The following is a 56,121-nucleotide window of genomic DNA, read 5'->3' as shown; positions in this document are numbered from 1 at the left end:
TTCCTCGGCGGACTTCTTCGCCGCGGCATCGGCGGCGGACGCCTGGGCGTCCGCCTGCTGCGTCAGCGAGGCGGTCTGCACCTGGGCCTGCTGGCCCGCGGGGATGTCGGCGAGCAGCGTCGTGTCGGCTGCGGTCGCCTCGAAGTTGTTGTCGTCGACAGCGGGAGTGCTGCCCGAAGCAACGCCTACGACGGCGCCGACGGTGGTGACCGCGGTGGCTGACGCCACGGCGAACCCCCGGACCGAGATCCGGCTCACACGGTGTCCTTCCAGCATCGCCCGCTTAGGTGACCTCGCGAGCGCAATCGTGCCCCTGACACTGGCCTCCCTACTGCGTGGGTCACGGGAGGCACGGGCCCGGTGGGCGACTCCCCTGGAGGAGTGCCGCGTGGTACTCGCGGGCGGCATACGGACGGCGTTTGTTGAGTTGTGTGGTGCGTGGCACCTGTGGAGGTGCGGGTGTGCCGTATGCGGGGCCTGACGGAAGCAAGACTCTGCCGGAACGGGCCGTCGTGAAGCAATTCCCGGTTACGTGTGAAAGGTCACACCCCGTTTGGTCCAGGCGTTTCACGGAAATACCGCCACAGCGTGATGCCGCCCGGCTAAGATCTTCGGCTCGCCGGACGGCATCAGTGGTCGCAACCCGTATCAGATCTGGCCTTCCTCCAGCATTTCGGTCACCAGTGCGGCGATCTGCGAACGCTCGGAACGGGTGAGCGTGACGTGGGCGAAGAGCGGATGCCCCTTCAGCTTCTCGACCACGGCGACGACACCGTCGTACCTGCCGACCCTGAGGTTGTCCCGCTGCGCCACGTCATGCGTGAGCACCACCCGGGAATTGGCCCCGATTCGGGACAACACGGTCAACAGGACGTTCCGTTCGAGCGACTGCGCCTCGTCGACGATCACGAAGGCGTCGTGGAGGGAACGACCCCGGATGTGGGTGAGCGGCAGGACCTCCAGCATGCCGCGCCCCAGGACCTCCTCGATCACCTCTCGCCCAGCGACTGCCGACAGCGTGTCGAAGACGGCCTGCGCCCAGGGGCTCATCTTCTCGGCCTCGGTGCCGGGGAGATAGCCGAGCTCCTGCCCGCCGACCGCGTACAACGGCCGGAAGACCATCACCTTCTGGTGCTGCCTGCGCTCCAGCACGGCTTCGAGACCGGCGCAGAGCGCCAGCGCCGACTTTCCGGTGCCGGCCCGGCCGCCCAGCGACACGATGCCGACCTCCTGGTCGAGCAGCAGATCGAGAGCGATGCGCTGCTCGGCGCTGCGGCCATGGATCCCGAACGCCTCCCGGTCGCCGCGGACGAGGCGGACATTGCCCTCGGCGGTGACCCGGCCGAGCGCCTTGCCGCGCTCGGACTGGAGGACCAGTCCGGTGTGCACGGGGAGTTCGGCGACCTCGGGGACGTACAGCGTCTCCTCGCCGAAGAGCAGATCCACCTGCTCCGCGGTGAGCGGGAGTTCGGCCATCCCCGTCCAGCCGGAGTCGGTGATGGCGAGCTCGGCGCGGTACTCCTCCGCGAGGAGCCCGACCGAGGATGCCTTGATGCGCAGGGGCAGGTCCTTGGAGACGACCGTGACGTCGTACCCCTCGGCCTGGAGATTGCGCGCGACCGCGAGAATCCGTGAGTCGTTGTCCCCCAACCGGTAGCCGGCGGGCAGTACACCGGGGTCGGAATGGTTGAGTTCGACGCGCAGCGTTCCGCCGAGGTCCCCGAGCGGGATCGGGGCATCCAGCCGGCCGTACCGGACCCGGAAGTCGTCCAGCAGGCGCAGGGCCTGCCGGGCGAAGTAGCCGAGCTCCGGATGGTGCCGTTTGGCCTCCAGTTCCGTGACCACGACGATCGGAAGCACGACTTCGTGCTCGTCGAACCGGGCCATGGCGTTCGGATCGGCCAGCAGGACGCTGGTGTCGAGAACATAGGTGCGCCTGTCGGGCATGCGGCGCTTTGTACTGGTCACCACGGAAGGACGTACCCCCTCGGACGAGGTTGGGGTGCGACGGCGTCGCGGAGCATCCCAAAGGGAGAGGACGGACCGGGCTGCGGCCACCTTGCGCGGGCCGAGCGCCGGCCCTCGTCGGCCGCACTGTATGTACGGTCCTTCGTGTGCAACGCGCCTCCCGGGCGAGCGGACTCGATGCCACTCACTTGGACACGACGTCCGCCTGGTTTTTGACCGGACGTCGACCTGAGAGGGGTATTCCCTCGAACACGCGAAGCCATGCAGCCTTGTGCGGGCTGAGCTGGGATTGTGCCCTCGGGTACGTGAGTCGGCGGCCCGCCTGCCGGTGCCGCCGCCGCGGGCGGAAGTGGCGCCCGGGCCGCGCGGGTACGGGCCTGCGGCCCGGGTTGCGGCGTCCCAGGGGCCGGGGCCGGGTGTGTGCGTCCGCCCCGTGAGGGAGGGGACCCGCGGCGTCAGCCGCCGAAGCGGCGGCCGCGCGCGGCGTAGTCACGCAGCGCGCGCAGGAAGTCGACCTTGCGGAAGGCCGGCCAGAAGACCTCGCAGAAGTAGTACTCGGAGTGCGCGCTCTGCCAGAGCATGAACCCGGACAGCCGCTGCTCCCCACTGGTGCGGATCACCAGGTCCGGATCGGGCTGCCCCCGCGTGTACAGGTGCTCCGAGATCAGGTCCGTGGAGACGATCTCCGCGAGGTCCTCGAACGACGTCCCCTTCGACGAGTGGTCGAGCAGCAGCGACCGCACCGCGTCCGCGATCTCCTGGCGACCGCCGTAGCCGACGGCGACATTGACCAGTATTCCGTCGACGCCGACCGTGGCCTGCTCGGCCTCCTTGAGGACGGTCTGGGTGTGCGCGGGCAGCAGGTCCAGCGTGCCGACGTGGTGGACGCGCCACCGGCCGTCCGCCGCCAGGTCGCGCACGGTGTTCTCGATGATGCCGAGGAGCGGGGTCAGCTCGGACGCGGGCCGGTCGAAGTTGTCCGTGGAGAGCAGCCAGAGGGTGACGACCTCGACGTCGGTCTCACTGCACCAGCCGAGCAGCTCCTGGATCTTGTCCGCACCTGCCTGGTGCCCCTGCGCGGTAGTGCCGCCGGACGCCTTCGCCCAGCGCCGGTTGCCGTCGAGGATGACACCGATGTGCTTGGGCACCTGGGTGTGATCGAGGCGGGCCTCCACCCGGCGCGCGTAGAGCCCGTACACCAGGTCGCGCAAGTTCACTGAGTTCACCTCTCGGTTCTGTGCGGGCCCGCCCGCCCCATTGCCCGGGGTCCGGGGTCGTCCCCCTGGGGATCACCGCACTCGTCCGCAGAGTCCATTGCTCCGCCGTGCCGTGGCAGTCCCCGACGCCGCCACATTACTGCGCGGTCGCCGCACCGGCCCAACCTGGTCTGTCACAAGTACGTGATAAGGAAGGAAACGTGACTGATTCTTCTTCCTCCTACCGGGCCGCCGGTTCGCGCTACGACTCCATGGAGTACCGCCGCACCGGCCGCAGCGGTCTCAAGCTTCCGGCCGTCTCGCTCGGCCTCTGGCACAACTTCGGTGACGACCGCACGCTGGACTCCCAGCGGGCGATTCTGCGCCGCGCCTTCGACCTGGGTGTGACCCACTTCGACCTGGCGAACAACTACGGGCCGCCGCCCGGCTCCGCAGAGCTCAACTTCGGGAAGCTCTTCCACCAGGACTTCACCCCGTACCGGGACGAACTGATCATTTCGACCAAGGCCGGTTATGAGATGCACCCCGGCCCGTACGGCGAGTGGGGTTCCCGCAAGTACCTGCTGTCGTCGCTCGACGCCTCGCTGAAGCGCATGCAGCTGGATTACGTCGACATCTTCTACTCGCACCGCTTCGACCCTGACACCCCGCTCGAGGAGACGATGGGTGCGCTGGCCTCCGCCGTGCAGCAGGGCAAGGCGCTGTACGCAGGTGTCTCCTCGTACAACGCGGAGCAGACCCGCGAGGCCGCGCGGCTGCTCAAGGACATGGGCGTGCCCGCCCTGATCCACCAGCCGTCCTACTCGATGATCAACCGCTGGACGGAGGACGACGGGCTGCTCGACACGCTGGAGACCGTCGGCATGGGCTGCATCTCCTTCGTGCCGCTCGCCCAGGGGCTGCTGACCAACAAGTACCTCAAGGGCATCCCGGAGGGTTCGCGCGCCACCCAGGGCAAGTCCCTCGACCCGGACCTGCTCTCCGACGAGGTGGTCCGCCGGCTGAACGGGCTGAACGACATCGCCCGGCAGCGCGGCCAGTCACTCGCCCAGCTGGCACTGAACTGGGTGCTTCGGGACAGCCGTATGACGTCGGCCCTGATCGGCGCGTCGAGCGTGCAGCAGCTGGAGGAGAACGTCGCGGCGCTCGCCGGACCGGCACTCACCGCGGAGGAGCTGAAGGAGATCGACACCTTCGCCGTGGACACCGCGGGCACCAATATCTGGGCCGGCCGGGGCTGATTCGTCCGGTCTTCACGGGTCCCACTCGGGGCCTGCACACCCGGCCCACAAAAAACGGGCCGGTCCGTGGGGGGGGGGATACGGACCGGCCCGAGGGGGGGTTTCCACCATAACCCTTCGTAAGTGATGCTGCGTGCCACGCCACCCCATAATTACTCTCCGGATTCACCGGACTGCGTTCCGGGCACGGATTCCGGGGGCGGGAGAGGGCACGGAGACAGCAGGGAGAAGACGGACGGCCGAGGGCGTCACCTTGACGCCGGAGCGGCCACGGGGGTCAGGTGGCCGCTTCCGCGCCGCGGTGGCCGCGGGTGAAGCGGATCGCGACCGTGTCCCCGCCGACGACCACGAACCTCCCGCCCTCGCACCGGATGACGGCCTCGTGCACCTCGCCGCGCTCGTCCCGGCGCTCCTCCGTGCGGCTGACCGTCCACCCGCCGGCGGGCGGTTCCGGCAGGTGGGGCAGGGCGGCGAACTCCCATTGACCCGCGGGTACGCACCAGTCGGGCAGGCGCGGCCAGGTGCCGGGGCCGATGTGCAGGGTCCCGTCGGAGGCGCAGGTCAAGAGCACCGACTGACCGTCGGCCAGCAGGAACTCGACGGCCTCCGGCTCCCCCATCCGCCCCTCCGGCCGGTAGAAGAGTCCGAGGACACCGACGATCCGTGCCCCTCTGAGCCATTCGGCGTTCCCCTGCCGTGCGCTGCGGAAGGCCTCTTCGCCGTCCTCCACCCTCATGGCCCACTCCCTCCCCATGCGTTCACCGCCCAGGGTCGCATCCTTTGGGCGTGCACCGGTGAAGGAGCGGGATGCCGTCGCGCACTACGGCGGCCCGGGGGCCTGAGCACGCGGGCGGTCTCCGCCCACCAGGTACCTGCCCATGATCGCAGCCGGGCGGTGTCCCTGTCCGGTCGCAGCGCTCCGCGTCTGCCGGGTACTCGGCATCGGCCCGCCGTGATCGGCACCGACGACGCCGGTGGGTGCCGGGTGTGACAGACGTCAGGCGCTGACCGCGCCGAACAGGATCCCGAGCAACGCGCCCGCGATCATGAACGGGCCGAACGGGATGCCCGTCTTGCGCCCGGCCCGCCGCAGGACCATCAGTCCGAACCCGTACACCGCACCCAGCACGAACCCCGCAAAGCCCCCCGCGAAGACCACCGCCCACCCGTACCAGCCGAGCGCCACACCCAGCGACAGGGCGAGCTTGACATCGCCGAAGCCCATCCCGTTCGGGTTGACCAGGAAGAGCAGGAAGTAGAAGCCGCCGAGGGCGAGTCCGCCGAGCAGTGCGGACGGCCATGATCCGCCGTGCTCCGGAAGCAGCGCCGCGCCACCGAGAAGCGCGGCGGCGGCGCCGGCGAGCGGCAGCGTCAGCTGGTCGGGCAGCCGGTGGACGCGACGGTCGATGGTCGCGAGGAGCACGGCCACGGGGGCGAGCAGCAGCCAGACGACGATCTCGGGGCGGAGCCCGGTGGCCGCGGCCAGGGCGGCGCAGCCGAGGGTCGTGACGACGGGGGCGAGGACGGCGGGGGCGTAACGCGCACCCGTCTCCACGGGACCGCCCGCCCCGCCGGCACTCTCGCCCCGGCCGCTCTCCCCCGGCCCGGCAGGTTCGGCAGCCGGCACCGGACCGGTCGCCGCCCTCGTCTGCGGAGCCGGACGCACCCCGGCACCCCCGGCACACGCGGCGCAACGGGTGGATCCGAGCCAGCCGCGGGCCACCCCGCTGAAGGGATGGCCCGCGGGGCAGGTGTCCCGCCATGCGTCCTCCGGCTCGACCGAGAACCGGTAGGCGGCGCGCGGGACCAGCAGTCCGGCCGCGGCGCCCCAGAGCGCGGCGATCGCTATCAGCATGGCGTACACGGAACCGACCCTAGGCGGGCGGCGCGCACGGGTCATGGGCCCGGGGACCCACTGCGTGACGTTCCGGGCCCAGAGTCCGTCACCGGCCGCTACGGTCGTGGCCATGGGTCAATGGCGCAATGGCAAGGGGACGTTGACGGTCACCGACGGAGACGGGGGGCCGGGGCTCGATGTGCCGGTGCGGATCGCCGCCTCGTACCGGGCGCGGTCCAGAGGGCTTCTCGGGCAGGACGGGGTCGACGGGGCGTTGATGATCACTCCGTGCGGGAGCGTCCACACGTTCCGGATGCGGTTCGCGATCGATGTGGCGTACCTGGACCGGAAGTTCAACGTCGTGGCCGTCCACACGATGAAGCCGGGACGGCTCGGGATGGTGCGGTTCCGGTCCCGGCACGTGATCGAGGCGGAGGCAGGGGCGATGGAGAAGTGGGGGCTGCGGCCCGGATCGCAGGTACGGGTCGTTCAGCAGGACTGAGTGCGCTCGGCCGGGGCGGTCACGGAAGTTTGGCCGTCTGGGCGATGAGCAGTTCCGGCGGGAGCTCCGGAGTCGCCTCGTCCAGGAAGTCGGCCGTGTAGAACGTGACGACCGTCGAGCCTCTCCGGACCAGCTGGAAGACGAGCGGCACCTTGTCGCCCTCGATGTTCCCCGTCACCTGGTAGGCGATGCTCTCGTCGCCCACCTTCAGCGCGTCCAGCTGCTCGACCTTGCTGTACGTGGAAGGGCCGTCGGCACTCGCCGCCCTGAAGCCGCCGGCGCACGCCTGCACCGCGTCCCGGACGTCGCGCAGCACCTGCTGGGCGGCGCCCTTCGGGTGCGAGCCGAGGATTTCGGTGACGACGGTCTGGTCGTCCCGGCCCTCTTCCGATTTGTCCATGACGGTACGGAAGACCGTCGCGGTGGCAGCCGGCTCGGGTGCGCCGTTGATCACGGCGGCCAGTGGCCGGCAGGCCAGGTCCTCGGACTTCTCGCTGTCGGTCTCCTCGGCGCCCTGCATCGGGGTGACCTCGTAGTCGCCCACCTCGCCCGTGGTCAGTGCGGCCTCGGCCAGCTCGGCCGCGGTGAGGACCCTGCCCGTACTGGCAGGCAGCGGGGAGGGGGACGGCGGCGCGGACGGGGACCCGGACGCGGACGGAGTGCCGGTGCGGGACGGGTGGGTGGCCGGGTCGCCCTTGCCCTTGCCGCCGGACGCGTCGTCGCCGGACGGGCCGCAGGCGACCGCCGCGAGGCAGAGCGCTGCCGCCGTCGCCACCATGACTGCCCTGCGCGCGTTCATCGGTACCCCGTTCCTGACCATGCCCGGCACGCTAACAACCCGGACACCGCAGGTGCGTGGGCCCGGGGACCCAACTCAGGTCTGTCCACAGCGAATTGGCCTTCCGGAACGGCTCACCGGGCATCGCATCCCGGGACCGTGCCCCGGGTCCGCCATTGGGTCCGCAGGCCCAAGACACCGGCATGCCGGGACTTTTAGTGTCGAGACCATGTCTCAGCTGGGGGAGTTGCGTCGCCGGGTCCGACGGTGGTCACGGGGTTCCGTGCCGCGTACGGATGTCCGGTTGGTGGGTCTGCGTCGCCGTCGACGTGATCGGGGGCAGGGCGCACTGGAGTACCTGGGCCTCGTTCTCGTGGTCGGGGCGATCGTCGGCGCACTCGTCGCGACCGGTATCGGTGCGGAGCTCACCGAGAAGATCGGGGTGCAGGTCTGCCGCATCGGGGGCGGCGGGAACTGCGGCGGCGACAGCAACTCAGCGGATGGACAGGGCGATTCGGGCAGGCCCGGCTCCGGAGACCCGGCCTCGGACCGCAATGACGACGGTACGCCGAAGACGCCCGAGCAGATCGATTACGACAAGGCGCTCAAGGAGCTCCAGGACGCCCAGGCGGAGGAGAAGTCCAACACCGACAAGGCGAAGGAGGCCGCGAAGGAACTCGCGAAGATCCTCGCCGACGAGCTCGGGATCACCGACGCCCTGGACTGCATCACCAAGGGCGACATGGGCGCCTGCACCGAGACCCTCATCAATGTGCTGCTGAGCCTGATCGGCGGTGCGGTGGGGAAGCTCGGGGCGAAGTACGGGGCCCCGTGGAAGTGGAAGAAGGCGTACAAGCTCATCAAGAGCTTGAAGAAGCACGGCGGCGACCTCTACGACGCGCTCAAGGGCCTCGTCAAGAACCGCAAGAAGGTCAAGGAAGCCGAGAAGAGGCTCGAGGACGCCGGAAAGAAGCTCGACGACGCGAAGAAGGACCCTCCGAAAAAGGAGGACAAGCCCGACGAGAAGAAGCCGACGACCTGCCCGGCGCTCCACAGCTTCCTCGCCGGCACGCCGGTCCTGCTCGCCGACGGCCGCCGCATCCCGATCGAGAGGGTCTCCGTCGGCGACCGGGTGATCGCCACCGACCCGGTGAGCGGCGCGACCGGTGCCCGTCGCGTGGAGCGGACCCTCATCACGTACGACGACAAGCACTTCACCCGCCTCGCGGTGACGGAGGACGGCGTACCGGCCCGGCTGACGGCGACGGACACGCACCCGTTCTGGCTGAGCGGCGACCGTCGCTGGGCGGACGCGGGTGACATCGGCCGCGGTGACGAGCTGCGCACGGAGTCCGGCGCCACGCTGACGGTCACCGGCGTCTCCCGGTACACCCGGCGGCAGACCACGTACGACCTGACGGTCGAGGGCATCCACACGTACTACGTGGGCATCGGCGCATCGAACGCGCTGGTCCACAACAACGACTGCGAGATGTCGCCCGAGGATGTCGAGGCGGCCAGGAAGCCCGGGGTGGGCGAGGGCGATCCCAAGAAGTTCAAGGACCACTTCCTGCGTCACAAGAAGCTGATCGAGGACGCGCTGGGCACCAAGTACAAGAAGCTGAAGGAGGACGGGCCGCGGTTCCGGGAGGACATCGCGAAGGCCATCAAGGACGGCACGTTCGAGCTGGTCGGCAAGGGCACGTTGAAGAAGGGTGAGCCCGAGGGGCTGATCTATCGTGGCAAGGGCGTGACGATCGTGCTGCGGGAGAACGGCGACTTCTGGACCGCGCTCAAGAGCGGTGAAGGCCTGGACACCGGCATCGAGATCACCAAGAGGGTGCCGAAGAAGAAGTAGCCGCAGAAGTCGGTGCCGGAGTCGAAGGTGAAGGGGTGGGCGGGGCATGAGCGGGTGGCGGACGGCCGAAGCGGTTCTGCGTGACCACCGCGTCCGCGATGTCCTGGTCCCGGGCTGGATCGACCGGGACGACGACCTGCCCGAGTTCCGGCCGCAACCGCTGGTCGTATGGCTGCGGCTGGACGGCGGGCAGGGGCTGCTGCGGTTCGCGTCGCAGGGCCAGTACGCGCGGCTGGGCGTCTCGCTCGTGCCGGGCGTCGACTGGGCCGATGTCGAGCTGCTGGCGGAGGCCGAGGACGAGGTGATCGTCGCCTCGTGCGGCGAACAGCTCTTCGGTGACGGCCGTGACGAACTGCGGTGCACGCGGCTGCGCGCCTACCGGACGTCCGCCGGCACCGACTGCACCTGTCTGGCCCTCGACTTCGAGGGCGGCCGTACGTTGTTCCTCGATCCGACCTGGCCGTTCGGTATCAAGGTCGGCAACGAGGCGGACGAACAGCGCTGGCTGAAGCGGTACGGGAGCGGTGGCGCGGACGGCGGTGCGACCGGCAGCGGCGTCGGCGTCGATTCGGCTGTGCTGTAGGGAAGTCGGCCCGGCGCCACCGCCCGCGCGGCGCCCCGGGCCCCCGGGCCCCCGTTCCGCCCGGAGTTGGGCCCGACTTTGGGGCCAAGGGCCCAGGTCACCCGACGCGCCCGGCCGTACGCTCACGCCACACCCCAGGGTTCATGCAGCGGGGCGCAGGCAGAGCGAGTCAGTGGCGGAGGGGAAGAACCGTGAGCAGAGGCGGCTGGGGAAGCGGAAGCGGGGGCCACATACCGCGTGGGCGCGGCGGGGGTGCGTTCTTCCCTCTGACGCGCAGTTGGGCGGTCGGCGCCCTCGTGTACATCTTCGCCGGGATCCTGGTGACCCGCGGGCTCGTCGAGACGCTCGCCACCGACGAGCGTCTCCAGGACTTCGTCTGGCGGCTGGCCCTGCTGCATGTGCCCAATGTCATCACCACGCTCCTCACGGTCCTGGCCGCCGCACGCGTCCTGCCCGACGAGCAGCGCGAGTCCCGTCTGCTGTATCTGTCCGCCGCCCTGGGCGTCCCCGTCGTCGGGCTTGCGTTCGGCCTCTTCGTCTCGCGGCATGTCGTGGGCGTCGAGGGCGTGTTGATGCCGATCGCGGTCATGGTCACCGGCTCGGCCGTCGGGCTGGCCGTCGACCGGCTGATGGAGGAGGACGAGCCGAAGTCCGCCGCGCCGAACCCGTACACCTGGCGCGACAGCGGCGCCACCGCCATGGAGTACCTGGGGGTGATCGTCGTCGTCGTCACACTGATCGGCGCGATGGCGATGGCCGGTGTCGGCGGGCAGATCGGCGACCGGATCCGGTGCGCGATCAGCTCGATGGGCGGTGGCAGTGCGGGGTGTTCGACGGGCGGCGGGGATCCGACGGCGAAGCCGAAGACCGATGCCGACTACGAGCCGAAGCTCTGCCAGATCTCCAGCGTCTCCGACACCGTCGGCGACAAGGTGAAGATCGGCTGGTTCGAGTGGGGCAACGAGTACGGCTTCCAGCAGAAGGTCAGCCAGGCCAAGACGGATGTGAACGGGGACGGCAAGGTCGACGAGAACGACAAGCTGGTCTACATGACGTTCACGGACGCGGCCTCCGTGGGCGCCACCGCCAGCACTCCCGGTGTGAAGCTCGGCAAGCTGGGCAAGGCGGATGTGGACGTCGGCGGCGGCGTCAAGATCACCAACGGTGACACCTGGGTCTTCAAGAGCGAGGAGGACGCCAAGAAGATGCGGGACGACATCGAGGAAATGAAGATGTGGGAGACCTCGACGAAGTACAGCGGCGGCTACGGCGGTGGCTGGTACTCGGGCATGAAGTGGGCCGAGAAGAAGGAGGACGTCGAGAAGAAGATCGGCGACAAGAAGATCTCCTACTCGACCATCGGTCTCAATGTGTACGCCGACGGCGGTCTCTCCATCAGCGCGGCCGACGAGGCGCAGCTCGGCGCCAAGCTGGGCGGCAAGGCCAAGTTCTCCCCCGATGTGACCATCACCAAGGACGACGTGAACGGCAACGAGTCGTACACGTACACCGCCAAGCTCGAGCTGGAGGGCAAGGTCAGCGGTACGGCGGGCCCGCTCACCGGCACGGCCGGCGCGAAGGACACCCGTACCGGGGCGATCACCGTCACCCGTGACCAGAAGACCGGCAAGATCGTCCGGATCGACATGACGAAGACGGTCGAGACGGGCTCGACCTCCGACAAGGGCGAGGCCAAGGGCGACAACGGCAAGAAGGACGGCGACAAGCGCGGCGGCAAGGGCAGCGTGACCGACTCGTCCGGGGAGACCGGTATCGAGGTCCAGACGAACTCGATCGTCTTCGGCAAGGACACCGACAAAGCCACCGAGGACAAGCGGGCCATCGCCGAGAAGTGGCTGGACGGCAGCGGCAACAACACGGCGCCGTTCGAGTACATGTTCGGCGACAAGTCGCTGCAGCAGAAGCCCGACGGCACCGACCCCTTCGACCAGATGATGTTCCAGGACGGACTGTCGAGCACCATGCAGTACCACGGCGAGTCGGACGCCCAGGAGTTCGGCTTCGAGGTCTCGCTCGGCATGAGTCTCGGGTTCTCGATCTCCGACGAGCACAAGAAGGAGACACTGACGGACGCGCAGTTCCTCGGGGCTCCACAGGGCGACAAGCGCAGCTTCCTCCCGTACAGCTACTGCGCGAACTGAGCAGCCGGTGCGGGGCGTCACGGCGCCCCGCACCGGCCGGCAGCACCCTGCGGCACCCCCGCAGTCCTCCGCGCGGCATGACGAAAGGCAATGAACCGCAGTGAACAAGCCCCGGACCAAGCCCCGTACGCTCGGCGCGGCTGTTGCCGCCGCCCTCGCTCTCACCCTGCTCACCGGCTGCGGCACCACGGACACCGGCGCCGTCCCGGACGGCTGGGGCACGCTCGACACGAAGAGCCTGTCCGTCGGCTACCCGAAGGACAAGGGATACAAGGAGCAGTCCGCGGCCGAGCGCAGCAAGAGCAACGCGGCCGTCGCGCTCAAGGTGGAGAACGGGCTGCGCACCGGCATGGTCTCGGTCCAGCTCGACTTCGCCACGGGTGTCGACGACGCGGGCGAGGCGGCCGCCGCGGCGGGCGCGGGCATCGGCCTCGGCGCAACCCGCAAGGCCACGACCGATGTGCGGCTGGCGGGCGAGGAGAGCGCCCGGGACGCCCGCCGGATCGACTACGAGTTCACCTCGTCCGGCAAGGAGCAGACCCCGGCGAGCGGCACCCGGATGACGGGGGTGGTGGTGGCGGGGGTCGACTCGAAGGACGTACCGTTCGCCATCCGGATCAATGCGGTGAAGGGCTCGCTGAGCGCGAAGGATCTCGACGCGTTCGTCGGCTCGATCACCGTGAAGTAGCGCGTGGAGGACTGGCGTTCATGAACGTTCTGCCCGGCGGCACGGCCACTTTCCTGTTGCTGTTCGGCCTGTTCCTCGGCGCCTTCGCCGTGCGTTCGGCGCTGCGGCTGAGCCGGGTGCTGCGCCTGGTCCGGCACGGGGTGCAGGTCGAGGGCCGGTGTGCGGAGCGCCGGGTCGTGGACCGGGGGGCGGACCGGGAGCGCGGCTACGCGACGGAGTACGTGTTCGCGTTCCGCACCCTCGACGGCCGCGAGGTCGAGTTCGTCGACCATGCGCCGGGCCCGTTCGGCCTCGAGGTCGGGGCGCCGGTCCGGGTCACGTACGACCCTGCGGCCCCGGACAAGCACGCCACGGTGGCCGGGCCGCGGGCCTGGGGTCCGGTGCTGATGCCCGCGGTGTTCGCTGCCGGTCTGACGGTGTTCTCGCTGGGGCTGCTGTACGGGTTCGTGGCGATGCGGGGCTGGCTCTGAGGACTGCGGTGAGGCACGTGCTCAGCGTGCGGGTCGGGAAGGAAGCACCTTCACCCCACGGCGTCGAGCCCCTTGCCGTCCGATTCCTGCAGCCATTCACGCAGTCGTTCGGCGGCGGCCCGGTCGGCAGGGAATTCGCGCGGCGCCCAGCCCCTACGGGTACGAGATGACGTCATCTTCCCGACCGTTCTTCTCCACGATGGACTGCGTGCCGACTCCGGCGGCGGGCGGTCGAGGGAGCCCGCCGCCCTCTCACGAGGCCGCGGTGCGCAGGTACGTCGGCACTGCCCACCACTGGTCCGGGCGGTCCACCACCAAAGCGCTCGGGCCGGTCTCGATGAACCGCCCGAGGCGGAGAAGGTACGCCGCGATGCCCGCCGCGCCCTGCATCCAGGCCGTACCGGGGGGCAGAAGCGGTGGATCCTGGCGGTGTTCCAGGAAGCGCCAGCGGGCGCCTGCTTCGCTTCTGATGGCCCGCTCGACCAACGCGTCGCCCATCCTGCGTGCTGCCTGCAGGAGGGTCTCGGCTCTTGCCGCCTCCTCGCAGCCCTGCGCCGCATCCAGAAGTACGTCCCCAACGCCGGCCGTTCCGCAGCAGCGGCCGTCGTTGTCCCAGAAGCCGGGGCGAAGGCGCTCCGGGACTCCCGAGGCGAGGATCGAGTTCAGGCAGCGGTGCCGTAGTTCGCCGACCTCAAGGCCCGCCACCTCGGCCACGCCTGCGTGGGACAGCGCCGCGAACAGATGCGAGGTGCCGGCAGGACCGTGGCACCACGTGTACGTCACCGGTTCGACCTCCCGCTTCGACGGCGGGATCGTATGCGGGACGATGAAGCCGTCGTCCTCCAGTGAGCCCACGGACAGTACGTGTTGGGCGCCCTCCACCGCGGCCTCGACGAAGTCCTCTCGATGCAGCGCCGCACCCGCCACTGCCAGTGCCGCAGCCACCCCGGCGGTGCCGTGCGAGTAGTTCGGCGACCTCCCCTGCGTAGCCGGACCCATCCCCCAGTCCAGGCCCGCCTCCGTACGGTCCGCCACGCGCAGCAGTGCCTCACCGCCCGTGGTCGCGATCCCTTCCGCGAACTCACCGCCCGCCCAGACCGCAGTCAGCACCACGCCGGCGGTGCCCACGATGATGTCGTTCAGGGGTGCGTCGGAACCCGGTTCGAATGCGAGCGTAGTCTTCCAGCCTTGCGGGGTCGCCAGGTCGGCCAGACGCCGCAGGGCGACCGATTCCCCGCCTGGAGCGAGCAGCTTCAGCGCCATGGCGTCGCCTGCCAAGCCGTCGTACAGCGACGGTTCCCTTCTGCCCTTCGCCTCTGCCGACAGCCTGGTCACGATCCCCGTCACCAGAATCTGCTCACGTTCGTTCAGATCCCGGTACTGCGCGATTTCCGCCAGCACCGGAGCCAGACCGGCGATCCCCGCGTACAGCGAGTCGCGGTCCTTTGCCGGTGCCATGTCCTGGTCGTGCTCCGATACCGCCTCCGGCAGCCACGGGCCTTCGTCCTCGCGCACCTGGTTCAGGACCCACGACCAGGCCGCCTCACCCAGTTCCCGATACGTATCGTCTTCCGTCACGCAGTAACGTTACAACCGCGCGCTCCCTACGCGCCTTGAACAGATCGACCCGCATCGATCGTGCTCCGGACGTCCCTGGTCACGAAAGCCCGAGGTCAGGGCTCAGGTCGGGAATTCGCCGAGCCAGCTGCGCTGCAGGAGATGCCTGGGCAGATAGGCAGACTCCACTGCCGGCGGGATCTCGCCGTCGTGGGCGAGGCAGGCCAGAGCAAGAGGTCCCAGAGCGATACGGCCATCGGGATCCTTGGCCCGGTCCTCGTCGGCGGTCCAGTACGCCTTGTGCAGTTCGAGCGCCTCCACCAGAGCCTGGCTGAAGCCCTCCTCGTCCTTCCGCACGAAGCGGTGGAACAGGTTGATCGGCGGATACAGCACCCCCTGGAGCAGATCCCGGGGAGTGGTCGAGACCGCTTCGGGATAGGACCCTTCGATCGCGGCCACCAGCTTCTCCACCAGGCCGGGCCGCTGCAGCCAGTACGTCTGCAGAGTGTCCACCCAGTGGTAGATGTACTCGTCGTACTCCCCCGCGGGCGACCGCAGCCGTTCCAGCGGAATCTGGCACAGCTGCGTCATCCGCTTCTGGTCACGGCACACGATCGCCAGCCAGAACGCCGTGAGCCAGTTCCCCGCGTCGGCGAACGAACGCGGTCCGATGGCCGGGAGAACACGCGTCTCACGATTGATGCGGCACTCGACGGTCCCTTCGGTCGCCCCGGTCACCGCGAACAGCGCCGACCCGACCTGCATGGCAGAGACCACCGCCTCCCAGGTCTCCAGCTCCGCGGCCTCCGGATCGACCGTGCAACGCGCCTCCACGTGGAGAAGTGCCGTACGGAACGTGGAGTCGATCATGGTCGGTGACGATTCGAGGCGGGCGACGGAGCCGGCCAGGCTCTCGCCGAGAGCCTCGGCCCAGCGGGCGGAGTTGGGTCCTGCCTCACCATGCCGGGGAACAACAGTCGTCATGGCGTGCTCCGTTCAGCGATATCGAACTGCCTCATCTGATCCCGCGCTGCGCGTCCCGTGCCGGACGCGCGCAGCAGAGAGATCGGTATGACGGTCAGAGCAGATCGGTCAGGTCGGGGCCACGGCCCCCAATCACATCCGGGACCTTGATTCCATATCCGTCGGCGGTGCCGAAGTAGGTGGGCTCGCCCGGTTCCGCAGTCACACCCAGCAGAGCGTCCAGAGCCTGAAGAGCGGCCGCGAGTCGTGGAGCGTTGCGCCGGTGGATCTCCGGGTGCGGGCGCCCTCTGAAGTCGAACTGGCCCCAGATGTCATGGAAGACCGACACCTCGGCCGACAGGCCGAGCGACTCGGGCGACACCGTCAATTCGACCAATCGGTGCTCGTGGCGCGGCTTGCCGTCGGCGTCGAGCCAGATGCCGGACCCCGAGACGAGAATGTCTCCAGCCTCAGCCTCGGCAAAGTCTGCGGGTCGCATGGATCGCAGACGCAGTGGCAACTCCGGGTCGTCGAGCGGGCCTTGGACCGGAATGCGGGTGATCGCGGCCATGCCGCCCAGACTGGAGATGAACCAGCCCCATTCGAGAGCACTGGCTTCGAGCAGGTCATGCTCGCGCAGGACGGCCGACATACGTGCGGCAGTCGTGAGGGCCGATTCAAGGCCAGGGGCGGCGTAGTCGTCGAGATCCCAGGCCCACGAAGCGCATTCGCGTGGGGCTCGCAAAAGGGTGGACATTCATGTTCCTTAGTAAATGGGCCCGTTGGCGGGGACGGTGATCGAGCCGTCTTCGAATCGCAGCACGAAGGTGGAATCACACGCCTTGGCGCGGCCCGCGACGCGCCCCAGGATCTTATCGGTGAGAGCGGCCTTGGTGTCGTGGATGTCCAGGATCGCCACTTTCTGACCGGCGATCGGGCCGGCCAGCTGTTTGGCGGCGATTCCTTTGGTTGCAGAATTGATGCCCGCAACGCTCTGTACGTCCTTGAGCTGGGCCGCGTACTCGATCCGGTCTCCCGACTTGATCAATACGTCCAGGTCCAGTCCGAGTTCCGGCCGCTTGTATTCGAAGGCGAGGTTCTTGGCTCCCCTGGCCTGCAGGTCCGTGGCGTGTTCCATAGCCATGTAGACCGACGGCGTCATATCACCCTGCTTGCACTGGGAGAGGAGATCGTCGTAGCCAGGCATGTCGGCCAGGTTTCCGCGGCTGATGTGTTCCGCGATCCCCGCGCCGTATTGGCTCTTGCGCAGTTGAACGAGCGCTCGCTGCACGTCCTGCGGTTGCATCTTCGCGCTGCGGAGCGCGTCGGTGACTGCGCCTTCCTGTCCGAGATCCATGCCGCCTGTCGGCGGGGACGGCGTCTCGTCTCCCTCGCTGAAGTCTGGCCTCTCCGGGCCGTCGCCGCTGCCACTGCCGGGACCGTCGTGGCCGCCACCTGAGGCCGGTCCCTCATGCCCGCCGCTGGGCCCCTCGTGCCCTTCACGGATGCTGCTGTGGTCGCCGGATCCCGGCCCGTCGTGACCACCGTTGCCCGGTCCGTCGCCGTGGCTCCCACCATGGGGCGGTTCGTGGCCGGCTGAGGGGCCGTGTCCGAGGTCGTCGGCGTGACCCCCGGGTAGGTTGTCGCCGGCGTGGCCGGTGGGCATGTGGTCGCCGACGCCGCCTCCGGGGAGGTGGTTACCCGCGTTGCCGCCGGGGAGGTTGTCGCCGATGTCGGTGCCGGGGATGTTGTCGCCGGTGCGGCCGATGTCGCCGAGGTCGTTGCCGAGGCTGTCGCCGAGGCGGATGGCGTGGTCGCCGACGTGGGCCGCGTTGTCGGCGGTGTGGGCGCCCGCGCCGACCAGCGCCGGTTGCCTGTCCGGCGAGGGGGAGCCGGTGTGCGGCGTGTCCGCTCCCGCCGCGTCCGGGTCGATGTCCGGGGAGGGTTCCGGGCGTGCGTCCTCGGCGCGCTGGACGATGTCGCCCTTCTCGTCGAGAAGGTTGCCCTCGCCGTCGAAGTACTGGGCCGGTGCGCCGGGTTCCGTGGGCAGCTTCGTGGCGCCCTCGGGCAGGACCGGGACGTCGTCAGGCAGCTTGAAGTTGCCGTCGGGGAGTTCGATCGCCCCGTCCGGGATCGCCGCTCCCTCGGGGAGATGTACGGCACCATCGGGCAGTTTGAGCGCACCCTCGGGCAGCACGATCGCATCGTCGGGCAGCGTGGGGATCTCGACGTTGCCGATGCCCTTGAGGCCCTTGGTGATGTCGCCGATCTTGGAGAGGCCGGCGCCCGCGCCCTTGGCGATGTAGGTCATCGGGTCGATGACCTTGCCGGCCTTCCCGGCCACGGACAGGACCTTCGCGACCGCTCCCGCCTTGCCCGCGCCGGAGACACCGGCACCGGCGCCGCCGGTGAAGACCGTGGTCAGCACGTTGAACGTGACCGCTCCCGCGGCCCGTCCCGGATTCTTGCCCCACTCGTCCCAGGCGACCAGCGCCTTGCCGGTCTCCTTCATCGCGGTACGCGAGTCACGCAGCCAGGACGGCAGCTTGTCGTCCGGCAGGGTCCAGAACAACGCGCCCGCACCCGGGATCGACGTGATCACCAGACCGGTCGCGAGCTGCGCGAGACCCTTCCAGGCCTGACCCATCGCGTCCCAGCCACCGAACCCGACCAGGGTGCCCAGGCCCTTGATGGTGCCCCAGATCCCGTCGACGATCAGCCCGTCCCACACGAACGACTTGACCCAGTGCCCGACTTCCCAGACATGGTGCTTCTCCTCCATGGGATCACCCCAGGGAAGCTTCGCGTTCTTGAGGTCCTCGGCGTTGAACCCGTACTGGTCCTTTCGCTCGGACCCGTCACCGGCGACCATCTGCGTCCCACCGAACAACGCGGTGATCTTGTTGTGGCAGGTGCGCTCGGCGGCCCAGAACGCGGCCACCGTCGTCGTGACGTCATCGCGGAGCTGATTGTGCTCCTCGATCTTGTCCTCGTCGTACTCCCAGTCGTCGTCGTCCTTGACGTTGTTCACGAACGTCGACGCATCCGCTTTGAGCTGTGCGAGCTTCGTGACCAGCGGACGGACCTCGGTCGCGTAGTCCGACAGGGCCGTGGAAACCTTCTCCAGGTCGTCGGCGAAACCGTCGGCCCGGTCCTGGACCGGCTTCGTCGACGCGAAAAGCCGCTCCGCCTCGGGTGCCTGGTAGTACGCGGACAACCCCTGGAACTGGGTGTGCACATCCGAGCCGGTGCTGCGCATGTGCCCGGCGTCCGTTTTCAGGCTGCCGTAGTCCTTCTCCAACTGGCCCAGATCACCGGTGAACTGCGGTATCGCTTCCGGCTTGATCACTTGGTCTGCACCCCGGGCTTCGTCAGATCGAGATCCGGGACACCCAGGGCCTTGCGCTGCGACTCGGCCGCCATCTCCAGGTCACCGTTCAGATACGCGGTCGTCGCGTCCACCGCACCCGTCAACGACTTCCCCGCCCGCGCCGCGATGAACTTCAGGTCCGACGTGGCGTGTTCGGCGTACTGCGACAGCGCCAGCGCGACGAGACCACCACCGGCCTTCTCCCCGCCCTCACCACCGCCCTCCGCAGTGATCGTGCCCGCACTCGTCGCCGCCGACGTCAGATGCTCCCCGTACGCCTTCGCATACGTCTCGATCTTCCCCGCCGTCTCACCCGTCGTCTTCAGCACACCCTGAATACCCTGCGGCTTCAGATCCCACCCGGTCACCAACACACCCCCGTGCCTCAACCACCCACTGCCGACACCAACGATCACCGCGCGCCTGGGCCTCGAGGACGGTCGTCCCAAGGGCCCGGCGCAACGCGCCCTCAGCCGATGTTGTCGACTGCAGCCTTCGCGCGCGTGATCGTGTGCTGCGCGGTCCCGTCGTTCTTCTCCAGCGTCGTCTTCAGCAACTGGATGATGTTCCTGACCTCCTGCGAGGCCCGGTTCCACCGCATTTCCTTGCCGTGGTACTCATCCGCGACACCGTCCGCCGTGAAGTCCGCCATCGCGGCCTTCACCTGCGCGTCACGCGCCGCGATCACCTCCTCCAGACGCCCGATCACGACCTGGATATTGCCCTGCACATCCGCCGACGCACCCGTGTCGTACGCACGACGATCACTGCCACCAGCCATCAACAAACACTCCCCGTGAAATCCGTGACATCCATGGAACTCATGAAACCGAGAGACGGTCAGCGTCCGCCGAAACGGGCCGCGTCGAAGTTGGCGGCGCCCATCTGCTGCCGCGCGTTGTCGCCCTGCTCCTGGTCGCCGGAACCGAACGCCGAGTCCATGCCCGACTGACCGCCCAGCAGCGACGCCAGCGAACCGTTCAACGCCGCCGTGATCTCGTCCGACCGGTTCTTGAACGAATCGAACGCGACCCGCCCCGCACCGTGGAACTTCCCCTCCAACGGCGCCGCCGCCTGAACCAGCTGACGGATCAACGTGCCCAAGTCATCACTCGAACCACGCGACTTCGACGTCAGATTCGACAGAACCTGCGCCCCCATGTCGAACTTCATGTGCATCCCCCTGCCAGATCAAGTGATCCCATCTGATCCAGATCTATCAACATCGGGTCGCCGATAGCAACGTGAGAAGTCTCGCTGTGACAGACGTGTGACGGCTGATGCATGGATTGAGAACCACCGCATCCGGACACCGGCGTGCATCGAGCAGGCCGCACCCCACGTTTCCGCCGTCGCGCTCTGCCTGAGCGAGCCACGGGTGCAAAATCATTCGACAACACAGATGCCTGCGAGGAGCGTTGGCGGCATGCAACAGGAGGAGCTCTGGGACGGCGATGCCGCCCGACGCTATGACACGCCCGGCACGGGCATGTTCGCGCCCGAGGTCCTGGGGCCGACCGTGGACCGCCTCGCTGCGCTCGCAGGTGACGGAGCGGCGCTCGAGTTCGCCGTCGGGACCGGCCGGGTGGCCGTCCCGCTCGCCGAGCGAGGAGTCCCTGTCACGGGCGTCGAGTTGTCGCTACCGATGATCGGTCGACTGCGAACCAAGGTGGACGAAGCGACGATCCCCGTGGTCGTCGGCGACATGGCGACCTCCGTGGTGCCTGGGGAGTTCACGCTCGTCTACCTCGTCTACAACACCATCTCCAATCTGCTCACCCAGGCCGAGCAGGTCGAGTGCTTCCGTAATGCTGCCCGCCACCTCACGCCCGGCGGCCGGTTCGTGATCGAGCTCTGGGTGCCCGAGCTGCGACAGCTCCCACCGGGCCGGACGGCCACCGTCTGGCAGTCCGAGCCCGGCTACATCGGTCTGGACACCTACGACGTGCTGCGCCAGCACGTCGTGTCGCACCATTTCTCGTTCGACGAGACCCATCAGGCCCAGCTGTTCCGCAGCCCGCACCGCTACATCTGGCCGGCCGAACTCGACCTGATGGCACAGCTGGCCGGATTCGAGCTGGAGACCAGGCACGCGGACTGGGCCGGTACCGAATTCACCGCCGAGTCGCGTTCCCACGTCTCCGTCTACCGAATCCCGCCGAACCGGTAGCTTCGCGGTCCGGCAGGGCGGCGCGCCGGGTATCGGGCACAGTCCCGGACGTGACCGGACGGCCCTGCACCGGCGTCGCCCCTGGCCGACGCCGGTGCAAGCCCGGACGGCTCAGGCCACCGGCACCGCGGGCGTGGTGAAGAGCGAGGCGTCCCCGCCCTGGACGACGTTCCGGACGCCTGCGCTCGCCTCGTGCGGTACGCCCGGCGAGACGGCGCTCACCTCGGAGAGGCGGGTGTACTGCTCGGGCGTGAGCACGACGTCGAGGGCGCCCAGATAGTCGTCGAGCTGGCTCAGCTTGCGCGGACCGATGATCGGGACGTACGGGGTCGCCGCGCGTGCGGCCCGCTCGTTGATCCAGGCGACCGAGACCTGGGCCGGGGTCGCACCGGTCTCCTCGGCGACGGCGAGGACGGTGTCCACGACCGCGGTCTTCTGTTCGCTGCTCTCGGTGTGCACCAGGGTCTTCAGGTCGCTGAGCCGGCCCTCCGCGCTGCCTCGGTACTTGCCGGTCAGCAGTCCTCCTCCGAGCGGGGACCACAGGGCGGCGCCGAGCCCGAGGCTCTCGGCCATCGGCAGCAGCTCACGGTCGGCGGTCCGCTCGACCAGGCTGTACTCGACCTGGATTCCGGCGACGGGCGCCCAGTTCTTCAGGTCCGCCAGCGTGGCGGCACGGGAGACGCGCCAGGCGGGGAAGTTGGACAGTGCCGCGTGCAGGATCTTGCCCTGGCTGACGAGGTCGTCCAGGCCGCGCAGGATCTCGTCGATCGGCGTCAGGTCATCGGGGAAGTGCACCCAGAGCAGGTCGATGTAGTCGGTGCCGAGACGCTGCAGGCTCGCCTCCACCGAGTGGCGCATGTTCTTCCGGCTGTTGCCGGACCATGACACACCCGGCTGCGGGAACGCGCCGTTGGTGAACTTCGTGGCCACGACGAAGTCCTCCCGGTCTGCGCCGAGGAACTGCCCCAGCAGCTTCTCCGACTCGCCGAACTGGTAGTTGTCCGCCGTATCGAGGAAGTTGCCGCCGGCCTCGGCGAAGCGGTCGAACATGCGGCGCGCGTCGTCGGGCTCGGCCCCGGCGCCCCAGCCGGTACCGAAATTGCCGGTGCCGAGCGCGTACTGGGAGACGCGCAGTCCGGTGCGGCGGCCGAAAGTCGTGTAACGCATGAAGTTCTCCTTGGAAATCGAGTGCTTCCGCAGGTCTGTTCCTGCGCTCCGAAGCGGGATCGGCGGTCGGTGAGCGCCCAGAGGGGCGGATCCATGGCCGGACCGTTGCCGGCGCGCCGTCGGCGCCGGGCCGGTCGAAGGTGTTCCGCGGCGGGAGGGCCGTCGGGGACGGTGTCACTCCACCTGAAGGAAACCGATCGGTTTACTTATACCGGCAACGTTAGACCAGTCCGAGCGCAAAGTAAAACGATCGGTATCCTTGAGGCATGACCGAATCCACTTCCACCGGCCGACGGCGCGGCCGGGGCGCCCGCGAACGGATCCTGGCCGCGGCAACCGAGCTGTTCACGGCCCAGGGCATCAACGCGACCGGAATGGAGCAGCTGACGTCGGTCGCCGGTGTGTCCAAGCGCACGCTGTACACACATTTCGAGAGCAAGGACGTACTCGTCCACGCCTATCTGCAGCAGCTCGAGGACGGTCTGCTGCCGGCGATCGAGGAGGGCCCCGACCCGCGGGGGCAGCTGATGGCCGTTTTCGATGCCGGTCCGCAGGACCTCGCCGGTCCGATCCGGGGCTGCCCGTTCCTCAACGCCGCCGTCGAGGTGCCCGATCCGGCGCACCCCGTCCACCGGCTCGCGGCCGCCTACAAGACGGAATTCTCGCGCCGTCTCGCGACCCTCGCACGCCGGGCCGGGGCGCGGGACCCGGAGGCCCTCGGGGAGCAGTTGGCCCTGCTCTTCGACGGTGCTGTCGCCCGTGGAACCGCGCTCAACAGCGACCGTCCCGGGGAATCGGCCCGCTCCGTCGCCACGCTGCTGATCGACACCGCCGTCGGCGCCACGGGGCAGGAGCGGACTCCCGGTTCGGACGAACCGGCAACCGGCCGATGACGGCCCGGGCCCTCTAACCGATCATGTCGAGCCGGGGCACGATGCGCGCGACGAGCTGTTCGGTGAAGCTGACCGGGTGCCGGTCCGGCAGCACCTGGACCGCGGTGATGCCGAGCTCGGCGTACGCCTCGACATCGGCGAGGAAGGCGTCGGTCTCGTCCAGGACCGGCCTGCTGAACATCAGGGTCTTCTCGATGGTGTCGTAGTCACGCCCGGCATCCGCGCAGTGCGCGCGCAGCACGTCGAGCTTGTGGGCCACCTCGTCCACATCGGTGGCGAAGAGGTTGCACGCGTCCGCATACTTGGCGACCAGCCGCAGCGTCTTCTTCTCGCCCCCGCCGCCGATCATGATCGGCGGCCGTTCCCCGATCGGCTCCGGCACGCACAGCGTCTCGGCCAGGCGGTAGTGCCGCCCCTCGTACGGGCCGTTCTCCTCGCTCCACATCTGCCGGCAGATCTGCAGCGTCTCCTCCAGCCTCTCGAACCGCTCCGCGACCGGGACGACGGGCACTCCGAGCCCATGCTGCTCCCGCTCGTACCAGGAGGCACCGATACCGAGGACGGCCCGGCCGCCGGAGAGCACGTCGAGGGTGGTGACGATCTTCACCAGCAGGCCCGGATGGCGGTACATCACGCCCGTGACCATGAGGCCGAGCGTCATCCGCTGGGTCAGCGCCGCCACGTATCCGAGGGTCGTGTACCCCTCCAGCATCGGCTCGTCGGCCGCGCTCTGGGGGGTCTCCATCTGGAAGTAGTGGTCCATCACCGTGAACGACGCGACCCCGCCCTGGTCGGCGATGCGCACCGATTCGGCGAGTGTGGGCGCGATCAGCGCGGGGTCGGCGGGTTGCGCGTAGTTCCAGTAGTGCAGGCCGAGCTTCACGTCCACTCCTCCGTGCCGGAACCTCTTCGGCGACCCTGTGCAGTCACTCGTCCACGTTACGTGCGGACGGGCGCCCGGGCGCGGGCCGTACGCCCGGCCGGGTGCCAGGGCCTCGGTCCGGGTCCGCCGCAGGGTCTGCAGACCGTCCCCCGTGCGGACCCGGCGGAAGTGGCAGAACCGTCGGCGGCTCGCCTGCATGCGGTAACCCGGCGCGCGCGACGGACGTCCTCCCGCAAAGCTGTTGGACGTACGCACTCCCGCCGTCCCCGCGGCGAACGACGAAGAAGGTCTCCCTGTGCGTTTGTACCGAATGGCGCTGTGGGTCACGGTCCCCCTGGCCGCGGCCCTCCTGGCGGCACCTGCCGGGGCGACGAGGGCCGGAACCATCGGTGGGACGACGCAGAAGCCTGCCTCGGTGCGGCAAGCCGAAACGGTGGCGGCCCCGGCCGCCGATTCCACGTGGCTGCTCCCCGTCCTCGGGGCGGCGCCGGTGACATTCCTCCATGCAGCGCATCGGCCCGTCATCGTGTCGCGCGCGCAGTGGCAGGCCGACGAGACCAAGCGTGACCCGCGCGCCCACTACGCGGGCGGGGTGACCGCGATCTTCATCCACCACACCGACACCCCCAACGGCTACGAGTGCGCCGACGTCCCCCGCACCCTGCGCAATCTCTATACGGGCCAGACCCGTGACCGGGATTGGGGAGACATCGGCTACAACTTCCTCGTCGACAAGTGCGGCACCATCTACGAGGGCCGCGCCGGTGGTGTCGACCGCCCCGTCGTCGGCGCCCACACCGTCGGGTTCAACCGCGGCACGGCAGGGATCGCGGCAATCGGCACCTTCGGACGAGGGGCGCCCGTACCGGCCGCCATGGAACACGCGATCGCGGCCCTCGCCGCCTGGAAACTCGGCCTGCGCGGTGTCGACCCCCGCGGCAGGGTGCGGCTCACGTCCACCAACGACAAGAGCCGTTACCCCAAGGGAACTTCGGCCGACTTCTTCGCCATCTCGGGCCATCGCGACGCCTACACCACCGACTGCCCCGGGGAGGCGCTGTCCGCCGCGCTCCCCGCGATCCGCGACCTCGCCGCCGATCTCCAGGGCCGGTCGGCGGGAGCGCCTCCCGACGTCGGCGCCCCCCTGACCTGGGAGAGCCTTCACCGCCACGGCAACGCCACGGGTTAGCCCACCCGGAGCCGGCGGACTCCACGGCGGTACGAACGACTCCGGCGGCGCATGGGCCCCGGCGCCGCGCCCCTCACCCGTTCGGGACGCCCGGCGGTGCGAACGGGTCCCTCCGTGTGCGTGGACTTCGCAGTGTGCGCAGGCTGAAAGGTGCTGCAGCCGGTGATCCACGATGAGGGACGATGATCGTATCGGTGGTGTCGATGCCGGAGGGGACCGTCGCCCGCACGCACGTGTCGGAGGCACGTGAGCGCCTCGCGACGTCCCGTTTCCTGCTCGTGGACATCGAGCTGCCCGAGGAGGCATCGCCCGACGAACAGCCGGTCGCCCATCAGCTCGGCCTGGAGGCCGAGGACTTGACGTGGCTCGGCAGGGAGGGCGAATCCGTGCGAGCCGAGTTCCTCGGGGACAGCGCCGGGTTCGTCGTACCCGTCGTCGAAGCCGGCCGGATCACGCATGTCCACGCCTTCGTGACCGAGCGGTACCTGGTCGCAGCTCACCGCGGGCCGATCGGACCGATCGGGAGCCTCGTCGCCCGGCTGCCGCACGAAAGGCCCTCCGACACCGTGGCCACGCTGTTCCTGCTGCTGGAAGAGGCGCTGGGGACCTTTCGCCGCTCCGCCGTGCAGGCGCTGCTGGAGGTGGAGGACCTCGAGGACGAGATGTTCCAGCAACGGCACCCCCAGCAGGTCCTCCGCCTGACACGTCTGCGACGGCGCGCCGCCCTCCTGCACCACTCGCTCCTGCCCTATCTGGAGGCGACGGACGAAACCATCACGCGGAGGATGATGAGCGGCACTTTTCCGGAGGAGCGCCAGAGGCTCGCCCGCTCGTACCAACGCGCCGCGAGGTCGGTGCTCGCGGACATCGCGTCCCTCCAGGACGCCTCCCGGCGAGCCTTCGGCAGCTACTCATCCCTCGTGGCCGGCGAACAGAACGGCGTGATCAACCGGCTGGCCATCGTGTCGACGATCTTCCTGCCGCTGTCGTTCCTGACCGGATTCTTCGGCATGAACTTCACTTACATGACCGACGAGTTGGAAAGCAGGGTCGTGTTCTGGCTGCTCGCCGTGGGGTTGCAGGCGATCGTGCTGTTCATCGCCCTCTACGTGCTGCACCGCACGCGCCTGTGGCGGAAGTTGCGCGACGAGGGTCCCGATGAACAGTGAACGGGCCTGCCTCACCGGCGCCCGGTGCGACGACCGGGACATCTCGCTGCCGGCCCCCGGAAATTCCACCGACACACCACAAAGGGTCCGGCAGCGAACTGACGGGCCCTTTGTACGAGGTTGAGGTCAGCGAGGTCCGCCACGTCCCTGGCCTTGACCCTGGCCCTGGCCCTGGCCCTGGCCTCGGCCCTGGCCTCGACCCTGACCCTGCCCTTGTCCCTGCCCCGGCTGAGTCGTGGGCTTGTTCACGCAGGAACTGAGGAGTTGCGCGTCTGCCTGGCCTGCGCGGTAACCGGCGAAATACTCTTCTGTCTTGGCGCCTTGTTGAAGCTCAAGCGCCGTGGTCACGGCACGCCCCGTCTGACATGTACTCAGAGCGTCCGCCTTACCGTCGCTGTATCCGGCTGCCCTTACAGCAGTTGCCGGGGGCTGCCCAGGAGGCGGGGTTACAGGAGGCGGGGTGCCAGGAGGCGGCGTCGTCGGCGCGGGTTGCATACCAGCGCAGCCGGCAGTCCTTCCCGAGCTCGTGCCCTGGAGAGAGAAGCTCGCAGCCGACAGATTCACGCTGCCGATCGTGGTTCTGCCTTCGGCATTGGCCGCCGCGTTGCCGATCACTCCCGTGCCCGTGGCGAATCGAACGTTTTCGTTCGGCAGGAATCCCTCGCCCACGATGGAACCAAAGGGGTTGGGTGGCTGAAACGCAACCGTCGAACAGGTTGCGCTGGGCGCGAGCGAGACCGAGGTCTCGGCGGCCTGCGCGGAACTGCTTGGGAGCAACAGACAAGAAGCACCCAGCGGTACGCCGACCAGCGCGAGAATTCGCTTCTTTCCTTGCATGGGATTCCCCTTTGTGGTGGGTCCGTGCAAGGAAAAGCGTTGCATGAGGGCTGATGAGCAACAAGAGACCACTTATCGTAGGAGTGGCAGTGTTGGGTTTCGCCCGTGCGGTTGCGAATTCGGGGACGACGCTTTTTGGCACCTGGGATGCTTTACGGCGCGGGTGAGCATTCTGTCCGTCTCATGTGCCGAGGCCGACCGGCGGGACGATAATCGCCCCCGGCCGCGCCTCCGGTCGGTTCTCGCACTGCGTTGGCTGGATGGGGTCGCAAGGCGGCGGGAGCCCCGTAGAGTCGGGGGCCATGTCTGCCGCCCTCGACCGGTCGCCGCTGTGGCGCAACCGGAAGTTCGCTCTTCTCGCCTCTGCGCGGGTCGTCTCGGTTCTGGGCAACGGGTTCGCCCGTGTGGCTCTCGCGTTCGCCGTGCTGGCTCTGCCGGGGGCCAGTCCCGGGCGGTTGTCGTTGGTCCTGGCGTGCCAGGCCGTGCCGCAGTTGGCGTTCATCCTGGTGGGCGGCGTCATCGCGGATCGGATGTCGCGTTCCCGGTTGATGACGACGGCTGATGCGATGGGCGCGGTGGCGTACGGGGGTCTGGCGGCCCTGGTGCTGGCCGGTCATGGCTCACTGCCGCTGATGTGCCTGCTGGCGGTGGCGGCGGGCTCCGCCACGGCGCTGTTCGCTCCGGCCATGGACGGCGTCGTGCCACTGGTGGTACCGGCCTGGCAGCTCCAGCAGGCCAACGGGATGCTCCGGGTGGGAACCAATGTCGCGCTTCTGCTGGGCCTCGCCCTGTCGGGAGTGACGGTGGCGTGGCTGGGTGCGGGATGGGCTCTCGGCCTGAATGCTCTTTCGTTCGTGCTCAGTGCGCTGCTGACGTCGTTGCTGGGCGTCGGTGAGCGGCCGCGGAAGAAGTCTTCCGGTTGGGCGGACCTGCGAGAGGGGTGGCGGGAGTTCTCCTCCCGGCAGTGGCTGTGGGTCGTGGTGGCCCAGTACACCGTCGTCGTCGCCGCGTTGAACGCCAACCTGGGAGTGCTGGGCCCGCTGGCCTCGGAGCACCGCCTCGGTGGTGCCCGTGCATGGTCGGTGATCGTCGCCGCGCAGGCGCTGGGCGCCGTGGCCGGCGCGGGCCTCGCAGCGAGGGTGCGGGTCGAGCGGCCGATTCTCGTGGCGGTGCTGGCCACTTTGCCGGCAGCCGTACCGATCGCGCTGCTGGGAGCGGGGGCGCCGGTATGGGCCGTTGCGACGGCCATGTTCGCCTCGGGAGTCTCCTCCGACATCTTTGCGGTGCTGTGGTCCACGACCATCCAGCGGGAGGTGCCGGAGGAAGCCCTGTCACGGGTCAGCTCCTACGACTGGTTCGGCTCGCTCGCCTTCGCCCCGTTGGGCCTGCTGGCGGCAGGACCTGCTGCTGACGCGTGGGGCATCGACCAGATGCTCTTCACCTGCGCGGCTCTGATCGTCGTGGCGACCGTGGCAGCCCTGCTGGCTCCGCAGGTACGTGCTCTGCGCACCCCCGGGCACACGGAGCGGCCCTCGGAGGGACCCTCGGTGATTCGGGGGTCTGAGGACGCGCGACCGGCGAGCGGCGAAGGGGCGGGGCAGCCCGGTCAGTAACGCAATGCCACCCTGCATCCGACCCGGCCACGAGATGACCCAGCACAATCCCGTCACGTACACCAAACTGTCCCGCGGGCCCGGATTCCTCGCGTTCCGGCTCGGCAGGATTCCCTGCGCCGACCTCTCACCACGCGCTGTCGACGAACGCATGAACAGGTGCCTCATCCATGCTGAACTGTGAGAACGTGCCATGACATCACCGACGCTGGTCGTCGTGAGCGGTGGCCCCGGGACGGGAAAGACGACCCTCGCCCACACCCTTGCTCAGGAACTCGGCTGCCCCGCGATCATCCGCGACGAGATCAAGCAGGGCCTGGTCATGTCGACCCCCGGCCACCGGAGCGGGGGCAACGATCCGCTCAACCTTCCCACGCTGGAAGCGTTCTTCGGCGTGCTCAAGGCGCTTCTCCAGGCCAGCGTGACTCTCGTGGCCGAGGCCGCCTTCCAGGACCGGGTCTGGCGGCCCCGCCTGGAACCGCTCGCCGAGCTGGCGCAGATCCGCGTCATCCGCTGCTCGACGCCCGCCGCCGTCGCCCACCATCGCATCGTCCATCGCGCCCAGCACATCGCCCACAGGGCCGCGCACGGTGATCAGGCACTCCTCGACGCGATCGCTGCGGGAGAGCATTCACTCGATTCCTTCGTACCGATCTCCCTCGACGTCCCCACACTGGTCGTCGACACCTTGGACGGCTACAGCCCCAGCCTTCCGGACATCGCCTCCTTTGTTCGCGCGCCCGCGCCCGACGGGACAACCGGCCCGGGCTGACGGGCGTCAGGAGGAGACCCACGACCGCGCACGGCATCGCCGCAGCTCAGGGGTGCGCGTAGCCCTGTATCACTCAGCTCGGCCGGGACTCCGGACCGTCGGCGGCCGCGGTGTCGACGCCGGCGGCCGCCGGACGACCCGGCGCCCGGCGAAGGCCCGCGTCACCTGGGCAGGTGAACCCAGGACTTGGTGCCCTCGTGCGGCTGCAGCGCGTTGCAGACGCCCCACTCCCCGCCCCAGTCGTGCACGACGGCCGCGAGCAACCAGAGAGCACTCCGGCGCCGCTCCTCGCAGACGGTGACGGCAACCGGTTCGGAGTGGCGCGGATGCTGGTCCCAGACGACCAGTCGGAGCGCGTCGTCGCGGTGCCGGGCGGAAACGTAAAGCTCTTGAGCGGGAGTCATCGCGCTTGTGACGCCGATGAGTTCGCCCACGGCCAACGCCGCCGGCCAGGCGTACGGGGTGAGTCCGTAAGCGTGCAGCGAGGCGGTGACGGCGTTGCGCCCGATGGCCGCGCTGCGCGGGTCGCCGGGCAGCGTGAGACTGAGCGCGAGGCCACGATCGCCGCGGCGCCCGGGCTGCGGATACGCGTACGGGTCGGGCGCGGGCTCCTCGACGGCTACTGGACAGAGCGCGGCACGCGGAGATTGCGGCATGACTGACTCCCCTTGCATGGGTGGCGAGTTGACGGTCTTCCTCGTTCGCGTCGATGCGCACAAGTGGCTCTGGCGCTGCGGGTTCGGCAGTGACCTGTCTCCCTGGCACGGATCCGCCGCTCCCAGGGCAGGAGGTTGCAGGCAGGACCGCACGCGCACTTCCGACTCATCGCAGCGTGAGCGGTGCGTTACCGACTGTAGGGCACGTCGGAGTACACGTACTACCCTTTCCTGCGATTCAGGGCGCATGAGGTGGACCGGCGGCCCACGCCAAGGGCAGACTGAGTCCCCTTGCAGGCCGAAGGAGGGGAAGACTTGCCGCCAAGAGGCACGCCCACCGAGCGCCAGCGGCGCCTCGGTTCGGAGCTGCGCAAGATGCGGATCGCGGCCGACATGACCACGGAGTTCGCTGCCGGATTGCTCGGTGTTCCCCGGACGAATGTGCCGAACATGGAATCCGGTCGCTCCGGGATCAGCCCGGACCGGGTCCGAACGCTGGCCGGAAACTACGGCCGTGCAGACAGCCCGTTGGTCGACGCCTTGGCCGCCATGGCAGCCGAACGGGGAACACACTGGTGGGAGAAGTACCGCGGGCAACTTCCCGTCGGCTTCCTGGATATCGCCGAGATGGAGTGGCACGCCCGGCGCCTACGAATCGCGCTCACCACACACCTGCCGGGACTGCTGCACACCGAGGACCATGCGCGCGCCGTCTTCGAACAGGTCATCCCTCGCCTGCCCATGAGCGATGTCGATACGCGGGTGGCCCACCGGCTGGATCGTCGACAGGTATTCAGCAAGCCGGACGCCCCGACGGTGGACCTGATTCTTCACGAAGCCGCCCTGCGGATGCAGTTCGGGGGGCCGGGCGTCGCCAGACAACAGTTGGAGCACATCCTCGGCATGGCGGACCAGCACGACATCACGGTCCGAGTCGTTCCATTCGCAGCAGGTGGCTTTCCAGGAGCCGGACAGTCTGTCATCTACGCCGAGAATGTGGTCCCCACACTCGATACCGTCGAGCTCGACAGCACACACGGTCCGGAGTTCATCGACTCCGAGATACAACTTCACAAATACCGCGCCCAGCTCGACGCGATGCAGGACGTCGCACTCACACCAGCGCTGTCACGCGACTTCATCCGGACCATCGCCGACGAACTCTAGGAGCAGGCAACGTGCCCAACATCGCCTGGGAAACGCCCTACTGCGGCGAGGGAGCCAACTGCTTCCGCCTCGGAACCGATGAGAACGGCAATGGCTACATCGCTGTTGTCGGCGAAGAGGATCGTTACCTCACCGACAGCCGCGAGGCGCTTCAGCAGATGATCCGCGACATCAAGGCCGGCAAGGCCGACCACCTGCTGTAACTCCGAACCCCGACGCCGCAACCGGGTCACCCGTGGCGGTACCGCCGGCGCTCTTCCCGCCCGAGCACCGGCCCGCGCCTCCCGGATTCCTTCCAGGAGGCGCGGGCCCACCCACTCCGCATGCCTCATCTCTCTTTGGCCGGAGGTCACTGCTGGGTGGTGATGCCCGGCAGCACGAAGCCCGGAGGCAGGGCAGGCAGGCCCGGAGGCACACCCGGCGGCACGAAGCCCGGCAGCAGAGAGCCCGAAGGTATACCCGGCACCCCGCTAGTCGGAGGCTGGACAACCCTGCAGTTCACGAAGACGAAGTTCTGGTCCTCGTTGACGGCAAGAACGGTGTAGTCGACGTTCTTCTGGAAGCGTGTCAGCCGGAAGTTTCCGTTGGCGTCGACGTTCAGCCGCTCCGTGCTCTCGCCGTCGTTGAGGTTCCGCGGAGCCGTGAAACCTTCGCCGGTAATGGTGACGGACATCCCGTTCGCCGCAGGTGTGACCGTGCAGCTGGCAGTGGGTGCCGCGCCGGCGGTCGGCGCGAAAGCGATGGCGCCGGACAGTGCGAGCGAGGACACGAAGAAGGAAACCACGGCGCGTCGAGTGTGAAGATGCATGAAGGTGCTCCCATCAGAGAGACGCGAAGAGGCGGCCGCAGAGCCGTCGCCACTCATCGCCGCAGGCACAGCGCGGCGATGCCACGCAGCGGGCGATGCACGCCGTCCTGCGTTCCGGCCGTCGCGTTACACCAGCGGCAGACCGGGGGCCGGAAGATGCCCGCCTTTCATGCTCCCCCGCCCTCCCCGGGGTGTCGACCTGGGGCCGCACGGGCCGGTGGGATGCGTCAGTGCCGACGGCCGAGGTGGCCTGGAAAGGACCGGATCACTTCCGGCAGGCACTGGGCGGCACCGGAGGACACGGCGCTGGGAATGACGGACTTGAGTCCCAAGCCCCCTTTCCCCGTCGCATGAAAAGTCTCACTTCGTGCGACCCGTGATAATCACGCAGTGGTGTCGCCTCAGGTCGCAGGCGTGGATCCACCTACCTTGCGGCGGCGTTCCCCATGCCAAGTGGGGCGAACGGCTACGGGCCTGCGTCGTCTCCCGCGACGGCGCGAACCCGGCTGTCGCCACCCTGCGCGAACACCTGTCCGGCCAGGTCGCCCGCCGGCAACTGTCCGGGCGCTGGGCCGTCGTCGAACGCATACCCGCACCAGCGTTGGAAAGTTCGACAAGAAACAACTTCGCGCGAGCTATGCCGGCGGCGAGCTCACCAGGAAATGCACGGCGGTGAACACGGCACACAACGCGGATGACACGTGCACCGGTCGCAGCCGAGTGCTCGGCGTGGCCCCGTACGGCTCGGTGTCGCCGCGTCGAGCGCATCGCGGCACACTGAGAACGTGCGTCGATCCGGCGCCGCGTGCTCCTCGGGACGGGGGCCACCACCCCGCCTGCGGGATCACCGAAGACTCGGAGCGGTCACCCGCTGTGAGGACGGGTGAGTGCTCCGACGGCCGACGGAGGTGCCTTGGTCGTGCGGGGCGACACGCTCATGATCATCGACGGTTCGGGGGTGATCACGGAGTGGAGTCGCGAGGCCGACCGCTTGCTCGGTCTCCCCGCGGCCGACGTGCTGGGTCTTCCGGCGACCGGATTCCTCACGGTCCGCGAGGACGACCACGGCGGGAAAGAGCTGAGGCTTCGGTCCCGGGAGGGTCGCACCGCACCGTGTGAGCTGTGGGTACAGCCGGTACTGAGGGACGGCGCCGTGGCCTGGGAAATCGGGCGACAGCCGGCGGACCTCGCCGAGGCGTCCCGCACGAACAGCATCGGTGCCAGCCTCATCGAGACCTTGTTCACCCAGTCGCCCAACGGTTTGCACATCCTCGACCCGGACCTCCGGGTCGTGCGCGTCAACACGGCCGCACTCGCCCTGTACGAAGTACCGCCCGAAAGCGTGCTGGGCCGGCCCGTCACGGAGGCGTACCCGCTCGCGGGCCCTGCGGCCGTGGAAAGCGTGCTCCGCCGTGTCCTGGAGCAGGGCCGGCCGTCGCTCGACCACTTGGTGCACGCTTACCTTCCCGTCGATCACGGCCGGGTACGCGTGTTCTCCGTATCCACTTTCCGGCTCCAGGACCCCCAAGGCGCGGTCCTCGGGCTCGCGCTCTCCACGGTCGATGTCACCGACCGCGAGCGGGGGCGCGCCCAATCCGCCGTCCTCGCCGGTGTACGGGAAGCCGTCGGCCAAACCCTTGATGTGGTCACCACCTGCCAGGAAGCGGCGGACGCCCTGGTGCCTGCGTACGCCGACGTCGCCGCGGTCGAGGTGGTGGATGAAGTGGTACGGGGTGAGGACCCCCCGATCGGTCCGCTCAGCCGGGACGTGCCCCTTCGGCGCGCCGCCTTCCGCAGCTGTATCGCGGAGCCCGTGCAACCGCTCGGCGACGTGCGCACCGCTCCTTACGGGACCCCGTTCAGGCGAGCGCTGTCCGACCTGCGTCCCCGACTCCTGGACCTGGCCACCGAAAGTGCGTGGCTGGCGGCGGACCCGGTACGGGCCAAGGTCATCCGCGCGACGGGTGCGCATTCGCTGATCACGGCGCCGCTGACGCTCCGTGGCACGGTGCTGGGGCTGATGAGCCTGTACCGCTGCGGTGAAACCGAGCCCTACGGCGAGGACGACATCGGCCTCGCCCTCGAACTGGCCGCCCACACCGCGCTGTGCATCGACAACGCCCGGCGCTTCACCCGCGAGCGGACGATCGCCGCCACGACCCAGCGCCGGCTCCTGCCCCAATGCCCCGCTTCGCAGCCGACCGTCGACACAGCGTGGCTCCGCCTCCCCGCGGACCGGGGTGCGAGCTGGTTCGACACCATCGCCCTGCCGGGCGCTCGCACCGCACTGGTCACCGGCCACGCGGCCGGACAGGGAATCTCCGCCGCCACCACCATGGGGCAACTGCGCACCGCCATCCACGCGCTGGCCGCACTCGACCTGGAGCCCGACGAACTCCTCGCCAGACTGCACGACACCACCTGCCGCCTCGCCGGGGAACGTGCGTCGCTGCCACCCGCCGATCCGCTGCACAGCGAGGCACTGACGGCAAGCTGCGTCTACGGGGTCTACGACCCCATCACCCGCACCTGCATCCTCGCCCGTGCGGGACACCCCGCACCGATCGCCGTCGACCCGGACGGCACGACCCGCATCTGCGACGTCCCGGCAAGCCCCCTGCTGGGCAGCACCGAGCAGGTACCCAGGGCCTGCGTGAGCCTCGACATCGCCGAGGGCAGCACCCTCGCCTTCTACACCGCCACCCTGCTCCCGGAGGCGGAGACGGATCCCGGCTCGCTCTGTAGTGTCCTGAGCCGGTCCGACCGCTCCCTGCAGTCCCTGTGCGACGACGTCGTCTACGCGCTGGGGGACGATCCCATACGGGGCGACGCCGCGCTTCTTCTGGCCCGTACCTCCGGCATCGACCCCGGCCACGTGGCCACCTGGAAACTCACCCCCGACGCGACGGCGGCCGGCGAGGCGCGAGCCCTTGCCCGGAGCCGGCTCGCCGACTGGCAACTGGACGAGGACACCATCTTCACCACGGAGATGCTCGTCAGTGAACTCGCCACCAACGCAGTGCATTACGGAGCCCCGCCCATGCAACTGCGCCTCATCATGGAGCGCACACTCACCTGCGAACTGACGGATGCCGGCAACTCCGCACCCCATCTGCGGCACGCACGCGTCGTGGACGAAGGAGGGCGCGGGCTGTTCATCGTCTCCCAGCTCGCCCACCACTGGGGCACCCGCTACAGCGCTCACGGCAAGACCATCTGGGCCGAACAGACCCTCTCGCCCCGTTGAGGGACCCGATGAAGCGAGCAGGCACGGTCGTTCGGTCACTTCCAGATGCTGCACGCTTGTGCCGGTCGCGGCCCAGCGCGATCGGACCGGGGCGGAAATCCATGAAGCTGTCGTCCGAGCAGCCGCCGATGAGGTAGGCGGCTGCCCACACGTCCCATCGATACACAGCTCCAACACCTGGTGCCGACACGGGTGGAGGCGCTGCGGTCGAAGGCGAAACGGCTGGTGGCCCGGGGCCGGCCGAGCCGACGCCAGGCCAGTTCACGCCTGCTGCGGGTGTGGCCGGACCAGGCCCCATCACGTACCCCCAGCCCCACAGGCAAACCACCTGTAGGGCCAAGGTGCCGCCTCACCTCCACGGGTGGTTCGGGCTGCCGCCCGAACCACCCAAACGCGTGAGGCCTCCACCTGCGCGTCTCAGAACTCTGGCATTTCTGCCGTCCTTCTGCCGTCTGCCCTGAGATTCTGAGGCCCTACACCGGGCCCCTGTAGGGTCTCGCCGCCGAAGACATGTCGATCTTCTGTGACCTGCTGGTTCTCTGTTGTCTCACCGCGATGTCACCCAGGATCAGTCTCAGATCGATGCCATTTCCTCGGCGGAACGATGAGTCTGCGGCTGAGCCACCGAGCACAAGGACTACATGCGAGCTCAGATCGCGCGCCGATGAGTTTCCCGTGCCGCGCCGGTCTGTACGCGTGAGACCGACTCACGGAAGGCTGGCGCCATGCGGAAACTGATCTACGGCATGAACCTGACCCTGGACGGCTACATCGCCGCGCCCGGCGACGACATCGGCTGGGGCGTGCCGAGCGACGAGCTGTTCCAGTTTTGGTCCGACCAGTTGCAGGCGACCGACCTGTCGCTGTACGGGTGCAAGCTGTGGCAGACGATGAGCTCCTACTGGCCGACCGGCGACCAGCAGCCCAACGCCACCCCGGCGCAGATCGAGTTCGCGCGCCGCTGGCGGGACATGTCGAAGGTGGTGTTCTCCTCGACGATCGACAAGGTCGACTGGAACACCCGCCTGGTCACCGGCGACGCGGTCGCCGAGATCACCCGGCTCAAGGCCGAGGACGGCGGCCCGATGGCCATCGGCGGCGCGACGCTCGCCGGGGCGGCCATGCGGGCCGGGCTGATTGACGAGTACGTGCTGGCCACCGCGCCGGTCCTGGTGGGCGGCGGCACGCCGTTCTTCACCGCGCTGGACAGCTGGGTGAACCTGAACCTGGTGGAGACGCGGACGCTTCCCTGCGGCGTGATCCTGACCAGGTACGAGACGAGGCGCTGAACACCCGATTCTGCCAAGGCTTTTGAGGCCCTACACGCCGGTGTAGGGCCTCGCGGCTCGCCGCCTAAGGCATCGCGCCGACCAGCGCGATCTCGGGCTGTCTCACGCGGTGGACGGGTGCTCTTGTCTCAGGACGGGCGGTATTTCCTCACGCCCGATTCGGTAGTCAGGATGGCCGGGCGGCGATCCTTCGGCGGGCCGTGTCCCAGACCTCTTCGAACTCCTCGAAGGACAGCTGCTCCGGATCATGGCCTTCCCACTCTGTGACGGGCAGTTCAGCGGTGACCCCGAATCTGCTGTCGTATTCGTCGAGGCGGCCCGCGTCGAAGGCCCGCTGCCATTCCGCGAGGGAGGCGGCTGCGATCGGGGCCAGTCCAGGCCCTTCGAGCTCGATCTGCCGTATCACCCAACCTTCGTCATCGACCTCGAAGTAGAACCAGGTGTCTTCCTCGTCCCAGTAGCAGCGCATCCAACGCATCACCCGACCATGATGGCCGTACTCTGCTCCCGCCTGCCGCCGATGTGTCCAAAACCTGTTGGATGAGTGTCCGACGTGCTGGGATGCTCCTGCAGTGGCCAGCACGAGCAGTGTCCAGACCGAAGCAGGGTGGGACAGCCCGTATTACCGCGTCCACGCCGAAGGGTTCGATGCGCTGTTCCTCCCTGACCCAGATGAAGGACTCGCCGAAGTCTGCAATGTTGATGCCGAGGTTCATCTCTCTGACGGTTCGCGCTGGAGCGCGACGATCTTCACCCTCGCCGAGGTCAATCGACTGATGAGGCGATGGGAAGAGACCGGAGAAGCAGCAGGTGGCCAGTGCTTCTGGTGCTCTGACGGCTTGATCGTGCGGGCACCGGGTATCCCGGGGATGGTGACCGTGATCGCCGAGCTGCTGAGGTCAGGGGAGTTCGACGGTGCATTTCACCGTCTGGAGGACTCGACCTGAACACGACGGACAGGGCCTCAGATTACCAAGCTCGTACCGTTCGGCGTGTTTGTACGCATCGAGGAGAAGGAGAACGGCTTTGAGGGGTTGGTGCACAACACCGCACTGGATGACGGGCACCCAGACCATCAGCAGTTGGCCGTCCGCGTCGGCGACGCACTCCCCGTGAAGATCCTGGGCATCGACCCGGCCCGACGCCGCATCACCCTCTCGCACCGGCAAGCGATCTCCGTCGGCCAGGACGAACCCGGCGCCTGATCAGTCCAGGTCTTCCGGGTCCTGAGACCACCACCCTCGATCGGCCTGCCAGTCCTGGAGCCAGGACACGAAGTCGCCTTCCGGCTCTGCTTCCTCTCCCGCATCGGCGTAGGGGGCCGCGCGTCCGTCGCCCAGCCACCAGACTCGGCCACGTTGAGGCCCAGTCACGATGAGTATCCAGAACTCACAGCCGCGGTTGCTGCCCAGGAGGATCGATCCGTGCTGATAGATGCCATGGAGGAGGGGCGAGTGCTGGTCGTGGTCGTAGTAGTCGTACTCCCACTGCCATTCCTCCTTGAGGGGGAATGGCACCGCGGGCTTCCGTGGTGCCATGCCATCGAATGGTTCGGGGCTCAGCCAGCACTCGGCTTCCCAGAGCTGCCAGCTCTCGGGGAGTTGGCCCAGTGCGAGCAGCCTATGCGGGGCGGATGGGCCTTCCTGGGTGCCGTTGGAAATCTCCGCGACGAACGTGCGATATGGCTCAGGCAGTTCAAGGGCATGTTCGGCTTCCCATGCCCGAACACCGGGCCAGCCGAGAGGAGGGCGGCGGAGGTCGTGTGGAATGGCGCCGCCGAGGGCGGACATCGCAATGCGGAGTCGCTGCTTGGCGAAGTCTGTCATGGGGTGTCACGGAGGTAGAGGGCGGCGAGCCGCGGGAGTCGGCGTCGCATCTCATCGGGGTCATCGAAGTCGAAGTCCTCGCCCATGTCTTCGGAGTCTTGTTCAGCACTGTCCCGTGAGGCTCTGTACTCGTCCCATGCCTCGTAGAAATCCTCTCCATCGCCGGTGATGCGCTTGAACGCCTCGCTGGCGGCGTAGTTGACCTCCTCGTAGAAGAGGGCCTCGTCACGGTGCACCTCCGCGGCGGTGATCACTGCTGGGTGCTCAGCAAGACTGTCTGGGCAAGCCGCTGTCTTCTCGTACCAATCGCGGCCCAGCGCGATCAGGCCAGCGCGGAAGTCCATGAAGCTGTCGTCCGAGCAGCCGCCGCCGATGAGGTAGGCGGCGGCCCACACGTCCCATCGGTACACCGCGTCATGCACCTCGTCGAAGCGTTCCTGGTAGCGGAGGATGCCGTCCTTGGTGAGGGCGGCCAGCTCATCAACCAGGGCTTCGGCGAAAGGCCTGTCTGGCCCGTCGGCCGAGCGGGCGGCCTCGATAATGGTCCAGAAATCAGAGGTGTCCATGGCTGGGCACTCTGCCAGTTGGCTCTGACAACGGCTCCTGTAGGGGCGGACGGTCTCCACCATGATCACGGTGGAGACCGAGCCGGCCCTGCATTCCGAGCCCCATCGGAGTCACGGCGCAGACAGCCAACCCGTTGCGGCCCTGACGACCCGCTTGCCGAGTGGCGTGAGTTTCATGGGGCGGCCTCGTTCGGCTCGTTCGAGCGCTGGGCCGCCCAGTTCGCTGGCCAGGCGGTTAATCTGAGTGACGAGGGTGGGTCCGTTGACGCCCATGTCACGGGCTGCCGCTCCGAGGGTGCACAGACGCAGCGAATTCCCCACCACACCCCCAGCCACAGATCAACTTTTCTGTGCAGCCAAGGTGCCGGCGCAGCGAACACGGGCGGGATGGATCACTGTTCTCGTCACCCGAATAGGTGACGCCCCGACCTGCGAGTCTCACGGCGGCGGCATACATGCCGCCGCCGTGCAATTCTCACTGAGATTATGCAGCGAGTTTTGAGACCCTACAGCCCCTGTGCGTACGGACCGGGTCAGGAAGCGTTGCCGCGCGGGAAGGAGACCTCCACGCGCCGGTTCTTCTTCCGGCCCTCCTCATTGGCATTGCTGGCGATCGGGTACTGCTCGCCGTAGCCACGGATCTCGAAGGTGACATTCGAGTCGAGCAGGCCGGCAAGCACCGAATGCACCGCGTCGGCACGCTGCTTGGACAGCACGTCGCCGTGTGCGGACGAGCCGAGATTGTCGGTGAAGCCGAAGACGCGCACCTTCGTGGCGTTCTGCTTCTTGACCTCGTCGGCGATGGCCGCGATACGGGAGTTGGCCGCAGGACTCAGCTTCGCGCTGTCCTTGCCGAAGAGAACTTCGGCCTGGAGTGCGAACTTGACGCTCGCGTTGCTGTCCTCGCGGCGCTCCTCGCCGCCCATGTCCTCGACGACCTGGATGATGTCGAGGACTTTGGCGGGGGCGAGAGTGCCGCCCTCGGCCATCTTGAGGTCGGGGTCGTTGCCGTCCACCTCGACCGGGGGCGTCGCGGATGCTTCGGTACCCGGCGGTACGCTCGGTCCGTCATCGGCCAAAGCACTCGGTGCACCGAAGACGGACGTTCCAGCCATGAGCACGGCCGCTGCGATAACCATGCCTGCCACGTGTGTTGGCCTGCGCCTTGTACGGGTGTATGTCATGTCGGCCGTCACCCAGAGATCTTCACTGAGGTGGTGGCAAACGTCGGCAGGCTGAGGTCGACCTCGGTCGTCGTGTTCGGCGGCGCCGGGAACTGCATGAACACCGGGATCGACGTTCCGGGCTGGACCGCCGTCATGCCCGTCGTGCAGAGGCACCGGCCATCCGTGTCACGAAGAATGTAGTAGCGCTTCTTTCCGGCCTTGTCGACCAGCGTCGCACCGCCGACCGAGTTGAGATTCTTGCTGACGATGACATTTTCGCTACCGGCCCATGCAGAGGGATTGACGGCCGCGTCACCTTGATTCTTCAGTTCGCCCTGAACGGTGACGAATCCGCCGGAGTCCCGCTTCACCTCGTTGACGACCAGCAGCATGCCCTTGTCGCCCCTGGCCTCGGCGAGCTTCACATTCGGGTCCACCTTGTCCCCGGCAGCAGTGTCCTGCTGCGCCCCCTTGTCCCCCTCGGAGGGCTTGGAAGGTGTGGAGGACTCCGACGAAGAAGGATCATTCGTCTTTCCGCCGTCATCACTGCCGCAAGCAGTGACGGCGAGGGCCAGCGCTGCCGTCAGGGAGACGGCGGCCACCACCCTTCGGGTCCTCGCAGTACGCCGAATGCTCATGGGTTCTGATTCCTTTACTCGTCGTTCGCTGTCAGTCGTCGACCAGGTGGACAGCAAAGATGGCCTTACTCAGAGCGGCCCATGAACCCTGATCGAAATCAGTCGGGTCGATCGAAAAGCCGTCCCGTCCATCGCACTTGAAGTTCACCGGATCACCCGGGTCACCCTTGAACTTGTAGCCGCACCGGAACTCGATGACCGCGGTCGCATCCGCGGTGGCATGTCGGGTCTCCGTACCAGGGATCACCGTGTCGCCGATCGTGTAGCGGGTCTTGACGCTGGCGGTGACCTTGTCCTGCAAGTAGCCGTACCCCCAGTTGCAGCCACCCGGATTCTTCGGATCAAGGGCATCAAGATCTGCACGATTGGCCGAAGCGAGTCTTTGGGCCTGCACACAGGGATACGGCGTGAACCGGTAGTCCCTCAGGAATTCGTCCAGTGTGTTCGTCATCAGAGCTGAGATGAACGGTGGACCCAACCCGTCGCGAGCGTCCTGGGCTGCAGCCAGTGCGGCGGCGTCAGCCGCCCCCTGCGCTCCGTTACGCGTGGCCGATGCCTTACCGACAGCAAAGAAGGCGAACGCGAGGAAGAGCAGGCCCGCCACCATCACAACATAGATGGGGAAGGCCTGCCCTGCGTCGCCGCGGGGTTTCGCGGTCATCAGCCAGCCTTGATCTGGTCCACCAGATCCGTGATCTTCCCGCTGATCTTGCCACCGATACCCGTCGCCACGATCGCACCGATGATCGCCACGACCACCAGGATGATGCCCAGGTACTCGAACGCCGTCTGGCCGCGGTCCATGGTCTCGTAACGCTTCTGGATCTTGGTGACGGCGGTGTTGGCCCAGCCGTTGACACGGACGGCGGCCTTCAGGGTGATGTTCGACATGGTGTTCCCCTCCAGATTCGGCCGACCGACTGCCGGCCGACTCACACGTTTCTCGGGTGCCGCTTCCGTTACCGGCTTCCTCCTGGCCGGTGCCGTTTGCGACATGAGAAACATACGGCGGGACACCCTGCCCACCGGAGGGTCCCAGGACCCAATCCCGGGCCCAAAGGCCGAGTTGGGCCCTGGCGCCCAAGCCATGGGCCCGCACCCCTGGGTCACCCATGCCCACCACTCCCCCGCGGCGGTGCCGTGCCCAGCCAGCGTGCGATCGCCTCGCTGCGGCTTGCGCTGTGCAACTTGGTGAAGATGCGGTTGATGTGGTTCTTTACGGTCTTCTCGCTGATGAAGCAGGTGGCGGCGATCTGCTGATTGCTCATGCCGGATGCGATCAGCTCCATGACCTCCACCTCCCGCGAACTCAGCCCGTACTGGGCCCTGTTGAGGGCCGTGGCCGACCCCCCGGTTGTTGAAGACTGTGCCACAACCGGTTGCATTTGCGAAAGACCCTGTGCGGGTTGAACCGGTCGCGTCGCAGGTGGCGGCATTTCGGTGACCGGCGGATGTGCAGGCGCACCGTGTTGCCGCCCCTGCCCGGTGCCGTGTCCGTCGTGGCCAGGTCCTTGGTACGCGACTCTCGTGGTCAGTGCGGTCCCCAGCCCCTCCGGGAGTGGCTGGCCCTGTGGTCCGGGGCCCTGCCGCATATGGGCCAGGAGCGCGTTCGCCGCGGTCGCGGTGAAGTGGGCCCGGCCACTCTTGGTGTCCCGTACGGCCTGTACGAGTTGGTCCGCCGTGAACTCCCCGTGTACCAGATAACCACCGGCCCCCAGCCGCAGCGCCTCGTGCACGATCTCGCTCTCGCGGCTGTACGTCAGCATCATCACGGGTGCCACCTGCACGAGGTGCGGCAGCGCGGAGATGCCGTCGACGCCCGGCATGCGGACGTCGAGCAGGACGACGTCCGGGCGGTGCCGGACGGCCATGTCGTAGGCCTGACGGCCGTCGGCCGCTTCTGCCACGACTTCGATGTCCTCCCGGCCGGAGAGCAGCACCCCCAGGCCGGCCCGGACCACCGGGTTGTCGTCGGCGACCACGACCCTCAGGGGGCCGGGGGCCGCCATGGGAGGGGTCTCCGGGAAGGGCGGCAGGGTCTCGGATGCCGCGGGCTGCGGGGGGACGGGGAACCCGGAGGAGCTGAGTTCCGAGTTGAGCGGGGTGGCGTGCGAGGACGTGTGCTGGGAGGCGTGGTGCTGTGCGGCCCAGTTCTGGCCCGACGCGCGGGAGACGTCGTCCGGCATCTGCGACCTCCTCTCAGGATCTTCGGGGTGGGGTGGGAACGGGTCAGTTCAGTTGTTGAGCGAGCGGATCGGTGGCCAGGGCGGCCACGGGGAGTTCGAGCCGTACTTCGGTGCCCTTGGCCGCCTTGCCTCTGCCGATGCGGATACGGGCTCCGATGGAGGCGGCGCGTTCAACCATCCCGACGAGGCCGAAGTGGCCTGCGCGCCTGAGGTCGTCGAGCGTCGTGCCCGTGGGCAGGCCCCGCCCGTCGTCGTACACGCTGACGCGCAGGACATCGCCCTTCACGCCGGCCAGCACGATGAGATAGGTCGGGTGGGCGTGGCGGTGGGCGTTCTCCATCGCTTCGGAGGCGACGGTGAGCAGCTGGCGGGCGACCACCTGCGGGACGAGGGGGACCGGGGCCTCGTTCAGCATCCGGAAGGTGGCCGTGAGTCCGTGGCGACGGGTGAAGTCGTCCGCCCGCGCCCTGAGCTCGGAGACGACGTCCACACCGCCGTCGAGTCCGGATTCGCGGCGCAGATCGGAGAGCAGCTCCCGCGATTCCGCCGCTGCCCGGCGGGCGGAGCGGGCGACCAGTTCGGCCTGGTGCTTGACGGTGAGCGGATCCATCCGGTCGGACGAGCTGGCCAGTCCGTCGGCGGCCAGTGCCAGACCGTGCAGAGTCTTGGCCACCGAGTCATGCATCTCCCGGGCGAGCCGGGTGCGCTCGCCCTCCACGGCCTGGTTCACGGCGAGCCGCGCCCTGGTCTCGGTGAGGGCCTGGCTGGCCGTGCCGAACCGGAGGAGGAGATTGCGCAGGGTGACTCCGACCGCGCCCGCGATCACGCAGAAGCCGGGGAGGAGGAGCGAGGTGGCGTCACCGGCCTCCAGTTTCGGATCGGTGGCGTACACGCCGAAGACGATCAGCGTCTGGAGTGCGGCGAAGACGGCCGCGCCCCGCCAGCCGTAGACGAGTCCCGCCAGCAGCGGGGTGCACACGGTGACATACGCAAGGGTGGACTCGGGTGTGGCCGTGACCAGCAGCAGGGCACCGAACACTGCGTCGATGCCGAGCAGCCAGGGGTGACGCAGGAGGACGGGGCCGAACCGTTCCCAGTCCCGGAAGAGGACGTATGAGCCCATGAAGGTGACGAGGACGGCCGAGCCGATCAGCCAGGTGGCCAGGCCCGGCGCCGTGCGGCCGATGGCGAACGGGGTGGCCATGGCGATCATCGCGAGCCGGAAGCCGAAGACCTGACGGCACATCGCCTGGAGTGCATTGAGCTGGATCGCGAACGCCGGGCGTGCGCCAGGGTCGGCCATCGCCTGGCGCACTTCTGCGGTCAGTCCGACCTGGGAACTCCCCAGTGGGAACGACATGAGCCTGTCACCTCCTTCTGCCCGTCGTGGTCGTCGTCTCGGTCATCCGGGGTCATCCGCCCGTCAGGGAGCTGAAGTCGACGTTGGCTCCGTAGACGAAGCCGACCGTCAGCAGGATCAGGGTTCCCGGGAGCAGGAAGGTCGTGACCGCGAAGGTGGCCTTCGGCACGGCCCTGGCGGCCTTCCGGCGGGCGTTCTGGGCATCCGTCCGCCGCATGTCGTTGGCGATCTGGATCAGCGTGTCGACGATCGGGGCGCCCAGCTCCTCGCCCTGCTGGAGTGTGGTCACGAACATCGCGACCTGCTCCGAGTCGTTGCGCTTGCGCAGCTCCTCGAAGGCCTGACGGCGGCTGACGCCCATGTCCATCTGGCGCAGGGTGATGCGGAGTTCGTCGGCCCACGGGCCCTCGTACTTGTCGGCGACGCGCCCCAGTGCCTGGCGGAATCCGAGGCCCGCGGAGACGACGACGGCCAGGACGTCGAGGAAGTCGGGGAGCGTGCGCTCGATGTGGTCCTTGCGGACCCGGACCGCCGACCAGATCCCGACCTCGACCCAGAACATGCCGAAGGCGATCAGCAGCAGGGAGAGGAAGAGCTGGCCGCGCAGGATCATCGTGAACGCCCCGAGCAGGCCGAGTGCGCCGTAGACGAAGCGGCGGGCGGCGTAGCGGTCGATGGTCAGACCGCCGGGGTTACCCGCCATGTCGATCTGGCGGCGCTTCTTGTTGACGGCCTTGGGGCCCATCATCCTCAGCACCATGGGGGCCCAGCGCATGCCGAGCCGGTCGATGCCGGAACCCATGGCGTTGGTGCGGGTGGCACCGACCTCCAGGGCGATGGCGAGATCGCCGGGAAGTTTGGCGTCGGCACGGTACATACGGATGCCGGCGATGGCTCCGAACACCGCGAGGCCGACCACGAGCGCGAGCAACAGTTCCATGTCCGCTCCTCCCCTCAGACGTCGATCCGGGACATGCGGCGGATCACGATGAATCCGATCGCGTACAGGACGAGCGAGACGATCACGGCGACCTGGCCGATGAGAGCGCCGGTCATCCGGTCGAGCGCACCGGGCATCACCGCGTTCATCAGGAGCATGGCGCCGATGCCGAAGACCGGCACGGCGTAAGCGGTGACGGTGACCTGCGAAAGCTGCGTCTTGACCTCACGCCGGGTTTCCTTGCGCTCCTCCAGCGTCTCCGTGAGGTTGCGCAGCGAGCTGACGACCGTACCGCCGGCCCGGTTGGACAGAACGAGGGTGGTCACCAGGACGACCAGCTCGCGCGACGGCAGCCGGTCGGTCAGCTCGCTCATCGCGTCGTCGAGCGATTCACCGACGGCGAGGCGGCGGGCGACGCGGGCCAGTTCCTCCCCGGCCGGGTCCTCCATCTCGTCCGCCGCCATGCTGATGGCCGTGCGCAGGGCGAGACCGGCCTGGGTGGCGTTGGCAAGGATCCGGGAGAGCTCGGGCAACTGGTTGATGAAGCGTTCGGTGCGTTTGGTCCGCTGCCAGTTCAGGAAGGCGTTGGTGCCCCAGAGGCCGATGAGGGCCGCGACCGGGCCGAAGAAGCTGGCGAGGATCGATGAGGCCGCCATCCACAGGCCGGCCATGGCCACGATCGCGTAGACGAAGAACTCGCCCGGGGTGATTTCCAGACCCGTGGCGGCGAGCTTCAGTTCCAGCTTGCGGCCCAGACCCGTCCTGCGCAGCCTGCGGTCGACGCCCTGGAAGCGGCGCTGTCGCCCGGCTGCCGGTATCTGGCCGGTGTGCGAAAGCCGTTCGACGAGGGCGTCCCGATCGGCCTTCCCGCCGGTGTAGGCGTGCAGGCCCATGACGCCTGTCACCCCGAAGACGAGGGTGACGCCGATGGTGAGCAGAGGGAGATTGATCATCGCGCGGTACCTACTTGGCCTCTCGGGTGGCGAGCTGTTCGACGGATGCGGCGACTCCGAAGGCCTGCGGGATGGGCTGGCTGGCCATGTAGAGCTTGTCCGCGATCTTGCGCGGGAGCGGGAGGTACTGGAACTTTCCGTGGATCCGCCCGTCGGCGGCCATGGGCTGGGCGTTGAACCGGGCGACGGTCACGATGCGGTACGCGTCGCGGCCGTGCGAGTCGAGCACGGCGATCTCGGTGACCTTGCGGGAACCGTCGGCGTGCCGCGTGAGCTGGACGATGACGTCCACGGCGCTGTTGATCTGGTCGTGCAGCGCCTCGAACGGGATCTTGATCTCGGACATCGAGGCCAGGGTCTGCAGACGCATCAGCGCGTCCTCGGCGCTGTTGGCGTGGACCGTGGCGAGCGAGCCGTCGTGACCCGTCGACATCGCCTGGAGCATGTCGAGCGACTCACCGCCACGGACCTCACCGACGACGATCCGGTCCGGGCGCATACGCAGGGAGTTGCGGACCAGGTCACGGATGGTGATCTGGCCCTTCCCTTCGACATTCGCCGGGCGGGACTCCAGCCGGATCACATGGTTCTGCTGGAGCTGGAGCTCTGCGGAGTCCTCGATGGTGACGATGCGCTCATGGTTCGGAATCAGTCCGGACAACGCGTTGAGCAGCGTCGTCTTCCCCGTGCCCGTGGCACCCGAGACGATGATGTTGAGCTTGGCCTGGACGAGCCCGGAGAGCAGGATCAGCATCTGATCGTCGAGCGAGCCGATGCTGATCATCTCCTGGAGCGTGAAGGCCCGCGGGAATCGTCGGATGGTGAGCGTCGCGCCGGACAGCGACAGCGGCGGGATGATCACGTTGACACGCTCACCACTGGGCAGTCGGGCGTCGACCATCGGATTCGACTCGTCCACACGGCGGTTGACGGTCGACACGATGCGCTCGATCGTCTGCATCAGCTGCTCGTGCGAACCGAACCGCATCGGGAGCTGCTCGACCCTGCCGCTGCGCTCCACGAAGATCTGGTCCGGTCCGTTCACCATGATCTCGGTGATGGACGCGTCCTCGAGGAGCGGTTCCAGGATGCCGAGACCGAGGGCCTCGTCGACGACCCGTCGGATCAGCTGGGTGCGTTCTACGGTCGAGAGGACCGGGCCCTCACGGCTGATGATGTGGCTGAGGACGCGCTCCAGGCGGGCCCGCCGGTCGGCGGCGGCCAGCGAGGACATCTCCGCGAGGTCGATCTCCTCGAGCAGCTTGGCGCGGTAGGAGGCCACCATGTGGCTGTCCTCCCGCCCCCCGCTGTTCTTCTCGGGGGCGGTGATGCGGGCCCGCAGGCTCATGTCCGTAACTCCCTTGGTCCGACGTGCAGATGGTGCTCCGGCCGCGCAATGCGGGGCCGGTCACTCCCTGGGGAAGGTGGCGCTCCGCTCGGCATATCCCCAGCTGAGTCCAGGGACGACGGATGGGATCTTGACGCGGGCGGTGTAGGTCACCTCATCGATGCCGTAGCTCGGGGTGAACCGCGCGTCGTCACGTTCGTCTGAGAGCCAGTCACTCATCGCCTCCCGGCCCGCCAGTTCGGGCGGCAGAGGCGGCACCTGGTGGCTGGCCGTGCGAGCGGCCGCGCGGGCACCCGTGCCGGCCTGGTTGGCCGTGTACGCGGCCACACCCAGCTGTATCGCCAGAAGGCCCACCAGAAGCAGCAGCGGGATGAATCCCATGTACTCGATGGCGACCTGGCCTCGGTCGCGGCGGGGCGTGCCTGTGCGTTTCGACATCGCTCAGCCCTCCGTCGGCGACGCGGCCTCGCCGGTGATCGTCATCGGCCAGTTGAGTACGCCGGGCACCAGGACCGGCACCTTCAGGCTGACCTTGGCCGTGTACAGCGCGAGCCCTGCGTTGCACTCCGTGCTCGACGAGCCCTCCCAGGCATCCGGCAGGTCCTCTTTGGCCGCACGCTGGCAGGCCAGCGTCGGAAGGTACTCCGCGCCGGTCCCCGCCCGCGCCGCCTCGTCCGCGGCATTGCCCGCCAGGCTGAACGTGTAGCCGATCAGCGCGCACTGCCAGAGCGCGATCAGTAACAGGATGATCAGCGGCGTGACGCCCACGAACTCGATCGCGGTCTGGCCGCGATCCCGCTCACGGCAGGAATCACCGTCACGCCCCCTCCGTATCCTCAGGCCTCTCGTCTCGGTGGCTGTCATTGGTCAACGTGTCCCCTCGGTCGTCCCACGGCCCCCGGAGTCGCCGTCGCGCCGTCTGCGCGAGCGTCCGATCGAGCCTCGGTCGTTCTTGAACTTGCCTGCGTTCTTCCCGCCGCCCTTTTCCCCGCCGCCCGGAACCTTGACGATTCCCAGCTCCCCGGCAAGGCCCCAGAGCGCCTGCTTCACCACGCTCCTGGCGTCGAGTTCATGCATCCGGCCGGCGTCGACGGCGCCCTGGAGTTCCTTGAAATTCGCGGGAACGGCCGTGTTCGCCATCCGGGTCCCGGTGATCTTCTCGATCAGCGGAGGCTGGATCTCGGTGTTGCGGATGTACCGGTTGACGAGGGTGAGCGTCTCCTCCGCCTTGCGGATCTGGAGCCGCTCCCACATGCGTACGGTGCGCTTCGCACCACGCACCGCGATCACGTCCGGGGTGGTGACCAGCAGCGCCGTGTCGGCCATCTCGATGGCTGCCGCGGCGGCGCCCTGCAGCTGGCTGCCGCAGTCGATGACCACCACCTCGTACCGCGAGCGCAGGGCGCTGACGATCTGGCGGGCCGACCGGTCGCTGACCTCCTCGCCGCGCTCGCCCTCGCCGGGCGCCAGCAGCAGGGCGAGCCCGGTGCTGTGGCTGAACACGGCGTCGGACAGGACGCGGGGCGAGATGTCGGTGATCGCCGCCAGGTCGACGATGGAACGACGGAACTGCACGTCGAGGTACGAGGCTATGTCGCCGGACTGGAGGTCCATGTCGACCAGCGCGACGGAATGTCCCGACGCCTGGGAGGCCAGGGCGAGCTGGACCGCCGTCACGGTGGACCCCACACCGCCCTTGGCGCCGCTGACGGTGATGACGGTGCCGCCGGGGCCGGTGAAGACATCGCCCCCGGCACTCAGGTGGCGGCGTACCCCGACCGACCACTGGGCGGCGGACTGGACCCGGTTGGCGAGTTCCTCGTAACTCACCGGCAGGGTGACCAGGCCGCGCGCGCCCGACTCCATCGCGGCGGAGAACAGGCCGGGACTGGCGTCGGCGGTGATCAGCACGACCCCGATGGCGGGGAAGCGCAGGGAGACCTCCCGGATCAGCTCCAAAGCCGGCACCGGACCGATCCGCTCATGGACCAGCACGACCTCGGGCAGCTCGTCGAGCGACTCGCCCGCGAGCCGGGCGAGCGTGTCGATGAGCTGCGTCGAGTCGCCGACCGGTGCGGCCGGCTCCGCGTCGGGAAGCTGGCTGAGCAGAGTGGTGACGGATCTGGCCGCGTCGGTGTCACCGACGGCCGGGAGGATCCTGGTGGTCATTCGACCCTCACTTGTCCTTGTCGAGCGTGTAGGTGCGGTCGCCCGGACGGATGGTGCTGTCGCTGCCGGAGGCCAGGAGCGCGAGGCGTACGTGCTCCGCGAAGGACTCGGCGTAGGCGATGCGCTGGGTGTCGAGCGTGTTGAGCGCGAAGGTGATCGGGACAGCCTCGGTACCCAGGTTCGACTTGGCGTCGCGGCCCGGCTCCAGCGCGGTCAGCTTGCCGACGTCCAGCACCTTGGCGTTGGAGACGATGACCTTCGACTGGGACGGGGCACCGTCCTGCTCACCGGCGAACGTGGCGTAGATGTTGACCGTCGAACCCGGGGTGATCTTGCCGGCGACGCCGGTGGCGGCGTCGATCATGATCGCGATCTCCTGCTCACCTGGCTGCAGTTCGGGACTCTTCTGGATCATGTCCGACTGGAGCAGCGAGCCCTTGCGCAGCTGGGTGACGGCGATCTTCCCGTTGATCTCGGAGAGGTCGGTCACGGCGTTGGTCGACAGCCAGCGCTTCGGCATCTTGATCTTCTCGAACTGCCCGGCGGTCAGCCCCGTGTAGGGGGCGATGTCGTTCTTCAGCCGGTAGGCCGAGACCTCGGGGCCGACCTTCGAGTTGACGTCGCTGATCACCGAGAGCACACCGGCGAAGGCGCCGAAGGCGCACAGGACCGACAGGAGCAGGAGTATCACGCCGCGGCGCTGGCGGGAGTTCATGGGCCGGACAACCTCGTTCGTATCGGATGCGTGGGGCAGCGGACAGAAGGATGCGCGGTGGCTGAGTGGGCGGACATGTCGGAGAGTGCGTCTGTCTCGGGTGTCTGTACCTGCGTTGCGGTGTCCGCACCCGTTCGTGGTGACGTGGTGCGGAGGCCGGTCACGACCGGGGTGGCGCAGTCGCTCCGTGGTTCAGGACACTTCCTGACTGCATTCGGTTCTCGGGCGGAGGGAGAGGCGAGGAACAGAACCCGCAGCGATCACCGATGAGTTCCATTCCGCACCAGTGGCAGTTCTCGCGTCTTACGGAAGCAACCAGTTGGTACAGAACGGAGATGTCCGGAAGATAGGCGGCAAATTCCACCAGTTTTCCGGTTCCCCACCATCGGGAGGAGTCGGCGGGCAGAGTGGCCTCATGAATGGCCTGGACCTTCCAGGAAGGGGCCAAGGTTCTCTGCACCCATTCCGACTGCAACTGCCCTTTGGCGATCAGCAGATGCGTTCCGAACTCCGGTCCCGTCGGCGGCTCCGCGGCCGGTCCGACCTTGGTGAGCTGCGGGTTCGGTCCCGCGACCACGGCGAACTGCGAGCCCGGCACCCATGATTTGGCGTGTGTCTTGAGGCTGACCGGAACCCGGTCCAGCTTGGTGACGGAGTTCAGCAGGGCGCCTGCGTGAATGTAGTGGGGCAGCAGCCGGGCGGCCGAGGCGACCACTCCCGGGGTGAAGTCGCAGATCGACAACTGGCGCAGCTGCCTCACCAGTACGGCAAGGCCCAACGGAGGGAGATCCACCTTGAGCAGGGCGATGCGGTCGCTCTCCAGGACCGATCTGACGGAGTGCAGTCTGCGCTCGTGGGCCACGGGCAGGCCGGCCGAGTAGACGGCGACGACATAGCCGTGCTGCTCCAGCATCACATGCATGTCGCTGATCGCCAGATCCATCGTCTGGTCTTCCGGAGCCTGCAGCAAGGCCGCCGTCGGTGTCTGCTGATCGGTGGCTGGCAGCACAAGATCAGCACTGGTCACTGCTATAGCGGTCGGCACGCTGGTCCCCGTTCGGCTCCGGCCTCCGTCGTGCTGACGGTGGCCGCAATCGCTCCTGCTCCGTGCTTCTGCTCCTGCACTTTATCCACGTCCTACCAGCCAGAGAACACCTTTCGTGGACCAGTACAGGAACAGCCGTGCAACACCCACGCAACTGGCTTGTGGCCACCGGGTGCGAAATCGGACGAAACCGAGAGTGGTTAACTTCTGTACCACTGCGCAGAGTTACCGATACACGTTCCGATTTTCTTCTGCGGGAATTCGTTCACCCACGTCAGAATGGATCTTGGGGTGTTGCTACCCCATTCCACCCGGACGAAATCCGTCACCGAGCGACCACTTCGGCCACCCCGTCGCGCCGCGCGACCGCCGCCCCCCGAGGGGTGGCATCCGGGCCCTCGAAGATCGCCCGAGGGCGGCCGGAGCCCCGCCCGGACCCCCTCGCCGGAAGCTGCCGCCGCCAGAGGTCTTGACAACTCGAATGGTCTGGACCAGCTTATCGGCCAACGGTGGCCACCGTTCCTCAACTCACCTCCACGCCCCGCACGTTCACTCCCGTGTCGCACCTCCGACACCCGCCTGCATCCCCGATGCATCCCCCTGCATCCCCAACTCCCCCACGGAGGAAAGCAAGTGGAACGCACACCCGGCACCCGGCACCGCAGACGTCCCGTCCGCGCGATCCTCGGCTCCGCCATGGCCGTCGTCGCCGCCGGAGCGCTCACCGTCACCGGCCTCGTCAGCACCGCCGAGGCCGCCGACGTCAACGTCGCCAAGAACGCGGGCTTCGAGTCCGGACTCACCAACTGGACCTGCTCCAACGGCAGCGGCACCACCGTCTCCTCCCCCGTGCACGGCGGCAGCTCGGCCCTCAAGGCGAGCCCGGCCGGCCAGGACAACGCCCAGTGCACGCAGGCCGTGGCCGTGAAGCCGAACTCCACGTACGCGCTCAGCGGCTGGGTGCAGGGTGGATACACGTACATCGGCGCGACCGGCACCGGAACAACGGACGTGTCGACCTGGACGCCCGACGCAAGCAGCTGGACCAAGCTCTCCACCAGCTTCACGACCGGCCCGAACACCACCTCGGTGACCGTCTATCTCCACGGCTGGTACGGGCAGGCCCCCTACTTCGCCGACGACATCTCCGTGACCGGCCCCGACGGCGGAGGCGGCACCGACCCCGCACCGACGGTCCCCGCCACGCCGGGCGGTCTCGCGGTGGGGTCCGTGACCTCGTCCTCCGTGGCCCTGTCCTGGAACCCGGTGTCGGGCGCGACGGGCTACAACCTCTACCAGAACGGCACCAAGGTGCAGTCGGTGAGCGGAGCCTCGGCCACCGCCACGGGACTGGCCGCCTCGACCTCGTACTCCTTCCAGGTGTCCGCGACCAACGCGGCCGGTGAGTCCGCCAAGTCCTCGGCGGTGACCGGTACCACCTCGGCCACAGGCAGCGGAGGCGGCGGGACCGTGCCCAAGCACGCGGTGACCGGCTACTGGCAGAACTTCAACAACGGTGCCACGGTCCAGAAGATCAGCGATGTGCCGGCCAACTACGACATCATCGCGGTCTCCTTCGCCGACGCGACCGGCACGCCGGGCGGTGTCACCTTCAACCTCGACTCGGCCGGGCTCGGCGGCTACACCGTCGACCAGTTCAAGGCCGACATCAGGGCGAAGCAGGCGGCCGGCAAGTCCGTGATCATCTCGATCGGCGGCCAGAACGGCACCGTCTCGATCAACGACTCGACCTCCGCCACGAACTTCGCCAACTCCGTCTACTCGATGATGCAGACGTACGGCTTCGACGGCGTCGACATCGACCTGGAGAACGGCCTCAACTCCACGTACATGACCCAGGCGCTCAGGTCCCTCTCGTCGAAGGCGGGCTCCAAGCTCGTCATCACGATGGCGCCGCAGACCATCGACATGCAGTCGACGTCCGGCGAGTACTTCAAGACGGCGCTCAACATCAAGGACATCCTGACCGTCGTCAACATGCAGTACTACAACAGCGGTTCGATGCTCGGCTGTGACGGCAAGGTCTACTCGCAGGGCTCGGTGGACTTCCTCACCGCGCTCGCCTGCATCCAGCTGGAGGGCGGTCTCGCACCGGCCCAGGTCGGGCTCGGCGTGCCCGCGTCGACCAGTGGCGCCGGCAGCGGCTACGTCTCGCCGACGATCGTGAACAACGCCCTGGACTGCCTTGCCCGTGGCACGAACTGCGGATCGTTCAAGCCGTCGAAGACCTACCCGTCGCTGCGCGGCGCGATGACCTGGTCGACGAACTGGGACGCCAAGTCGGGCAACGCGTGGTCGAACGCGGTGGGCCCGCACGTGCACGGCCTGCCGTAGCCGGCGCGGGGGTGTACGGGTGCCCGGTGCGGCACCCGCACACCCTCCACCCCCCACCCCGTACATCCCGACCAGCAGCGCCGCCGCTCCCCCGGCGGCGCTGCTGCGTGCGAGCTATGGCGGCCACTTCTCGCGCATCCTCGAACAGGTCGCCACCGGCGAGGAGGTCGTGATCAGCAAGGCCGGCGAACCGGTGGCCAAGGTGGTTCCGCTACGTCCCAAGGTCAGGCGGACGGGGCGCGGCTCCTTGAAGGGTCGGATCCACCTCGCCGCCGACTTCGACGAGCTGCCCGACGAGATCGCCGGCGCCTTCGGGATGCAGTGATGCGGCTGCTTCTCGACACGCATGTGATCCTCTGGTGGCTCGACGACTCCTCCGAGCTCTCCGGGGAAGTCAAGGACCTGCTCGATACAGAACCGTCCGTGTACGTCAGCGCGGTCTCTGCCTGGGAGATCGCCATCAAGCAGTCACTCGGCAAACTGGACGGGCCGGAGGATCTGGCGGAACGGGTCCGGGACAGCCAGTTCACTCCGCTGCCGATCACCGCTGGGCATGGGGTGCGGGCGAGCAGGCTGCCGGCCCATCACCGGGATCCGTTCGACCGGATACTGGTCGCGCAGGCCCAGACCGAAGGAATGACGATCGTCACCCGGGACAAGTGGATCCCGCACTACGACGTCCCGGTCATGGACGTCCAGGGCCTGACGAGCCGCCGCCCGACGCAGCTCCCGACGTCTGCGAGGGCTGCCCCGTAGCCCTGACGGGACAACCCTCGGCCTCGCTCCGTACGTGGCGTTGGGCTAGATCACCAGGCTCAGCAGCGCCGCCACCGCGAAGCCCGCCACAGACAGGACCGTTTCCAGGACCGTCCAGGACTTCAGGGTGTCGCGCTCGGTGATGCCGAAGTACTTCGACACCATCCAGAAGCCGCCGTCGTTGACGTGCGAGGCGAAGATCGAACCCGCCGAGATCGCCATGATGATCAGTGCCAGGTGCGCCTGGGACATGCCCTGGCCCTCGACCAGCGGGACGACGATGCCGGCCGTGGTGACGATCGCGACCGTGGCCGAGCCCTGGGCGACGCGCAGGACGACGGAGATCAGCCAGGCCAGCAGGATGACCGGCAGGCCGACGTCGTTGAACGTGTCGGCGAGGGCGTCCGCGATGCCGCTGGCCTTCAGGACGGCGCCGAAGATGCCGCCCGCACCGACCACCAGCAGGATGTTGCCGACCGGCTTCAGCGAGGAAGTCGAGACCGATTCCAGGGACTTGCGGGACCAGCCGCGCCGGATGCCCAGCAGGTAGTACGCGAGGATCAGCGCGATCGTCAGGGCGACGAACGGGTTGCCGAAGAACTCGATGACCGAGCGGACCGTGGACGGGTCCAGGGCTATGGAGGAGAACGTCGCGGCGAGGATCAGCACCAGCGGGGTACCGATGATCGCCAGCACGGTGGCGAGCCCGACCGGCTCCTCGCGCGTGGCGACTCCGGCGGCGCGCTGCTCGGCGACGACCGCTGCCTTCGCCTCCTCGGCGGCGTCGACCATGTCCTGCGGGACCTCGACGAAGATCCGCTTTCCGATCCACGCGGCATAGCCCCAGGCCGCGAGCACGGACGGGATGCCGACGACGGCGCCCATCAGGATGATCCAGCCGAGGGAGACGTGGAAGAGGCCCGCGGCGGCGACCGGTCCCGGGTGCGGGGGCAGGAACGCGTGAGTCATGGAGAGGCCGGCCAGCAGCGGCATCGCGTACAGCAGGATCGATTTTCCGGACCGCTTCGTGGCGGCGTACACGAT

The 56,121-nt window shown here is 68.2% G+C and carries 58 protein-coding genes and 2 pseudogenes (2 of these 60 running past the window's edge); 22 read left to right on the top strand and 38 right to left on the bottom strand.

Annotated elements, in window-relative coordinates:
* The 3 genes from LRD69_RS21085 to LRD69_RS21075 form a co-directional block, all read right to left on the bottom strand.
* Window positions 1–258 carry the start of a lytic transglycosylase domain-containing protein gene (locus LRD69_RS21085; RefSeq protein WP_277328105.1) on the bottom strand. The gene continues 444 nt to the left of window position 1, outside the view, so the window shows 258 of its 702 coding nt (coding positions 1–258); its start codon is at window positions 256–258; its stop codon lies off the left edge, out of view.
* Window positions 259–648: 390 nt separating this feature from the next.
* Window positions 649–1,971 carry a PhoH family protein gene (locus tag LRD69_RS21080; RefSeq protein ID WP_277328104.1) on the bottom strand — a complete coding sequence of 441 codons (1,323 nt, stop codon included), beginning with the start codon at window positions 1,969–1,971 and terminating at the stop codon, window positions 649–651.
* Between the two features lie 452 nt (window positions 1,972–2,423).
* A complete protein-coding gene (locus LRD69_RS21075; protein WP_277328103.1) occupies window positions 2,424–3,185 on the bottom strand; it encodes an isoprenyl transferase in 762 nt (253 codons plus the stop codon).
* 200 nt (window positions 3,186–3,385) lie between these two features.
* Here LRD69_RS21075 and mgrA point away from each other — a divergent pair, with 200 nt between their 5' ends.
* On the top strand, window positions 3,386–4,426 hold the full coding sequence (gene mgrA / locus LRD69_RS21070; RefSeq protein ID WP_277328102.1) for an L-glyceraldehyde 3-phosphate reductase: 1,041 nt from the start codon (window positions 3,386–3,388) through the stop codon (window positions 4,424–4,426).
* A gap of 277 nt (window positions 4,427–4,703) precedes the next feature.
* On the opposite strand, the gene LRD69_RS21065 is transcribed toward mgrA, so the two are convergent.
* Window positions 4,704–5,162 (bottom strand): hypothetical protein, encoded by a 459-nt coding sequence (locus LRD69_RS21065; RefSeq protein ID WP_277328101.1) that lies wholly within the window; start codon window positions 5,160–5,162, stop codon window positions 4,704–4,706.
* A gap of 261 nt (window positions 5,163–5,423) precedes the next feature.
* A complete protein-coding gene (locus tag LRD69_RS21060; protein WP_277329819.1) occupies window positions 5,424–6,290 on the bottom strand; it encodes an A24 family peptidase in 867 nt (288 codons plus the stop codon).
* A gap of 103 nt (window positions 6,291–6,393) precedes the next feature.
* Here LRD69_RS21060 and LRD69_RS21055 point away from each other — a divergent pair, with 103 nt between their 5' ends.
* On the top strand, window positions 6,394–6,765 hold the full coding sequence (locus LRD69_RS21055) for a DUF192 domain-containing protein (protein WP_277328100.1): 372 nt from the start codon (window positions 6,394–6,396) through the stop codon (window positions 6,763–6,765).
* A gap of 19 nt (window positions 6,766–6,784) precedes the next feature.
* On the opposite strand, the gene LRD69_RS21050 is transcribed toward LRD69_RS21055, so the two are convergent.
* Window positions 6,785–7,585, bottom strand: coding sequence for a hypothetical protein (locus LRD69_RS21050; protein WP_277328099.1), 801 nt, complete (start codon window positions 7,583–7,585; stop codon window positions 6,785–6,787).
* A 187-nt stretch (window positions 7,586–7,772) separates the two neighbouring features.
* Between LRD69_RS21050 and LRD69_RS21045 the strand changes: the two genes are divergently transcribed.
* From LRD69_RS21045 to LRD69_RS21025, 5 genes are all read left to right on the top strand, one after another.
* Complete coding sequence (locus LRD69_RS21045; protein ID WP_277328098.1) at window positions 7,773–9,401, top strand: polymorphic toxin-type HINT domain-containing protein; 1,629 nt, start codon at window positions 7,773–7,775, stop codon at window positions 9,399–9,401.
* A 46-nt stretch (window positions 9,402–9,447) separates the two neighbouring features.
* Window positions 9,448–9,984 carry a hypothetical protein gene (locus tag LRD69_RS21040; RefSeq protein WP_277328097.1) on the top strand — a complete coding sequence of 179 codons (537 nt, stop codon included), beginning with the start codon at window positions 9,448–9,450 and terminating at the stop codon, window positions 9,982–9,984.
* A 191-nt stretch (window positions 9,985–10,175) separates the two neighbouring features.
* A complete protein-coding gene (locus LRD69_RS21035; RefSeq protein ID WP_277328096.1) occupies window positions 10,176–12,146 on the top strand; it encodes a hypothetical protein in 1,971 nt (656 codons plus the stop codon).
* A 100-nt stretch (window positions 12,147–12,246) separates the two neighbouring features.
* Window positions 12,247–12,834: a hypothetical protein gene (locus tag LRD69_RS21030; RefSeq protein ID WP_277328095.1), complete on the top strand. Its 588-nt coding sequence runs from the start codon at window positions 12,247–12,249 to the stop codon at window positions 12,832–12,834.
* Window positions 12,835–12,854: 20 nt separating this feature from the next.
* Entirely contained in the window at window positions 12,855–13,304 is a 450-nt protein-coding gene (locus tag LRD69_RS21025) for a DUF3592 domain-containing protein (protein ID WP_277328094.1), read from the top strand.
* 50 nt (window positions 13,305–13,354) lie between these two features.
* On the opposite strand, the gene LRD69_RS21020 is transcribed toward LRD69_RS21025, so the two are convergent.
* The 8 genes from LRD69_RS21020 to LRD69_RS20985 all read right to left on the bottom strand — a co-directional run bounded on the left by LRD69_RS21020 (window position 13,355) and on the right by LRD69_RS20985 (window position 20,367).
* Window positions 13,355–13,480: a hypothetical protein gene (locus LRD69_RS21020; protein ID WP_277328093.1), complete on the bottom strand. Its 126-nt coding sequence runs from the start codon at window positions 13,478–13,480 to the stop codon at window positions 13,355–13,357.
* Window positions 13,481–13,556: 76 nt separating this feature from the next.
* Window positions 13,557–14,882: a lanthionine synthetase LanC family protein gene (locus LRD69_RS21015; RefSeq protein ID WP_277328092.1), complete on the bottom strand. Its 1,326-nt coding sequence runs from the start codon at window positions 14,880–14,882 to the stop codon at window positions 13,557–13,559.
* A 102-nt stretch (window positions 14,883–14,984) separates the two neighbouring features.
* Entirely contained in the window at window positions 14,985–15,845 is an 861-nt protein-coding gene (locus LRD69_RS21010) for an immunity 49 family protein (RefSeq protein ID WP_277328091.1), read from the bottom strand.
* 94 nt (window positions 15,846–15,939) lie between these two features.
* Window positions 15,940–16,581, bottom strand: coding sequence for a hypothetical protein (locus tag LRD69_RS21005; protein WP_277328090.1), 642 nt, complete (start codon window positions 16,579–16,581; stop codon window positions 15,940–15,942).
* Window positions 16,582–16,590: 9 nt separating this feature from the next.
* Window positions 16,591–19,173, bottom strand: a complete 2,583-nt coding sequence (locus tag LRD69_RS21000) for a hypothetical protein (RefSeq protein WP_277328089.1) — start codon at window positions 19,171–19,173, stop codon at window positions 16,591–16,593.
* A complete protein-coding gene (locus tag LRD69_RS20995; protein ID WP_277327598.1) occupies window positions 19,170–19,562 on the bottom strand; it encodes a DUF6507 family protein in 393 nt (130 codons plus the stop codon). The genes LRD69_RS21000 and LRD69_RS20995 overlap by 4 nt, the downstream gene beginning before the upstream one ends.
* Window positions 19,563–19,663: 101 nt before the next feature.
* Window positions 19,664–19,975, bottom strand: coding sequence for a pore-forming ESAT-6 family protein (locus LRD69_RS20990; protein ID WP_277327599.1), 312 nt, complete (start codon window positions 19,973–19,975; stop codon window positions 19,664–19,666).
* Window positions 19,976–20,034: 59 nt separating this feature from the next.
* Window positions 20,035–20,367, bottom strand: coding sequence for a hypothetical protein (locus LRD69_RS20985; RefSeq protein WP_277328088.1), 333 nt, complete (start codon window positions 20,365–20,367; stop codon window positions 20,035–20,037).
* 253 nt (window positions 20,368–20,620) lie between these two features.
* On the opposite strand from LRD69_RS20985, the gene LRD69_RS20980 reads away from it, so the two are divergent.
* A complete protein-coding gene (locus tag LRD69_RS20980) occupies window positions 20,621–21,364 on the top strand; it encodes a class I SAM-dependent methyltransferase (RefSeq protein WP_277328087.1) in 744 nt (247 codons plus the stop codon).
* Between the two features lie 111 nt (window positions 21,365–21,475).
* Here the strand turns inward: LRD69_RS20980 and LRD69_RS20975 are convergent, their stop codons facing one another.
* Window positions 21,476–22,531, bottom strand: coding sequence for an aldo/keto reductase (locus LRD69_RS20975; protein WP_277328086.1), 1,056 nt, complete (start codon window positions 22,529–22,531; stop codon window positions 21,476–21,478).
* A 266-nt stretch (window positions 22,532–22,797) separates the two neighbouring features.
* Here LRD69_RS20975 and LRD69_RS20970 point away from each other — a divergent pair, with 266 nt between their 5' ends.
* Window positions 22,798–23,424 (top strand): TetR/AcrR family transcriptional regulator, encoded by a 627-nt coding sequence (locus tag LRD69_RS20970; protein WP_277328085.1) that lies wholly within the window; start codon window positions 22,798–22,800, stop codon window positions 23,422–23,424.
* 13 nt (window positions 23,425–23,437) lie between these two features.
* Here LRD69_RS20970 and LRD69_RS20965 read toward each other — a convergent pair whose 3' ends face one another.
* Window positions 23,438–24,253 carry an LLM class F420-dependent oxidoreductase gene (locus LRD69_RS20965; RefSeq protein WP_277329818.1) on the bottom strand — a complete coding sequence of 272 codons (816 nt, stop codon included), beginning with the start codon at window positions 24,251–24,253 and terminating at the stop codon, window positions 23,438–23,440.
* Window positions 24,254–24,602: 349 nt separating this feature from the next.
* Here LRD69_RS20965 and LRD69_RS20960 point away from each other — a divergent pair, with 349 nt between their 5' ends.
* The 4 genes from LRD69_RS20960 to LRD69_RS20945 all read left to right on the top strand — a co-directional run bounded on the left by LRD69_RS20960 (window position 24,603) and on the right by LRD69_RS20945 (window position 29,887).
* Window positions 24,603–25,496 carry a peptidoglycan recognition protein gene (locus LRD69_RS20960; RefSeq protein ID WP_277328084.1) on the top strand — a complete coding sequence of 298 codons (894 nt, stop codon included), beginning with the start codon at window positions 24,603–24,605 and terminating at the stop codon, window positions 25,494–25,496.
* A 182-nt stretch (window positions 25,497–25,678) separates the two neighbouring features.
* Window positions 25,679–26,665, top strand: coding sequence for a CorA family divalent cation transporter (locus tag LRD69_RS20955; protein WP_277328083.1), 987 nt, complete (start codon window positions 25,679–25,681; stop codon window positions 26,663–26,665).
* Window positions 26,666–27,804: 1,139 nt separating this feature from the next.
* On the top strand, window positions 27,805–29,115 hold the full coding sequence (locus tag LRD69_RS20950; RefSeq protein WP_277328082.1) for an MFS transporter: 1,311 nt from the start codon (window positions 27,805–27,807) through the stop codon (window positions 29,113–29,115).
* Window positions 29,116–29,308: 193 nt separating this feature from the next.
* Window positions 29,309–29,887: an AAA family ATPase gene (locus LRD69_RS20945; protein WP_277328081.1), complete on the top strand. Its 579-nt coding sequence runs from the start codon at window positions 29,309–29,311 to the stop codon at window positions 29,885–29,887.
* Between the two features lie 161 nt (window positions 29,888–30,048).
* Here LRD69_RS20945 and LRD69_RS20940 read toward each other — a convergent pair whose 3' ends face one another.
* Complete coding sequence (locus tag LRD69_RS20940; RefSeq protein ID WP_277328080.1) at window positions 30,049–30,543, bottom strand: ATP-binding protein; 495 nt, start codon at window positions 30,541–30,543, stop codon at window positions 30,049–30,051.
* 291 nt (window positions 30,544–30,834) lie between these two features.
* Between LRD69_RS20940 and LRD69_RS20935 the strand changes: the two genes are divergently transcribed.
* Together LRD69_RS20935 and LRD69_RS20930 are read left to right on the top strand one after the other, a co-directional pair.
* Window positions 30,835–31,710, top strand: coding sequence for a helix-turn-helix transcriptional regulator (locus LRD69_RS20935; RefSeq protein WP_277328079.1), 876 nt, complete (start codon window positions 30,835–30,837; stop codon window positions 31,708–31,710).
* Between the two features lie 11 nt (window positions 31,711–31,721).
* Window positions 31,722–31,913 (top strand): hypothetical protein, encoded by a 192-nt coding sequence (locus LRD69_RS20930; protein ID WP_277328078.1) that lies wholly within the window; start codon window positions 31,722–31,724, stop codon window positions 31,911–31,913.
* A 146-nt stretch (window positions 31,914–32,059) separates the two neighbouring features.
* Here LRD69_RS20930 and LRD69_RS20925 read toward each other — a convergent pair whose 3' ends face one another.
* Entirely contained in the window at window positions 32,060–32,518 is a 459-nt protein-coding gene (locus tag LRD69_RS20925) for a hypothetical protein (RefSeq protein ID WP_277328077.1), read from the bottom strand.
* A 919-nt stretch (window positions 32,519–33,437) separates the two neighbouring features.
* On the opposite strand from LRD69_RS20925, the gene LRD69_RS20920 reads away from it, so the two are divergent.
* Window positions 33,438–35,765 (top strand): SpoIIE family protein phosphatase, encoded by a 2,328-nt coding sequence (locus LRD69_RS20920; RefSeq protein WP_346771918.1) that lies wholly within the window; start codon window positions 33,438–33,440, stop codon window positions 35,763–35,765.
* A gap of 43 nt (window positions 35,766–35,808) precedes the next feature.
* On the opposite strand, the pseudogene LRD69_RS20915 reads toward LRD69_RS20920, so the two are convergent.
* A pseudogene (locus LRD69_RS20915) lies at window positions 35,809–35,937 on the bottom strand (DUF4240 domain-containing protein); the annotation flags it as partial.
* A gap of 553 nt (window positions 35,938–36,490) precedes the next feature.
* Between LRD69_RS20915 and LRD69_RS20910 the strand changes: the two are divergent.
* Entirely contained in the window at window positions 36,491–37,054 is a 564-nt protein-coding gene (locus LRD69_RS20910) for a dihydrofolate reductase family protein (RefSeq protein ID WP_277328076.1), read from the top strand.
* A 166-nt stretch (window positions 37,055–37,220) separates the two neighbouring features.
* Here the strand turns inward: LRD69_RS20910 and LRD69_RS20905 are convergent, their stop codons facing one another.
* A complete protein-coding gene (locus LRD69_RS20905) occupies window positions 37,221–37,523 on the bottom strand; it encodes a hypothetical protein (protein WP_277329816.1) in 303 nt (100 codons plus the stop codon).
* Between the two features lie 103 nt (window positions 37,524–37,626).
* Here LRD69_RS20905 and LRD69_RS20900 point away from each other — a divergent pair, with 103 nt between their 5' ends.
* Both LRD69_RS20900 and LRD69_RS20895 read left to right on the top strand, forming a co-directional pair.
* Window positions 37,627–38,001, top strand: coding sequence for a hypothetical protein (locus tag LRD69_RS20900; protein WP_277328075.1), 375 nt, complete (start codon window positions 37,627–37,629; stop codon window positions 37,999–38,001).
* 21 nt (window positions 38,002–38,022) lie between these two features.
* Window positions 38,023–38,259 carry a S1 RNA-binding domain-containing protein gene (locus LRD69_RS20895; protein WP_277329815.1) on the top strand — a complete coding sequence of 79 codons (237 nt, stop codon included), beginning with the start codon at window positions 38,023–38,025 and terminating at the stop codon, window positions 38,257–38,259.
* Here the strand turns inward: LRD69_RS20895 and LRD69_RS20890 are convergent, their stop codons facing one another.
* From LRD69_RS20890 to LRD69_RS20810, 17 genes are all read right to left on the bottom strand, one after another.
* Window positions 38,260–38,880, bottom strand: a complete 621-nt coding sequence (locus tag LRD69_RS20890) for an SMI1/KNR4 family protein (RefSeq protein ID WP_277328074.1) — start codon at window positions 38,878–38,880, stop codon at window positions 38,260–38,262.
* Window positions 38,877–39,446 (bottom strand): DUF4240 domain-containing protein, encoded by a 570-nt coding sequence (locus LRD69_RS20885; RefSeq protein ID WP_277328073.1) that lies wholly within the window; start codon window positions 39,444–39,446, stop codon window positions 38,877–38,879. The genes LRD69_RS20890 and LRD69_RS20885 overlap by 4 nt, the downstream gene beginning before the upstream one ends.
* A 111-nt stretch (window positions 39,447–39,557) precedes the next feature.
* Window positions 39,558–39,767, bottom strand: a complete 210-nt coding sequence (locus LRD69_RS20880; RefSeq protein WP_277328072.1) for a LysR family transcriptional regulator — start codon at window positions 39,765–39,767, stop codon at window positions 39,558–39,560.
* A gap of 212 nt (window positions 39,768–39,979) precedes the next feature.
* Complete coding sequence (locus tag LRD69_RS20875) at window positions 39,980–40,585, bottom strand: OmpA family protein (protein WP_277328071.1); 606 nt, start codon at window positions 40,583–40,585, stop codon at window positions 39,980–39,982.
* A gap of 53 nt (window positions 40,586–40,638) precedes the next feature.
* Window positions 40,639–41,250, bottom strand: a complete 612-nt coding sequence (locus tag LRD69_RS20870; protein ID WP_277329814.1) for a hypothetical protein — start codon at window positions 41,248–41,250, stop codon at window positions 40,639–40,641.
* A 31-nt stretch (window positions 41,251–41,281) separates the two neighbouring features.
* The gene (locus LRD69_RS20865; protein WP_277328070.1) at window positions 41,282–41,911 is read right to left on the bottom strand and encodes a pilus assembly protein TadG-related protein; all 630 of its coding nucleotides are present in this window, start codon (window positions 41,909–41,911) and stop codon (window positions 41,282–41,284) included.
* Window positions 41,911–42,141, bottom strand: a complete 231-nt coding sequence (locus tag LRD69_RS20860) for a hypothetical protein (RefSeq protein ID WP_277328069.1) — start codon at window positions 42,139–42,141, stop codon at window positions 41,911–41,913. The genes LRD69_RS20865 and LRD69_RS20860 overlap by 1 nt, the downstream gene beginning before the upstream one ends.
* Before the next feature lie 215 nt (window positions 42,142–42,356).
* Complete coding sequence (locus tag LRD69_RS20855) at window positions 42,357–43,436, bottom strand: response regulator transcription factor (protein WP_277328068.1); 1,080 nt, start codon at window positions 43,434–43,436, stop codon at window positions 42,357–42,359.
* A gap of 43 nt (window positions 43,437–43,479) precedes the next feature.
* Window positions 43,480–44,796 carry a histidine kinase gene (locus tag LRD69_RS20850; protein ID WP_277328067.1) on the bottom strand — a complete coding sequence of 439 codons (1,317 nt, stop codon included), beginning with the start codon at window positions 44,794–44,796 and terminating at the stop codon, window positions 43,480–43,482.
* A gap of 52 nt (window positions 44,797–44,848) precedes the next feature.
* On the bottom strand, window positions 44,849–45,736 hold the full coding sequence (locus LRD69_RS20845) for a DUF5936 domain-containing protein (RefSeq protein WP_277328066.1): 888 nt from the start codon (window positions 45,734–45,736) through the stop codon (window positions 44,849–44,851).
* Window positions 45,737–45,750: 14 nt separating this feature from the next.
* Window positions 45,751–46,689: a type II secretion system F family protein gene (locus LRD69_RS20840; RefSeq protein WP_277328065.1), complete on the bottom strand. Its 939-nt coding sequence runs from the start codon at window positions 46,687–46,689 to the stop codon at window positions 45,751–45,753.
* A 10-nt stretch (window positions 46,690–46,699) separates the two neighbouring features.
* Window positions 46,700–48,037: a CpaF family protein gene (locus tag LRD69_RS20835; protein WP_277328064.1), complete on the bottom strand. Its 1,338-nt coding sequence runs from the start codon at window positions 48,035–48,037 to the stop codon at window positions 46,700–46,702.
* A 60-nt stretch (window positions 48,038–48,097) separates the two neighbouring features.
* Window positions 48,098–48,475, bottom strand: coding sequence for a TadE/TadG family type IV pilus assembly protein (locus tag LRD69_RS20830; RefSeq protein WP_277328063.1), 378 nt, complete (start codon window positions 48,473–48,475; stop codon window positions 48,098–48,100).
* A 3-nt stretch (window positions 48,476–48,478) separates the two neighbouring features.
* Complete coding sequence (locus LRD69_RS20825; protein WP_277328062.1) at window positions 48,479–48,901, bottom strand: TadE/TadG family type IV pilus assembly protein; 423 nt, start codon at window positions 48,899–48,901, stop codon at window positions 48,479–48,481.
* 3 nt (window positions 48,902–48,904) lie between these two features.
* A complete protein-coding gene (locus tag LRD69_RS20820) occupies window positions 48,905–50,206 on the bottom strand; it encodes an AAA family ATPase (protein WP_277328061.1) in 1,302 nt (433 codons plus the stop codon).
* Between the two features lie 7 nt (window positions 50,207–50,213).
* Window positions 50,214–50,921 carry a Flp pilus assembly protein CpaB gene (cpaB, locus tag LRD69_RS20815; protein WP_277328060.1) on the bottom strand — a complete coding sequence of 236 codons (708 nt, stop codon included), beginning with the start codon at window positions 50,919–50,921 and terminating at the stop codon, window positions 50,214–50,216.
* A gap of 160 nt (window positions 50,922–51,081) precedes the next feature.
* Window positions 51,082–51,930 carry a hypothetical protein gene (locus LRD69_RS20810; RefSeq protein WP_277329813.1) on the bottom strand — a complete coding sequence of 283 codons (849 nt, stop codon included), beginning with the start codon at window positions 51,928–51,930 and terminating at the stop codon, window positions 51,082–51,084.
* Window positions 51,931–52,599: 669 nt separating this feature from the next.
* Here LRD69_RS20810 and LRD69_RS20805 point away from each other — a divergent pair.
* The 3 genes and pseudogenes from LRD69_RS20805 to LRD69_RS20795 all read left to right on the top strand — a co-directional run.
* Entirely contained in the window at window positions 52,600–54,321 is a 1,722-nt protein-coding gene (locus LRD69_RS20805) for a glycoside hydrolase family 18 protein (protein WP_346771917.1), read from the top strand.
* Window positions 54,322–54,421: 100 nt separating this feature from the next.
* Complete coding sequence (locus LRD69_RS20800) at window positions 54,422–54,646, top strand: type II toxin-antitoxin system prevent-host-death family antitoxin (RefSeq protein WP_277329811.1); 225 nt, start codon at window positions 54,422–54,424, stop codon at window positions 54,644–54,646.
* A pseudogene (locus LRD69_RS20795) lies at window positions 54,646–55,017 on the top strand (type II toxin-antitoxin system VapC family toxin); the annotation flags it as partial. The gene LRD69_RS20800 and the pseudogene LRD69_RS20795, both read left to right, overlap by 1 nt.
* A gap of 105 nt (window positions 55,018–55,122) precedes the next feature.
* Here the strand turns inward: LRD69_RS20795 and LRD69_RS20790 are convergent.
* Window positions 55,123–56,121, bottom strand: partial view of a gluconate:H+ symporter gene (locus LRD69_RS20790; protein WP_277328059.1) — the 3' portion only. The gene runs 477 nt beyond the window's last position; only the last 999 of its 1,476 coding nucleotides appear in the window; its start codon lies off the right edge, out of view; the stop codon is at window positions 55,123–55,125.

Source organism: Streptomyces sp. JH14, from assembly GCF_029428675.1.
Lineage (GTDB): Bacteria > Actinomycetota > Actinomycetes > Streptomycetales > Streptomycetaceae > Streptomyces.
This window is presented reverse-complemented; position numbering and strand designations above follow the sequence as displayed.

Bases quoted from the DNA above. Each gene is read 5' to 3' on its own strand.
- LRD69_RS21065 (WP_277328101.1), bottom strand. From the start codon at position 5,162: ATGAGGGTGGAGGACGGCGAAGAGGCCTTCCGCAGCGCACGGCAGGGG.
- LRD69_RS21055 (WP_277328100.1), top strand. From the start codon at position 6,394: ATGGGTCAATGGCGCAATGGCAAGGGGACGTTGACGGTCACCGACGGA.
- LRD69_RS21050 (WP_277328099.1), bottom strand. From the start codon at position 7,585: ATGGTCAGGAACGGGGTACCGATGAACGCGCGCAGGGCAGTCATGGTG.
- LRD69_RS21045 (WP_277328098.1), top strand. From the start codon at position 7,773: ATGTCTCAGCTGGGGGAGTTGCGTCGCCGGGTCCGACGGTGGTCACGG.
- LRD69_RS21040 (WP_277328097.1), top strand. From the start codon at position 9,448: ATGAGCGGGTGGCGGACGGCCGAAGCGGTTCTGCGTGACCACCGCGTC.
- LRD69_RS21025 (WP_277328094.1), top strand. From the start codon at position 12,855: ATGAACGTTCTGCCCGGCGGCACGGCCACTTTCCTGTTGCTGTTCGGC.
- LRD69_RS21020 (WP_277328093.1), bottom strand. From the start codon at position 13,480: ATGACGTCATCTCGTACCCGTAGGGGCTGGGCGCCGCGCGAATTCCCT.
- LRD69_RS21010 (WP_277328091.1), bottom strand. From the start codon at position 15,845: ATGACGACTGTTGTTCCCCGGCATGGTGAGGCAGGACCCAACTCCGCC.
- LRD69_RS21005 (WP_277328090.1), bottom strand. From the start codon at position 16,581: ATGTCCACCCTTTTGCGAGCCCCACGCGAATGCGCTTCGTGGGCCTGG.
- LRD69_RS20990 (WP_277327599.1), bottom strand. From the start codon at position 19,975: ATGGCTGGTGGCAGTGATCGTCGTGCGTACGACACGGGTGCGTCGGCG.
- LRD69_RS20985 (WP_277328088.1), bottom strand. From the start codon at position 20,367: ATGAAGTTCGACATGGGGGCGCAGGTTCTGTCGAATCTGACGTCGAAG.
- LRD69_RS20980 (WP_277328087.1), top strand. From the start codon at position 20,621: ATGCAACAGGAGGAGCTCTGGGACGGCGATGCCGCCCGACGCTATGAC.
- LRD69_RS20975 (WP_277328086.1), bottom strand. From the start codon at position 22,531: ATGCGTTACACGACTTTCGGCCGCCGCACCGGACTGCGCGTCTCCCAG.
- LRD69_RS20970 (WP_277328085.1), top strand. From the start codon at position 22,798: ATGACCGAATCCACTTCCACCGGCCGACGGCGCGGCCGGGGCGCCCGC.
- LRD69_RS20955 (WP_277328083.1), top strand. From the start codon at position 25,679: ATGATCGTATCGGTGGTGTCGATGCCGGAGGGGACCGTCGCCCGCACG.
- LRD69_RS20950 (WP_277328082.1), top strand. From the start codon at position 27,805: ATGTCTGCCGCCCTCGACCGGTCGCCGCTGTGGCGCAACCGGAAGTTC.
- LRD69_RS20945 (WP_277328081.1), top strand. From the start codon at position 29,309: ATGACATCACCGACGCTGGTCGTCGTGAGCGGTGGCCCCGGGACGGGA.
- LRD69_RS20940 (WP_277328080.1), bottom strand. From the start codon at position 30,543: ATGCCGCAATCTCCGCGTGCCGCGCTCTGTCCAGTAGCCGTCGAGGAG.
- LRD69_RS20925 (WP_277328077.1), bottom strand. From the start codon at position 32,518: ATGCATCTTCACACTCGACGCGCCGTGGTTTCCTTCTTCGTGTCCTCG.
- LRD69_RS20910 (WP_277328076.1), top strand. From the start codon at position 36,491: ATGCGGAAACTGATCTACGGCATGAACCTGACCCTGGACGGCTACATC.
- LRD69_RS20905 (WP_277329816.1), bottom strand. From the start codon at position 37,523: ATGCGCTGCTACTGGGACGAGGAAGACACCTGGTTCTACTTCGAGGTC.
- LRD69_RS20890 (WP_277328074.1), bottom strand. From the start codon at position 38,880: ATGACAGACTTCGCCAAGCAGCGACTCCGCATTGCGATGTCCGCCCTC.
- LRD69_RS20885 (WP_277328073.1), bottom strand. From the start codon at position 39,446: ATGGACACCTCTGATTTCTGGACCATTATCGAGGCCGCCCGCTCGGCC.
- LRD69_RS20875 (WP_277328071.1), bottom strand. From the start codon at position 40,585: ATGGTTATCGCAGCGGCCGTGCTCATGGCTGGAACGTCCGTCTTCGGT.
- LRD69_RS20870 (WP_277329814.1), bottom strand. From the start codon at position 41,250: ATGAGCATTCGGCGTACTGCGAGGACCCGAAGGGTGGTGGCCGCCGTC.
- LRD69_RS20865 (WP_277328070.1), bottom strand. From the start codon at position 41,911: ATGACCGCGAAACCCCGCGGCGACGCAGGGCAGGCCTTCCCCATCTAT.
- LRD69_RS20860 (WP_277328069.1), bottom strand. From the start codon at position 42,141: ATGTCGAACATCACCCTGAAGGCCGCCGTCCGTGTCAACGGCTGGGCC.
- LRD69_RS20855 (WP_277328068.1), bottom strand. From the start codon at position 43,436: ATGCCGGACGACGTCTCCCGCGCGTCGGGCCAGAACTGGGCCGCACAG.
- LRD69_RS20850 (WP_277328067.1), bottom strand. From the start codon at position 44,796: ATGTCGTTCCCACTGGGGAGTTCCCAGGTCGGACTGACCGCAGAAGTG.
- LRD69_RS20845 (WP_277328066.1), bottom strand. From the start codon at position 45,736: ATGGAACTGTTGCTCGCGCTCGTGGTCGGCCTCGCGGTGTTCGGAGCC.
- LRD69_RS20840 (WP_277328065.1), bottom strand. From the start codon at position 46,689: ATGATCAATCTCCCTCTGCTCACCATCGGCGTCACCCTCGTCTTCGGG.
- LRD69_RS20835 (WP_277328064.1), bottom strand. From the start codon at position 48,037: ATGAGCCTGCGGGCCCGCATCACCGCCCCCGAGAAGAACAGCGGGGGG.
- LRD69_RS20830 (WP_277328063.1), bottom strand. From the start codon at position 48,475: ATGTCGAAACGCACAGGCACGCCCCGCCGCGACCGAGGCCAGGTCGCC.
- LRD69_RS20825 (WP_277328062.1), bottom strand. From the start codon at position 48,901: ATGACAGCCACCGAGACGAGAGGCCTGAGGATACGGAGGGGGCGTGAC.
- LRD69_RS20820 (WP_277328061.1), bottom strand. From the start codon at position 50,206: ATGACCACCAGGATCCTCCCGGCCGTCGGTGACACCGACGCGGCCAGA.
- cpaB (WP_277328060.1), bottom strand. From the start codon at position 50,921: ATGAACTCCCGCCAGCGCCGCGGCGTGATACTCCTGCTCCTGTCGGTC.